Origin of the sequence: Streptomyces sp. NPDC017095 (assembly GCF_044332325.1) — a bacterium.
Classification (GTDB): domain Bacteria; phylum Actinomycetota; class Actinomycetes; order Streptomycetales; family Streptomycetaceae; genus Streptomyces.
On the sequence record NZ_JBIROU010000010.1, the window covers coordinates 229,709 to 287,379 of the forward strand.

Sequence of the window (57,671 nt, forward strand, 5' to 3'; positions counted from 1 at the left end):
CACCGCGGGCGGACCTGTCCAGGGGACTGCCCCGGCGGGTCCCGCGTACGATGCGCCTGAGGCGCAGCACACTCGCCCCATGCCGATCGTGCCCGACGGCCCCGCGTACGGCGGAGACCAGGACGACGACCGGGGGGCCGCCCGGCTGAGCGGCCCCCTGTTCCGCGACGAGCCGTTCCAGGGCCGGGAACTCCCGGCCGAGACCCAGAACCCGGAGCCCATGCCCGACGTCCCGCAGCCGCCGCCGGCGGCGCCGCAGAAGAAGAGCGCGGGCCGTGACCTGAGCGCGGCCATAGGCGTCGGCGTCGGGCTCGGTGTGGTGATCGTCGCGTCCCTGTTCATCCGCAAGGCCGTGTTCGTCGGGGTGATCGCGGTCGCGGTCGTCGTCGGCCTGTGGGAGCTGACCAGCAGGCTCCAGGAGCGCAAGGACATCAAGGCGCCGCTCGTGCCGCTCGCGGTGGGCGGCGCGGCCATGGTCGTCGCCGGCTATGTGCGCGGCGCGGAGGGCGCGTGGGTCGCCATGGCCCTCACCGCCCTGGCCACCCTGGTGTGGCGGATGACGGAGCCACCGGAGGGGTATCTCAAGGACGTCACGGCCGCCGTCTTCGCCGCGTTCTACGTCCCGTTCCTGGCCACGTTCGTCGCGCTGCTGCTCACCGCCGACGACGGTCCCTGGCGGGTGCTGACCTTCCTGGTGCTGACGGTCGTCAGCGACACCGGCGCCTACGCGGTCGGCTGGCGCTTCGGCAAGCACAAGCTGGCCCCGCGCATCAGCCCCGGCAAGACCCGCGAGGGCCTGCTGGGCGCGGTGCTGTTCGCGATGGCGGCGGGCGCGCTGTGCATGCAGTTCCTGATCGACGACGGCGTCTGGTGGCAGGGCCTGCTGCTGGGCTTGGCCGTCGCGGCCAGCGCGACCCTCGGCGACCTCGGCGAATCCATGATCAAGCGGGACCTGGGCATCAAGGACATGGGCACCTTGCTCCCCGGCCACGGCGGCATCATGGACCGGCTGGACTCGCTGCTGCCGACGGCACCGGTGGTGTGGCTGCTCATGGTGGTCTTCGTCGGCTCCGCGTGAGCGGAACGGCCGACGCGGCCCCCGTCCCGGTCCGGGGCGGGGGCCGCGGCCGTACCCGGATGCCGCAGCCCGGCTCGGCGTCCGGCCCCGGCGCGCGGCAGACTCCCTGACAGGACGCCGCCCCCGGGAGATCCCCCCATGCCCCTCGACCCACCCCCGCCCGCGTACCCGGCCCCGGCCGCCGACGTGCCCCTGTCGGCGGGCGCCGCTCCCGCCGATGACGCGCCCGCGGTCGTGGACCCGGCCTCCGCCGGTGGTGTGTCCGGGCCCGTGACCCCTGTCTGTGCCGGTGGCCCGCCCCTGTCGGTGAGTCCTGCTCCCGGCGATGGCGCGCCCCCGGCCGCGGACCCGGCCCCGGCCGCCGACGTGCCCCTGTCGGCGGGCGCCGCTCCCGCCGATGACGCGCCCGCGGCCGTGGACCCGGCCTCCGCCGGTGGTGTGCCCGGGTCCGTGACCCCTGTCTGTGCCGGTGGCCCGCCCTTGGCGGTGAGTCCTGCTCCCGGCGATGGCGCGCCCCCGGCCGCGAACCCGGCCCCGGCCGCCGACGTGCCCCTGACGGTGAGTGCCGCTCCCGGCGGTGACGCGCCCGCGCCCGCGGACCCGGCCCCGGCCGCCGACGTGCCCCTGTGTGCGAACCCGGCCCCCGCCGGTGGTGTGCCCCCGTTGGCGGGCCTCGCTCCCGCCGCCGCCGCGCCCCCGTGTGCGAACCCGACCCCGGGAGCCGACGCACCCCCGCCCCCGAACCCGGCCCCCGCCGCCGACGCGCCCCTGTCGGTGGGCCCCGCTCCCGCCGTCGGCGCGTCCCGGTCCATGAGCCGGGCCCCCGCCGGCAGCCCGCCCCCGCCCGGGAACCCCGGCCCCGCGGCCTGTCCCGTCGCTTCCGCTTCACCCGTGCGGTCCTGGTCCGTCGGTGATCTGCCGGGGCTCGATCCCGATCCGTTTCTGGACGCGTTGCTGCGCGTGGAGCCGGTCAGCCGGATCCGGCTGCCGTACGGCGTGGGCTGGGCCTGGCTGGTCACGCGGTACGACGACGTGCGCCTCGTCACCTCCGACCCGCGCTTCTCCCGGGCCCGGGTCGCCGGCCGCGCGGTCACCAGCATGCGCCCGGCGCCCGTCGCCTCGCAGACGGCCGGCCTGCAGTACACCGACCCGCCCCGGCACACCCTGCTGCGCCGGGTCGTCGCCCGTGCCTTCACCGGGCCGAGCATGCGGCGGCTGCGCCCGCTCGCCGAGCGCCGGGCCGCCGGACTGCTCGACGGCATGGCGCGCGCCGGCGCACCGGCCGACCTCGTGGCCCATCTGCACGGCCCCTTCCCGATCGCCGTGCTCCGCGACTTCCTCGGCGTGGACGAGTGGGACTGGCAGCGGTGGGCCGCGACCGGCGAGGCCCTGCTGTCGGCGGGCGCCGGCTCGGGGGAGCGGGCCCGGGAGGCCGCCCGGGAGACCCGGGCCCGGATCACGGAACTGCTGCGCCGTCGCCGCGAGGAACCCCGCGACGATCTGGCGGGAGTGCTCGCCCGCGCCGCCGCCACCGGCGAGATCACCGACGACGAGGCGGTCTCCCTGGCGATCGCCGTCCAGGTCAGCGGCGGCCACGCGGTCCGTACCAACAGCGCGGCGATGATGTACGCGCTGCTCACCCACCCCGCGCACCTGGACCGGCTGCGCCGCGCACCGGAGCTGCTGCCCCGGGCCGTGGAGGAACTGTTCCGCTACGTCCCGCACCGCAACGGCGTCGGCATCCCCCGGATCGCCACCGAGGACGTCACGATCGGCGGCCGGCTGATCCGCGCCGGCGACGTGGTCTACAACGCCTACGTCGCCGCCAACCGCGACCCCGCGGTGTTCCCCGGCCCCGACACCCTGGACTTCGACCGGGACCACCCCGCCCACCTGGCCTTCGGCCACGGCCCGCACCACTGCCTGGCCGCCGTCATGGCCCGGATGGAGGCCGAGATCATGATCGGCTCGGTGCTCGCCCGCTTCCCCGGCATCCGCCTGGCCGTACCTCCCGAGGACGTGCCCTTCCACCGCCGGGGCCTGCTCCGGGGCCCGGAGTCCCTGCCGGTGAGATGGTGAGGCACGCCTCCCCGACATCTCTCCGGGACACCCGGGTCGATCTGCGACACTGGTAACGCCATGCCTAAGCCCGGAGAACTCACTTTCGTCGCCCCGCGCGGAGCCAAGAAGCCGCCGCGGCATCTCGCCGATCTCACGCCCGCCGAGCGCAAGGACGCGGTGGCCGAGGTCGGGGAGAAGCCGTTCCGCGCCAAGCAGCTCGCGCAGCACTACTTCGCGCGGTACGCGCACGACCCCGAGCAGTGGACCGACATCCCCGCCGGTTCGCGCGCCAAGCTGCAGGAAGCGCTGTTCCCGGAGCTGATGACCGTCGTCCGGCATCTGTCCACCGACCAGGGGACCACGCGCAAGACGCTGTGGCGGCTGTTCGACGGCACCCTGGTGGAGTCCGTGCTGATGCGGTACCCGGACCGGGTGACCATGTGCATCAGCTCGCAGGCCGGCTGCGGGATGAACTGCCCGTTCTGCGCCACCGGCCAGGCGGGTCTCGACCGGAACCTGTCCACCGCCGAGATCGTCCACCAGATCGTGGACGGCATGCGGGCGCTGCGCGACGGCGAGGTGCCGGGCGGTCCGGCGCGGCTGTCCAACATCGTCTTCATGGGGATGGGCGAGCCGCTCGCCAACTACAAGCGGGTCGTGGGTGCCATCCGGGCGCTCACCGACCCGGCCCCGGACGGGCTCGGCCTCTCCCAGCGCGGGATCACCGTCTCCACCGTGGGCCTGGTGCCGGCCATCCACCGGTTCGCCGACGAGGACTTCAAGTGCCGGCTGGCGATCTCCCTGCACGCCCCCGACGACGAGCTGCGCGACACCCTCGTCCCGGTGAACACCCGCTGGAAGGTCCGCGAGGTGCTGGACGCCGGGTTCGAGTACGCCGCGAAGAGCGGACGCCGGCTGTCGATCGAGTACGCGCTGATCCGCGACATCAACGACCAGGCCTGGCGCGGCGACCGGCTCGGCCGGCTGCTCAAGGGCAGGCCCGTGCACGTCAACCTGATCCCGCTGAACCCGACGCCGGGCTCCCAGTGGACCGCGTCGCGGCCGGCGGACGAGAAGGCGTTCGTGGAGGCCATCGCCGCGCACGGGGTGCCGGTCACCATCCGGGACACCCGCGGTCAGGAGATCGACGGAGCCTGTGGTCAGCTCGCGGCCACCGAACGGTAATCTGACCACGTCCACATATCTTCATATTCCGACAGGGGAGCGCCACAGCGCTGAGAGTGCGGCACCGGGCCGCAGACCCTCTGAACCTCGCCCAGGTCATTCTGGGTAGGAAGTTCGGTCACCACTCAAGCTGTTGCGCCCTGTCCGGGTCTCCGCGGAGCCCCGGACAGGGCCGCGTCTCTTCCTGGCCCACTCCAGGAGGACACTTCACGTGCACACCAAGACCCTCGTGGCCGCGGCGGCCGGTCTCGGCCTGCTGGCCCTCTCCGGGTGCGGGTCGTCGGACACCGGGGACTCCGCCCGCGCCAAGACCGTCACCCTGGTCAGCCACGACTCCTGGGCCGTCTCCAAAAGCGTCGTCAAGGACTTCGAGAAGCGGTCCGGGTACAAGCTGCGGGTCCTCAAGGACGGCGACGCCGGACAGGCCGTCAACAAGGCGATCCTGACCAAGGGCAACCCGCAGGGCGACGTCTTCTTCGGCGTCGACAACACCCTGCTCTCCCGGGCCCTGGACAACGGCCTGTTCCAGCCGTACGAGGCGAAGGGCTCCGCCGCGATCCCGCCCGCGGACCGCGCCGGCCAGGCCGGGCACCGCGTCACGCCCGTCGACACCGGCGACATCTGCGTCAACTACGACAAGGCCTACTTCAGCGAGCACAAGCTGACCCCGCCGCGGACCTTCGCCGACCTCGCCGCGCCCCGGTACAAGGACCTCCTCGTCACCGAGAACGCGGCCACCTCCTCGCCCGGCCTCGGCTTCCTGCTCGGCAGCGCCGCCGCGTTCGGCGACGACGGCTGGGAGGGGTACTGGAAGAAGCTCGAGGCCAACGGCGTCAAGGTCGTCGACGGCTGGGAGCAGGCCTACTACCAGGAGTTCTCCGGTTCCTCCGAGGGCAGGAAGGCCGGCGGCGACCGGCCGCTCGTCGTGTCGTACGCCTCCTCCCCGCCCGCCGAGGTGATCTACGCCAAGAAGCGGCCCGCAACCGCCCCGACCGGCGTGGCGTACGGCACCTGCTTCCGGCAGACCGAGTACGCCGGGCTGCTGGCCGGCGCCCGCAACCCCGAGGGCGGCAAGGCGCTCCTCGACTTCCTGCTCACCAGGCAGTTCCAGGAGGACATGCCGCTGAACATGTTCGTCTACCCGGTGGTGAAGGGCGCGAAGGTGCCGGCCGAGTTCACGCGGTACGGTCCGGCGGCGAAGGACCCGCGGACCCTGGCCCCCGGGAAGATCGCCGCCAACCGCGACCAGTGGGTCAAGTCGTGGACCTCGCTCGTACTGAAGTAGCCCGGACCCGGCGCGGGAGCGCGGCGCGGCTGGGGCTGATGGCCCTGCCCGTCGCGTTCTTCGCCGTGTTCTTCGCCTGGCCGGTCGCCGCGATCGTCGCGCGCGGGCTGAAGACGGACGGCACCTGGCACCTCGGCCGGATCGCGGACGTCGTCACCCAGCCGGACCTGCGGCAGGTGCTGTGGTTCACCACCTGGCAGGCGCTCGCCTCCACCGCGCTCACCCTGCTGCTCGCGCTGCCCGCCGCCTATGTCTTCGCCCGCCTCGACTTCCCCGGCCGGCACCTGCTGCGGGCCGTCGTCACGGTCCCGTTCGTGCTGCCCACCGTCGTCGCCGGCAGCGCCTTCCTGGCGCTGGTCGGCCGGGGCGGCCTGCTGGACGAGCTGTGGGGGGTACGGCTGGACACCACGGTGTGGGCGATCCTGCTGGCCCACGTCTTCTTCAACTACGCGGTCGTCGTCCGCACGGTCGGCGGCCTGTGGGCGCAGCTCGATCCCCGGCAGGAGGAGGCCGCGCGGATGCTGGGCGCCTCCCCGCTGACGGCCTGGCGCAAGGTCACGCTGCCCGCGCTCGGGCCCGCCGTGGCCGCCGCCGCCCTGATGGTGTTCCTGTTCACCTTCACCTCCTTCGGAGTGGTGCAGATCCTCGGCGGTCCCGCCTTCTCCACCATCGAGGTGGAGATCTACCGGCAGACCTCCGAGACCTTCGACCTGGCCACGGCCGCCGTCCTCACCCTGGTGCAGTTCGCCGCCGTCGGCGCGATCCTCGCCGTGCACGCCTGGACGGTACGGCGGCGGGAGAGCGCGCTGCGCCTGGTCGACGCCGCGACGACCGCCCGCCGGCCGCGCGGGACCGGACAGCGCGCGCTGCTCGCCGGCGTCCTGGCCGGCATCGCCCTGCTGCTGGTGCTGCCGCTCGGCGTCCTCGTCCGGCGCTCCCTGGACGCCCCCGGCCTCGGCTACTACCGGGCGCTGACGGATCCCGACGGCGGTACGTTCCTGGTGGCGCCGGTGCACGCGGTGTGGACCTCGCTGGAGTACGCCGCGGCCGCCACCGCCATCGCCATGGTGATCGGCACCCTCGCCGCCGCCGCGCTGGCCCGCCGGGACGCCGGACGGCTGGTGCGGGGCTTCGACGCGCTGCTGATGCTGCCGCTCGGCGTGTCCGCCGTGACCGTCGGCTTCGGCTTCCTGATCGCCCTCGACAAGCCGCCGCTGGACCTGCGCCAGTCCTGGATCCTGGTGCCGCTCGCCCAGGCGCTGGTCGGCGCCCCCTTCGTCGTACGGACCATGCTGCCCGTGCTGCGCGCGGTGGACGTGCGCCTGCGGGAGGCCGCCGCCGTGCTCGGCGCCCCGCCCTGGCGGGTGTGGCGGGAGGTGGACCTGCCGCTGGTGCGGCGGGCGCTGCTGGTCGCGGCCGGTTTCGCGTTCGCCGTGTCGCTGGGGGAGTTCGGGGCGACCGTGTTCATCGCCCGGCCCGACAACCCCACGCTCCCGGTCGCCGTGGCCCGGCTGCTCAGCCGCCCCGGCGATCTCAACTACGGCCAGGCGATGGCCCTTTCGACCATTCTGATGGTGGTGTGCGCCCTCGCGCTGCTGATCCTGGAGCGGCTGCGCACCGACCGGACGGGGGAGTTCTAGATGCTGCTCGGCCTGGATGCCGCGACCGTGCGCTTCGGCGGGCGGGCCGTGCTCGACGCGGTCGGCCTGGAAGTCGCCGCCCACGAGGTGGTGTGCGTGCTCGGGCCCAGCGGCAGCGGCAAGTCCACGCTGCTGCGGACGGTGGCGGGACTGCAACCCCTGGACAGCGGCCGGGTGCTGCTCGACGGCCGGGACCAGACGGGCGTGCCCGCGCACAAGCGCGACGTCGGCCTGATGTTCCAGGACCACCAGTTGTTCCCGCAGCGGGACGTCGGCGCCAACGTGGCCTTCGGGCTGCGCATGCACGGCGTCGCCAAGGGCGAACGGGACGCCGAGGTGGGCCGGTTGCTGGAGCTGGTCGGCCTGCCCGGAGCCGCCCGGCGGGCCGTCGCCTCCCTGTCCGGCGGCGAGCAGCAGCGCGTGGCCCTCGCCCGGGCGCTGGCGCCCCGGCCCCGGCTGCTCATGCTGGACGAGCCCCTCGGTCAGCTCGACCGCTCGCTGCGCGAACGGCTCGTGGTCGAACTGCGGGAACTGTTCGGCCGGCTGGGCACCACCGTGCTCGCCGTCACCCACGACCAGGGTGAGGCGTTCGCGCTGGCCGACCGGGTGGTGGTGATGCGGGACGGGCGGATCGCGCAGTCGGGGTCGCCGGTCGAGGTGTGGCAGCGGCCCGCGGACGCCTTCGTGGCCCGCTTCCTCGGCTTCCAGAACGTGGCACCGGCGACCGTCTCCGGCCCGGCCGCCGACAGCCCCTGGGGCAAGCTGCCCGTGCCGGACGGCTCGGCGCAGGGCAGCCGCACGGTCCTCGTCCGCCCGGCCGGGGTCCGGCTGGTGCCGGCCGGCCGGGGCCTGCCCTGCACGGTGACCGCCCGCACCTTCAAGGGCACCCATGTCGCCGTCCACCTCCAGCCCGCGGACGGACCGCGCCTGGAGGCGGCCTGCTCGCTGCGGGACGCGCCCGGCCCCGGCGCCCGCGTCGGCGTGGAGTTCGACGCGGCCGAGATCGCCGTGCTGGACTGAACGTCCGTCGCTGGGCCTGTCGTTCGGATCACGCCGGGCTCGCGGGCCCGGGCACCGCTCCTCGCCGCTTCGGCGGTGAAGGAGCCGCGCGGGCCCGGCCGTCCGGTCCCTCCGCACGCGTGCGGAGGGACCGGACCCGCTCACCTCAAAGCTGCTCGCCCTCCACCGCCGCTGCCGCTGGACGGTCCCGGCCCGGAGGTGCCGGACGACCGGGAGCTGCCGGGGTTCCGGCCGGAGCGGGCCGCGTTCGCCCGACGCGTCCGGGCTCAGCCGTTGCGGCCGGTGCCGCGGCGGCGCATCCCGAACCAGACCGCGCCGCCGCCGACGACGACCAGGGCCGCCGCGAGGCCGGCGATCAGACCGGTGTGCGAGTTCGCGCCGGTCTCGGCGAGGTCGGCGTCACCGGCCGCCGGGGAGGGCGCGTTCTCCGAGGTGCCCGCCGGGACGGAGCCGGAGCCGGACCCGGAGGCCGACGGGGCGGGCGGGGCGGGCTGCGCCGGGGCGGACGCGGTGGTGGCCGGGGAGGCGGCGGGCGCGGAGGCGGACGCGGACGCGGACGCGGTCAGCGTGGCGCTGAGCGTGGGCACCGGCACCGGACTCTGGTCCGCAGCCGCGCACGCGGTGGCCGGCGTCACCAGGTCGGGCGCGACGTCCTGGTCGACCCGCCGGCCGGCCGTGACATGGATCCGGTAGGTCGCGCTCGGCTTCCAGTCCTCCGCGAAGGTGATCCGGGTGCCCTGCTTCGACCCCGTGACCGGCTGCTCGCCGACCTTCGTCTCGACGCCGCCGGCGCCCTTGAGGAAGACGCTGACGGTGGCGTCGGCGGCGGAGGCGTCCGTGTCGGTGACGACGATGACGCCCTGGGTGCCGTCGCACTTGGCTTCGGCGGAGAAGTCCTCGATGGTGCACGCGAGGGCGGAGCCGGTCAGGCCGAGTATCAGAGCGGCCGACCCGGAGGCGACACCCAGGACACTCGCGGAACGGCGGACGCTACGGCGAGTCATGGACAACGTTTGTCCTTTACAGAGCGCAATTGCGGGGGGTGGAGGGGGAGTCGGGACGGCGACCAGGCGCGGCCCCGGCGCCCCCGGGAGCTCACAGGTTTATAAGCGTCCCGGCGGCAGTGTCAACGCGGGGGCGGACGGCGGCTGTTGGCTTTGCCCGCTTATTAACCGCCCCCGCGTTTGCGTCCCTCCGGAGCCCCGGTCAGCCCTGCACCGCGGCCGGGTCCATCCAGACGATCTCCCAGGTGTGGCCGTCGAGGTCGTCGAAGGAGCGGCCGTACATGAAACCGTGGTCCTGGGTCTCGCCGCTCGCCGTGCCGCCGGCCGCGATCGCCTTGTCGACCAGCTCGTCCACCTTCTCCCGGCTCTCGGCGCTCAGTGCGATCAGCACCTCGCTGGTCTTCGTCGCGTCGGTGATCTCCTTCTTGGTGAAGGTCGCGTAGAACGGCTTGGTCAGCAGCATGGCGACGATGGTGTCGCTGATCACCACGGAGGCCGCGTTGTCGTCGCTGAACTGCGGGTTGATCGTGTAGCCGAGCTCCGTGAAGAACTTCTTGGCGGCGTCGAGGTCGTTCACGGGCAGGTTCACGAAGATCATCTGCTGGTACATGCGGGTTCTCCCGTCGGGTCGTGCGCGGTGCGTCGTGTTCGAGGGGTAGACGGGCGGACCGCCCCGGACTCATCGCTCCCCGGCGATCTTTCTTCCATCTTTTCCGAGTCGCTCCTCAGCGGCTCAGCGGCAGTGCCGACAGCGCGGCGATCACCAGGACGAGCGGGCCGAACAGGGCCACCAGGGCGACCGCGCGGAGGGCGGCGGCCCCGCGCAGCAGGACGGGGGGCGCGCCGAGGCGGAGCAGCGCGGCGGTGGTGCCGGCGCGGCACTGGCGGGTCTCCACGGCGGCGGTGAGCAGCGTGGCGAGCGTGGAGCCGGCGACGACCAGGGCGCCGAGCGCGGACAACGGGTCGTGGCCGGGGGCGGCGGAGCCGTGCACGATGGTCAAGGCGCAGCCGGCGGACGCCACCGCGCAGACCACGCCGAGCGGGCGCCCGATCCGGGCGGCCTCCGTCATCAGGACCCGGCCCGCGAGCAGCCGCAGCACACCGGGCCGGCAGGCCTGGAGCAGCCGGCCGCACCCGTGGGTGAGACCCGGCCCGGCCAGGACCAGACCGGTGCCGCCGAGGAGCCAGCCGAGGAGTACGGCGAGGGCGGGGGCCGGGGCGGACCGGCCGGCGTACGCCTGCGCGGCGAGCCCGGCGGTGACGAGGGCGACGCCCCAGGGCAGGCCGGCCGGGTCGGTGTCCGCGACGCCCGGCAGGGCCGAAGTGCCGTCTTCCGCCGTGCCGGAGGCCGTACCGGGGGCCGTCCCGGCGGCGGCCCGCCCGGGACGGCCCGCCGGCGCGGTGCCCGGGGACGGCGGCTCGGCCGGGGCGTGCACGGCCGCCGCCGGCCGGAGATCGGCGGCGGCCCCGGAAGCCTGCGCACCACGGGCGGGCCCCGCGGCGCCCGCGGCCACCGGGGTCCCGCCGCGCCGGCGCGCGCCGAAGCGGCCGTACGCCCCGAACGTGTCCCGGCGCGGCGAGGTGCCGTACGTCCCGAAGCGGCCGAACGTCCGGGGGGTCCGGCGTGCCGGGCGGGGGTCCTTCGGGCGCAGGGCCACGGCCGCCGTCGCGGCCGCCGCCGCCGGGACCACGGCGAGCAGGGTCAGGGCCGCCGGCACCGGCAGCGGCTGGTCCGCGGCGAGGAAGTCCGCCGCGCCGTCGAACGGTCCGCCCGGCAGGTCGCCGCGCAGCCGCAGGAAGGCCAGCAGGGCCAGCAGCGCGCCCAGGGCGCAGGACAGGGCCGTCGTCAGCGCGGACAGGGCCATCAGCCGGGCCGGACCGAGTCCTACGGCGGACAGCCCGGGGCGCGGCCGGGTGCCGGGGTCGGTGCGGGCGACCGCCAGCGCCAGGTACACCGTGGCGGCGAGCGGTACCGCGCACCAGGCCAGGCGCAGCGCGGCGGCGTCCGCCGCCTCCGGGTGGTGCAGGCCGTAGCCGAGGCTGGACAGCAGCAGGAAGGCGGTGCCCGCCGAGGCGGCGGAGACCAGCAGCCGGCGCAGATGGACGGCGGGCCGGGCGGCGCGGATCAGACGGAGAGCGAGCACGCGGCCCGGCCTTCCGCGTCCGGGGCGTCCGGCAGGTGCACGGTGTGCACGCGGCGCCCGTCGAGCAGGGCCACCGTGCGGTCGGCGAGGGCGGCGGTGTCCGGGTCGTGCGTGGCGAGGACGACCGTGATCCCGTGGGAGCGGGCGGCCGAGGTCAGGGTGCGCAGCACATGGGTGCGGTCGGCCCGGTGCAGCGGCGCGGTGGGCTCGTCGGCGAAGAGCACCGCGGGTCCCGGCGCGAGCGCGCGGGCGATGGCGACGCGCTGGCGTTCGGCGTGCCGGAGCGCGTGCGGCCGGCAGCGGGCCCGGTCGCCGACGTCGAGGCGCTCCAGCCACTCCAGCGCGGCCGCCTTGGCCCGGCGGCGGCCGGTGCCGCGCAGCATCAGCGGCAGCGCGGCGTTCTCCCAGACGTTCAGCTCGGGCACGAGGACCGGTTCGGGGTCGATCCAGCCGAAGCGGTCCCGGCGCAGCCGCTCGCGGGCCACCGGGCCGAGCGTGTGCACGGGCGAGCTGTTGTACCACACCTCGCCGTCGCCCGCCGGCACCAGGCCGGACAGGCAGCGCAGCAGGGTCGTCTTGCCGCTGCCGCGCGGTCCGCTGACGGCGAGGATCTCGCCCTCCCGCACGCCGAGCGAGACCCCGGCGAGGCCGGGGGAGCCGTCGCGGTGCGTGTAGTGCAGGGAGCGTGCCCAGAGCACGTCGTTGTCCGGCGGGGCCTCCATGGGCGTACACCTCGGTTCGGATCCGTTGTCCCGGTCTGCCGTCCCCCAAACGGGCCATTCGGGGGAACGAGGGCCGGGCTGATCGGTCACTGGCACGCTAGGCAGGTCCCCGGCGGGAGCCCGGACAGCACGCGGCCCCGGGCCGCCGTTCTCACTCGAACGGACGGCGCCGGGGCCGCGTGCTGTCATCCGGTCGGATGATCAGAGCTTGGTCCACGCCTCCGTGAGGGTGGCCCGCAGGATCTGCTCGATCTCGTCGAAGGTCTCCTGGTTGGAGATCAGCGGCGGGGCGAGCTGGATGACCGGGTCGCCGCGGTCGTCGGCACGGCAGTACAGACCGTTGTCGAACAGCGCCTTGGAGAGGAAGCCGTACAGGACGCGCTCGGTCTCCTCGTCGTTGAAGGACTCCTTGGTGTGCTTGTCCTTCACCAGCTCGATGCCGTAGAAGAAGCCGTTGCCGCGGACGTCGCCGACGATCGGCAGGTCGTGCAGCTTCTGCAGGGTCTGCAGGAAGGCGCCCTCGTTGTCCAGCACGTGCTGGGTGAGGTTCTCGCGCTCGAACAGGTCGAGGTTGGCGAGGCCGACCGCCGCGGAGACCGGGTGGCCGCCGAAGGTGTAGCCGTGCAGGAAGGTGTTGTCGCCCTTGTAGAACGGCTCGGCGAGCCGGTCGGAGACGATGCAGGCGCCGATCGGGGAGTAGCCCGAGGTCATGCCCTTGGCGCAGGTGATCATGTCCGGGACGTAGCCGAACTTGTCGCAGGCGAACATCGTGCCGAGGCGGCCGAAGGCGCAGATGACCTCGTCCGAGACGAGCAGGACGTCGTACTGGTCGCAGATCTCGCGGACCCGCTGGAAGTACCCGGGCGGCGGCGGGAAGCAGCCGCCGGCGTTCTGCACCGGCTCCAGGAAGACCGCGGCGACGGTCTCCGGGCCCTCGAAGAGGATCTGCTGCTCGATCTGGTCGGCGGCCCAGCGGCCGAAGGCCTCCGGGTCGTCGCCGTGGATCGGGGCGCGGTAGATGTTGGTGTTCGGCACCTTGTGGGCGCCCGGCACCAGCGGCTCGAAGGGGGCCTTCAGGGCCGGCAGGCCGGTGATGGACAGGGCGCCCTGCGGCGTGCCGTGGTAGGCGACGGCGCGGGAGATGACCTTGTACTTGGTCGGCTTGCCCTGGAGCTTGAAGTACTGCTTGGCCAGCTTCCAGGCGGTCTCGACGGCCTCGCCGCCGCCGGTGGTGAAGAAGACCTTGTTCAGGTCGCCGGGCGCGTGGTGGGCCAGGCGCTCGGCCAGCTCGACGGCCTTCGGGTGGGCGTAGGACCACACCGGGAAGAAGGCCAGTTCCTGGGCCTGCTTGAAGGCGGTCTCGGCGAGTTCCGTGCGGCCGTGACCGGCCTGGACCACGAACAGACCCGCGAGACCGTCCAGGTAGCGCCGGCCCTTGTCGTCGTAGATGTAGGTGCCCTCACCCCGGACGATCGTCGGGACGGGGGAGTTCTCGTACGAGGACATGCGGGTGAAGTGCATCCACAGGTGGTCGTACGCGGTACGGCTGAGGTCCTTGCTGCTCACGGTTATCGGGTCCTCACGGTTATCGGGTTCCCCACATGTAGGTCTGCTTCTTGAGCTTCAGGTAGACGAAGCTCTCGGTGGAGCGCACCCCGGGCAGCGCCCGGATGCGTTTGTTGATGACGTCCAGCAGGTGGTCGTCGTCCTCGCAGACGATCTCGGCGAGGATGTCGAACGAGCCCGCGGTCATCACCACGTACTCGACTTCCGACATGTCAGTCAGCGCGTCCGCGATCGACTCGACATCGCCCTCGACGTTGATCCCGACCATCGCCTGCCGGCGGAAGCCCACGGTGAGCGGGTCCGTGACGGCGACGATCTGCATCACGCCCTGGTCCAGCAGCTTCTGCACGCGCTGGCGCACGGCGGCCTCGGAGAGGCCGACGGCCTTGCCGATCGCCGCGTACGGCCGGCGGCCGTCCTCCTGGAGCTGCTGGATGATGGCGAGGGAGACGGCGTCCAGCTGGGGACTGTTGCCGTTCCTTGACTCGCGGGACGAGTCCCTCTGGTCTGCGCTTCGACTGGCCACGACCTCACTGTGCACGAGGTCTCGACAGTTTTGCAACCCTGGATCGATGAAATCCGTTGTTTCAGAGTCTTGACCGTGCGGATTTCGCAGAACGGATGGCGCTGGGGGTGTTGAAAACGTCGCCTCGCCGATTAGGGTGGGTGTCTCAGCGTGTGGACAGCACAGAACCAGATCAGGAGGCCGGCAGTGAGCACCGAGCTGCGTCGTCTGCGCAACTACATCGACGGTGAGTTCCGGGACGCCGCCGACGGACGGACCACCGAGGTGGTCAACCCCGCGACGGGCGAGGCGTACGCGACCGCGCCGCTGTCCGGGCAGGCGGACGTCGACGCCGCCATGGAGGCCGCCGCGCGCGCCTTCCCGGCCTGGCGCGACACCACGCCCGCCGAGCGGCAGAAGGCCCTCCTGAAGATCGCCGACGCGTTCGAGGAGCGTGCCGAGGAGCTGATCGCGGCCGAGGTGGAGAACACGGGCAAGCCGGTCGGGCTGACCCGCTCCGAGGAGATCCCGCCGATGGTCGACCAGATCCGCTTCTTCGCGGGCGCGGCCCGGCTGCTGGAGGGCCGCTCGGCCGGCGAGTACATGGAGGGGATGACCTCGATCATCCGCCGTGAGCCGGTCGGCGTCTGCGCCCAGGTCGCGCCGTGGAACTACCCGATGATGATGGCCGTGTGGAAGTTCGCCCCGGCGCTCGCCGCCGGCAACACGGTCGTCCTGAAGCCGTCGGACACCACTCCCGCCTCCACGGTCCTGATCGCCGACATCGTCGGCTCGATCCTGCCCAAGGGCGTCTTCAACGTCATCTGCGGCGACCGCGAGACGGGCCGCACGATGGTGGAGCACCCGGTGCCCGCCATGGCGTCGATCACCGGCTCCGTGCGCGCCGGCATGTCCGTCGCCGAGTCGGCGTCGAAGGACGTCAAGCGGGTGCACCTGGAGCTGGGCGGCAAGGCCCCCGTCGTCGTCTTCGAGGACACCGACATCGCCAAGGCCGTCGAGGACATCTCCCTCGCCGGCTTCTTCAACGCCGGCCAGGACTGCACGGCCGCGACCCGCGTCCTGGTCCACGAGTCCATCCACGACGAGTTCGTGGCCGCGCTCGCCAAGGCCGCGGCCGAGACCAAGACCGGGCAGCCGGACGACGACGACGTGCTCTTCGGCCCGCTGAACAACGCCAACCAGCTCCGCCAGGTGGCCGGCTTCATCGACCGCCTGCCCGCCCACGCCAAGGTCGAGGCGGGCGGCCAGCGGGTCGGCGACAAGGGCTTCTTCTACGCCCCGACCGTCGTCTCCGGCCTGAAGCAGGACGACGAGATCGTGCAGAACGAGGTCTTCGGCCCGGTCATCACCGTCCAGCCCTTCACCGACGAGGACCAGGCCGTCGAGTACGCCAACGGCGTCGAGTACGCCCTCGCGTCCTCGGTGTGGACCAAGGACCACGCCCGCGCGATGCGCATGTCCAAGAAGCTGGACTTCGGCTGCGTGTGGATCAACACCCACATCCCGCTCGTCGCCGAGATGCCGCACGGCGGCTTCAAGAAGTCCGGCTACGGCAAGGACCTGTCGGCGTACGGCTTCGAGGACTACACCCGCATCAAGCACGTGATGACGTCCCTGGACGCGTGACGCACCGCGAACGGCGGCGCGGCCCCGGCGGGTTCACCACCCGTCCGGGGCCGCGCCGTGTCACTCCCCGGCGAGGAACTCCCGCTCCGCCGCCGTGAGACGCAGGCTCGCCGCCTGCTCCCAGTCCGCCGTCTGCTCCGGACCGCGGGCGCCCACGATCGCGCCCGTCACGCCCTCGCGGCCCAGCACCCAGGCGATCGCCACCGCCCCCGCCGTCGTACCGTGCGCCCGCGCGACCGTCCTCAGCCGGTCCACCGTACGGAGGTGGCCGTCCAGGTGCGTGGTGAAGTCCGGGTGGGTGCGGCGCCAGTCGGCGGGGTCCAGCGCGTCGAGCCGCTGCCGCGTGAACGCCCCGGTGAGCAGGCCCGAGTGGAGCGGCTGGTAGGCGATCACTCCGGTGCCGTGGCCGGCGGCCCAGTCGATCTCCGGTTCGGCCGTGCGGTTCAGGAGGGACAGCGGGGGCTGGATCGCGTCGACCCCGGCGATCCGGCGCGCGCGCTCCAGCAGCTCGGGCCCGTGGTTGGACAGGCCGATCGCCCGCACCTTGCCCGCTGCCTTCAGCTCGGCCATCACCTCCCAGTACTCCTCCAGGCCGGTGGCCACCGCGTCCGCGGGCGGTTCGGTGCCGTCCCAGTCCAGGGCCGCGCCGGTGTCCGGCCAGTGCACCTGGTACAGGTCGATCACCTCCACGCCGAGCCGGCGCAGCGAGTCCTCGACCTCGCGCCGCACGCTGTCCGGCCGCATGATCCGCCGGGGCGCCGCCGCCGGGTTCTCCGGGTCCCACACCAGACCCGCCTTGGTGAACACATACGGCCGGTCGGCCGCCGGCAGCGCCGCCAGCGCCTTGCCGACCACCTCCTCGGAGTGCCCGAGCCCGTACACGGCGGCCGTGTCGATCCAGTTGACGCCCAGCTCGACCGCCCGGTGCACGGCCGCGACGGACCGGGCGTCGTCCTGCGCGCCCCAGGAGAAGCGCCAGCCGTCGCCGCCGAACGCCCAGGCACCGAGCCCGATCACGGAGATGTCTAGGCCGGAGGAACCGAGAGGGCGGAGGGGGAGAGTCATGTCGTACGTCCTTGGTCTCGTTGGTCTCGTTGGTCTCGTTGGTCTCGTCGGACTCGTTGGTCTCGTCGGTCTCGTCCGTCGATCGCCGACGTCCACCACCCTGCGCGCCCCGCGACCGGTCCCGGCAGGCACGGCTCAGCGGGGGGAAAGACTTGACCACCCTCGGGCGGCGCCGGACCGGGATACTCGAAGGCATGACGGCACCCGGCGAACGACGCACGCAGATCGGCCAGTTCCTCAGGTCCCGGCGGGCCCGGCTCACCCCGGCCGACGTCGGCCTGACCGCGTACGGGCCGCGGCGCGTGCCCGGGCTGCGGCGGGAAGAGCTGGCGCAGCTCGCGGGAGTGAGCGTCGAGTACTACGTACGGCTGGAGCAGGGCCGCAACCCGCATGTGTCGGACGGCGTCCTGGACGCCGTCGGCCGCGCGCTGCGGCTGGACGCGGACGAGCGGGCGTACCTGCGCGCCCTGGCCCGCCCCGACCGGGCCCGCCCGGACGCGGCCCCGGCCACCGGGACGGTACGGCCCGCCCTGCGCCGGCTGGTCGACGCCCAGCCCGGCCCGGCCTACGTCTGCGGCCACCTCACCCAGGTGCTCGCCTGGAACCCGCTCGCCGCCGCCGTCTTCGGCGACTTCGGTGCCGTGCCGGCCGGGCGGCGCACCTTCGCGCACCTGGTCTTCCTCGACGACCGCTACCGCGCGCTGCTCGGCGACAGCCTCCAGGCCAAGGCCGAGGCGACCGTGGCCTTCCTGCGGGTGAGCGTCGGCCGCTACCCCGACGACTCCGCCCTCGCCTCCCTCATCGGCACGCTCGCCATGAAGAGCGCGGAGTTCGCCGCGCTGTGGGCCCGCCAGGACGTCCGCGACAAGGGCCCCGGCCGCTACACCCTGCGCCACCCCCTGGTCGGTCCGCTCGTCCTGGACTTCGAGGTGCTGCACACGCCCGAGCCGGGCCAGGTGCTGGTCACCTATCTGCCCGCACCGGAGACCGGGGCCGGGGAGGCGCTGGGGCTGGTGGGCAGCTGGGGACTGACCGGGGACTGACGGACCCGGTCCGTGCGGTGATCGACAAGGTGTCGTGGCGGTACCGGACCGCTCGACGCGGTGTCGATTGCCGCTCCGGGCGGCGCACCGGCATCCTTCCGGGGTGCCTCGGACTTCCTCTCGTACGACCCCGCCGTCCCGCCGCCGGCTCCTCGCCGGTCTCGGCACCGCCGCGCTCGCTGCCCTGGCCGGCTGCGGGGTGCCCGCCGCCTACGTCCGCCCCGGCGACCGGGCCGTGCCCGACCGGTCCGCGGCCGACAAGAAGCTGACCTGGGCCAACTGGCCGCTGTACATCGACACCGACGACGCCGACCCCGACAGGCGGCCCACGCTGGAGGGGTTCGAGAAGCGCACCGGGATAGCCGTCGACTACGCCGAGGAGGTCAACGACAACGACGAGTTCTTCGGCAAGATCAGCCCCGCGCTGATGAACCACCAGTCCACCGGCCGCGATCTGATCGTCATCAGCGACTGGATGTGCGCCCGGTACGTCCATCTCGGCTGGGTGCAGGAGATGGACCGCGCCCGTCAGCCGAACGTGGCCCGCCACCTCGACCCGCTGCTGCGCTCGCCCGCCTTCGACCCCGGGCGCCGCTTCACGGTGCCCTGGCAGTCCGGCATCACCGGCATCGCCTACGACCGCCGCAGGCTGGGCCGCGAGATACGGCGGGTGGCGGACCTCTGGGCGGAGGACCTCAAGGGCCGCGTGACCCTGCTGTCCGGCCTGGACGAGGCGTTCGCGCTGCTCATGCAGGGCAACGGCGTCGACATCACGCGCTGGACCCCCGACGACTTCCACCGGGTCTGCGACCAGGTGGAGCGGGAGGTCAGGCGGGGCCAGATCCGCCGCTTCACCGGCAACGACTACACCAAGGACCTGGTCAGCGGGGACGTCCTGGCCTGCCAGGCGTACTCCGGCGACGTCATCCAGCTCCAGGCGGACAACCCCGACATCCGCTTCGTCGTCCCCGAGGAGGGCGGCGAGCTGTGGTCGGACTCCCTGATGATCCCCGACCGGGCCCGGCACAAGGCCAACGCCGAGCGGCTGGTCGACTACTACTACGACCCCGAGGTCGCCGCGAAGCTGGCCGCCTGGGTCACCTACGTCTGCCCGGTCCCCGCGGCCCGCGAGATCCTGGCCGCCGCCAAGGACAAGGACACCGCCGCCCTCGCCGACAACCCCCTGATCTTCCCGGACTCCGTCCTGCGGGAGCGCCTGGCCGTCGCCCGGGACATCCCGGCCGCCCACCGCACGGAGTTCGCCCGGCGCTGGAACGGCATCGTGGGCCTGTGAACCGGTCCCGGCCGTCGCGGTCGCGTTCCACGGCCCGCACCGCGGTCCCGCCCACGGCATCCGGGGCGTCGGCGCCCGTCAGCGGTTGAACGCGGGGTACGCGAAGCGCTGGGCGGCGGACTGCTGGCCGTCGCCCTTGGAGTCCGTGGAGTTCACCGAGTACACCAGGGTGCGGGACAGGTCGCGGGTCGCGGCGATCGCCGCCGTGTAGCCGGGCCGGGACCCGGTCTTGCCCCAGATCTCTCTGCCGTTCACCTCGAACCGCTCCAGGCCCGCGCCGTACCGCGCCCCGGGCACGTCGGGCAGCGTGAACATCTCCCGTAGCTGCGGCTCGGGCACCACCCGGCCGCGGAACAGCCCCACCAGCAGCCGCTCCAGGTCGGCGGTGGTCGAGATCAGGTCGCCGGCCGCGAACCGGTCGCTCATGTTCCAGTCGGTCACGTCGACCAGCCGGCCGTCGATCCAGTCGTAGCCCCGGTTGTGCGGGCCGTGGATGCGCGGGTCCGCGCCGGCCGGGAACGAACTGCCGCGCATGCCCAGTGGCCGGAAGATCCGCACCGCCGCCTGGTGCGCGTACGAGTCCCCGGTCACCTTCTCGACGAGCAGGCCGAGCACCGTGTAGTGGATGTTGCCGTAGGTCTGCCGCGTGCCGGGCGCGTACGCCGGGCCCTGTGCGACGGCGTCCGCCACGACCTGCCGGGGCGTCAGCGTCTCGAACCGGTGCGGGTATCCCTCCTCGACCGTGTCGCCGAGGGAGGACCCGGGGCGCAGCCCGCTGGTGTAGTTCAGCAACTGCCGTACGGTGACCGGCTCGAACCGGTCGTCGAGCAGACCCGGCAGATAGTGCTGCACGGTGCCGTCGAGGTCGACCCGGCCCTCCGCGGCCAGTTGCAGCACGAGCGCCGCGGTGACCACCTTCGTCACCGAACCGGCCCGGAACCGCGCGTTCTCCAGCGCCGGCGCACCCGTACGGACGTCCCGCACCCCGGCCGTCCCGCGCCAGGTGCCGTCGCCGCCGACGCGGAGCAGCGCCGCCGTGGCGTCGTGGTCGGGCAGCCCGGCGATGGCGGCGGCGAGAGCCTCGGCGTCCGGGCCGGACGCGGCGGGGGCGGAGGCCGCCGGAACCGGTGCGGCGGGCGGGGACGCGGACGCGGCGAACGCCGGCACGGCCAGCGGACCGGCGGCCAGCGCGGCGACGAGACCGGCGGCCAGGACGGCGGTACGGGTGGAGCGGCTGGTACGGCGCATGGGCGGGCTCCTTCAGGGGCCGGGCGGGAGATGCGTGATCATCCTCGGCCACCGGGCCACCGCCCGGAATCCTCACCCAGGAGGGTGTACGACCCTTGCCCGTCCCTGAGTAACCACCCGTACTGTCCGGGGAGTTGTACGGGATCACCCCTACGGGCGCCGCGGTCAGGAGGAGCGCAGCGCGTGCAGGACGCCGATGCGGTTCGTCGTGATCGAGTCCACGCCCAGCTCCAGCAGCCGGCTCATGGAACGGCGGGTGTCCGGGGTCCACACGGACAGCAGACAGCCGTCGCGGTGGACGCGGGCGGCCAGCTCCCGGCCGACCAGCGGGAAGCGGTAGTTGAGCCAGCGCGGCCGGACCGCGGCGAGCAGCGCGGGCCGGGGCGGGGCCAGGGTCGTCCAGGTCAGGGCGATCTCGGCGGCCGGGGCGGCGGCGCGGACGGCGAGCACCGCCTCGGCGTGCGCGCTGTAGTAGACCCGGTCCCGGGCCCCGCTCTGCCCCACCACGTCCAGTATCCGCTCCACCGTGCGGCGGCCGGCCGGCCCGCACAGGTCCACCATCACCCGGCTGTCGCCGGTCGCGGCCAGCGCCTGCGCCAGCGTCGGCACCCCGCCGTCCGTCAGCCCGTGCAGCTCCGCGGCGGACAGCGCGCCGAGCGGCCGGTCGACCCCCCACAGCCGCCGCAGCGTCTCGTCGTGCAGCAGCACGGGGACGCCGTCACGGGTGAGCCGTACGTCGATCTCGACGGCGTCCGCGCCCCGGCCGAGCGCGGAGCGCAGCGAGTCGAGGGTGTTCTCACGGAAGCGGTAGGGGTCGCCGCGGTGGGCCACGGCGGTCACGGTCTGCATGGCCCCCATTCTGGCCGGACCACGCCCCGCCGCCGCCCCGGGGCCCGGCTGGGCCGGTGCCGGGTGGATCAGCCGGCGAGCCAGGCGGCCGTGTACGCGTCGATCTCCCGCGCGATCCGCTCCTTGCCCGCCGGGTCCAGGAAGGCGGCGTCCACCGCGTTCTTCGCCAGGCCGGCGAGGCCCCGTTCGTCCAGTTCCAGGAGCCGCGCGGCCACCGCGTACTCGTTGTTCAGGTCGGTGCCGAACATCGGCGGGTCGTCGGAGTTGATCGTCACCAGCACACCGGCCCGGGTGAACTCCTTGACCGGGTGCTCCTCCAGGGTGCGCACCGCGCGGGTGGCGATGTTGGAGGTCGGGCAGACCTCCAGCGGGATGCGGTGCTCGGCGAGGTGGGCGAGCAGCCTCGGGTCCCGCGCGGAGCTGGTGCCGTGCCCGATGCGCTCGGCGCGCAGCTCGGTCAGCGCGTCCCACACCGTCTCCGGTCCGGTCGTCTCCCCGGCGTGCGGGACGGAGTGCAGACCGGCCGCGATGGCCCGGTCGAAGTACGGCTTGAACTGCGGCCGGGGCACGCCGATCTCCGGCCCGCCGAGCCCGAACGACACCAGCCCCTCCGGACGCACCCGGTCGTCGGTGGCCAGCCGTGCCGTCTCCTCGGCCGCCTCCAGGCCCGCCTCGCCGGGAATGTCGAAGCACCAGCGCAGCACCGTCCCGAACTCCGCCTCGGCGGCCTTCCGGGCGTCCTCGATCGCGTCCATGAAGGCGCGCTCGTCGATGCCGCGCCGGGTGGAGGAGAACGGGGTGAGGGTCAGCTCGGCGTACCGCACCTGCTGGCGGGCCAGGTCCCGGGCCACCTCGTAGGTGAGCAGCCGGACGTCCTCCGGGGTGCGGATCAGGTCCACGACCGACAGGTACACCTGGATGAAGTGCGCGAAGTCCGTGAACGTGAAGTAGTCGGCCAGGGCCTCCGGGTCGGCGGGCACCCGGGAGTCGGGGTGGCGGGCGGCCAGTTCCGAGACGATGCGGGGAGAGGCGGAGCCGACGTGGTGGACGTGCAGTTCGGCCTTGGGCAGCCCCGCGATGAAGTCGCGCAGATCGCGGACGGCGGTGCCGGTGGCGGGTACGGCGGTGTCGGTCAAGGGTCCTCCCCGGGCAGGGCGCCCGTGGACCGGGGTGCGGGGTCCGGGCGCGGTGATCGGCTGATCGGTGACGCGGGTTCATCGTAGGCCCCGGGCCGGGGTGCCCTTTCGGGCCCGTAGCATGACGGGAGGTCCAGCAGAGGGGGAGCTCCACCATGTCCGACGAGGCGCCGCCGCAGTCCACACCGGGGGAGCGGTCCGCCGGACAGGGACCCGCGACACCCCGGGTCTCCCTGGCCAAGACGCCGCCACCGCCCGTCACCGGAGCCCCCCGCCAGGACACGGCCCCGACACCGACCCCCGGCCCTGCCCAGCGACCCCGGCCCGTGACCTCGCTGCGGACGGCGCCGCCCACGCCTGCCGACGCCGAGTCCGAGCCGGTCGATGCCGCGCCCGAGCCGCGGCCCGTCGAGTCCGCGTCGGTCGATGGCGTGCCCGCGTCCGGGCCCGTCGATGCCGCGCCTACGGCCGCCGTACCCGAGCGCCGGTCCGCCGAGTCAGCGCCCGTCAATGCCGTGCCCACGGACGCCGTGCCTGAGTCCCAGCCCGTCGAGTGCGCGCCCGCCGGCACGCCCCCCGCCGCTGGCGCCGGCCCCGGCGCCTCCTCCGGCCCCACGGCCTCTACCGGCCCCACGGCCTCTACCGGCCCCGGCGCCTCGTCCGGCCCGGTGGCCTGGGCCGGACCCGCCGACGGGACCGAGTCCCCGACCGCCGCCGCCCCGCAGCCGAACCCCTCCGCGCCCCCCGCGAACCCGTACACGCCCCCGGCGGACCCGTTCGCGCCGCCCGTGAACCCCTTCGCCCCGCCCTCCGCCGCCGCGGCGCCCCAGCCGCAGTCCTACCCCTTCGCGCCGCCCGCCTCCGCGCCCCCGGTCAACCCCTTCGCCCCGCCGGTCTCCCGTGCGGGAGCGGAACCCGTGCCGCCGCCGCCCATCGCGCCCGACGGTCCCGGGCAGGTGGCGTACGGCTACCCGGGTCCGCCGCGCGCCGGGTACGGTGCCGTCCCCTACCCGGTCGCCGACGGCTACGGCTGGCCCGGTATGCAGGCGCCGAACAACGGCATGGGCACGGCCGCGCTGGTGCTGGGCATCATCTCCGCGCTGGGCTTCTTCATGTGGCCGGTCGCCCTGGTGCTGGGCGTCCTCGCCCTGGTCTTCGGCGGGATCGGCCGGGGCCGGGCGCGCCGCGGCGAGGCGACGAACCCGGGCGTGGCGCTGGCCGGGATCATCTGCGGTGCCACCGGGACCGTCCTGGCGCTGGGCATGGTGGCCTTGGTGATAGCGCTGTACGCCTGAGCGCACCGGACCCCGGGAAGCACGGACCGCGACCATGACCGCGCGCCGTCACCGTAAGAAGCGCACGCCACTCACCGCGCATCCGCGCCGTCACCACAAGAACCGCGCGCCCCCACAGCCAAGCGCACCCGCCCCCTCAGGCCCCCGCCCCCGCCAGCCGTTCCCGTACCTCCATCAGGGCGAAGCCCAGGAGGTTCAGGCCCTGCCAGCGTTCCGGGTCCGTCGCCGCCTCGTCGTCCGCCGCCAGGCCTATGCCCCAGATGCGGTCCACCGGGCTCGCCTCCACCAGCACGCGGTCCCCGGTGTTCCGCAGGAACGTCGCGAGGTCGTCGTGGGCCGCGAACTTGTGCGCGCTGCCCTCGACCACCAGCCGGAAGCGCTCCCGCTCCCAGGTCTCCTCGTCGAAGCCGCGGACCAGGCGCCCCGCCTTCTTCGCCGCGGCGGGATGCTCCGCGGCCAGCACCCGGCGCTCCGCCTCCGCGTCCCCGAACAGCCGGGCCTTGGCCGCCATCATCCAGTGCTCGGCCGTCGCGTACTCCACCCCGTCCACCACGAAGGGTGACGGCCACCACTGGCTCAGGCAGCTCGCCCCGAGGCGCCCGTCCGCCCGTGGTTGGTGCCCCCAGAAGTGCAGGTACCTGATCCGCGCACCCGCCCGGACCTCCCGGATCAGCGCGTCCACCCCGTCGGTCTTTCCCATGCACGCGAGTCTGGCACGCACCACTGACACTCCGTCCGCCCTTTTCCGCCCCGACTCGACACCTGGTCAACTGATTCCGTCGCGTAACCAAAAGGCAACAACGGAATCACTTGTTGATGACCTATGGCTCTGTCAGGATCGGCACTCAATTCGAGCTGGAGCTACGCCACCCACCCCTCGGGAGGGGCGCACGGCGGAGGAGAGCGACATGCACAGTCCGGGCACCGCCACCTCGGAACGATTCGACGCGCAGGGCCGTTTCGCGGACGGCGCGCAGTACCTCGCCGGCCGGCCGGCCACCGGCACCTCGGGCCGCCACCACCCCGTGGTCGACCCCGCCACCGGCCGGGAGGTGTACCGCTACGAGACGGCCGGACCCGACGACGTCGACGCGGCCGTCGCCGCCGCGCGCGCCGCGTTCCCGGGCTGGTCCGCCGCCACCCCGGGCGAGCGCTCCGACGCCCTGCACCGGTTCGCCGCCGTGCTCGCCGGGCGCGCCGAGGAGTTCGCCCGCGCCGAGTCCCTCCAGTGCGGCAAGCCGCTGAAGCTGACCCGCGAGTTCGACGTGCCGGGGACCGTCGACAACACCGCCTTCTTCGCGGGCGCCGCCCGGCACCTCCAGGGGCAGTCGGCCGGTGAGTACTCCGGCGACCACACGTCGTACGTCCGGCGCGAGCCGATCGGCGTCGTCGGCTCCATCGCGCCCTGGAACTATCCGCTCCAGATGGCCGCCTGGAAGATCCTCCCGGCGATCGCCGCCGGCAACACGGTCGTGCTGAAGCCCGCCGAGACCACCCCGCTGACCTCGCTGCTGTTCGCCCGGGCCGCGACGGACGCGGGCCTCCCGGACGGGGTGGTCAACATCGTCACCGGGACCGGCAAGGAGGCCGGCGAGCGGCTGGTCGGCCACCCGGACGTGGCCATGACCTCCTTCACCGGGTCCACCGCCGTCGGCAGGCGGGTCGCGGAGATCGCCACCGCCACCGTCAAACGGCTCCACCTGGAGCTGGGCGGCAAGGCGCCCTTCGTGGTCTTCGACGACGCCGACCCGGAGGCCGCCGCGCACGGCGCGGTCGCCGGCGCGCTCATCAACAGCGGGCAGGACTGCACGGCCGCCACCCGCGCCTATGTGCAGCGGCCGCTGTACGAGGCGTTCGTGGAGCGGACGGCCGCGCTGATGGAGACCGTCCGGCTCGGTGACCCGTTCGCGCCCGGCACCGACCTCGGACCGCTGATCTCGCACGCCCACCGCGACCGCGTCGCCGCCTTCGTGGACCGGGCGCGGGGCTACGCGCGCGTGGTCACCGGCGGTGAGGCCCCGGGCGGCGAGCTGGCGGGCGGCGCCTACTACCGGCCCACCCTGATCACCGGCGCGGCCCAGGACAGCGAGATCGTCCAGGCGGAGATCTTCGGTCCCGTACTGGTCGTGCTGCCGTTCGACAGCGATGATGAGGGCATCCGGCTGGCCAACGACACGCCGTACGGTCTCGCCGCCTCCGCGTGGAGCACCAGCGTCTACCGCGCGAACCGGGCCACCCGCGAGATCAGGGCGGGGTGCGTCTGGGTCAACGACCACATCCCGATCATCAGCGAGATGCCGCACGGGGGCTACAAGGCCTCGGGCTTCGGCAAGGACATGTCGGCGTACTCCTTTGAGGAATACACGCAGGTCAAGCACGTAATGTTCGACAACACCGCGGTGGCCGAGAAGGACTGGCACCGCACCGTCTTCGGGGACCGCTAGAGACCGACCCGGCCGCCGACCAGGCCGATCCCTCCCGAAAGGGCACCACGCGCATGGAGCACAACGAGCCCGACCGTCCGACCCCGCCACCGGGGGCCGCCCTCCGGCGCGGCCCGCGCGGCGGCCGGGCCGCCCCGACCCGCCGGTCCGTGCTGCGGACCGCCGCAGCCGGGGCGCTCACGGCCGGCGGCCTCGGGGCGCTGAGCGGCTGCGGGATCCCCGCGGCGGGCCGGAACCCGGGCGGCACCTCCGCCCAGGACCACTCGGCCGCGGAGAAGGTGGTGAACTTCTCCAACTGGACCGAGTACATCGACGTGGACGCCGGCGGCAAGCACCATCCGACGCTGGAGACGTTCCGCCGGCGCACCGGGATCACGGTCGACTACACCGAGGACATCAACGACAACAACGAGTTCTTCGGCAAGATCAAACCGCAGCTCGCCGCGGGCCAGGACATCGGCCGCGACCTGATCGTCCTCACCGACTGGCTGGTCGCCCGGCTGATCCGCCTCGGCTGGGTCCAGAAACTGGACGTGTCCAACCTGCCGCACGCCTACCGCAACCTCTCGCCCCAGTTCCGCGACCCGGACTGGGACCCCGGGCGGGCGTACTCCTATCCGTGGCAGGGCATCTCCACCGTCATCGCCTACAACAAGAAGGCGCTGGACGGCATCGAGGTGACCTCGGTCTCCGACCTGCTCGACAACCCCCGGCTCAAGGGCCGCGTCGGCTTCCTGTCGGAGATGCGCGACAGCGTGGGCATGACCCTGCTGGACATGGGCAAGGACCCGGCGCGGTTCACCGACGACGACTACGACGCCGCCATCGCCCGCCTCCAGAAGGCCGTCGACAAGGGCCAGATCCGCCGCTTCACCGGCAACGACTACACGCCCGACCTCGCCAAGGGCGACTTCGCGGCCTGCCTCGCCTGGGCCGGCGACGTCGTCCAGTTGAAGGCGGACAGCCCGGACGTCGGCTTCGTCATCCCGGACAGCGGCTACGTGACGTCGACCGACAACCTGTGCGTGCCCAACAAGGCACGCCACAAGACGAACGCCGAGCGGCTGATCGACTTCTACTACGAGCCCCGGCAGGCCGCCGCGCTCGCCGCGCAGATCACCTACGTGACGCCGGTCGACGGAGTGCAGCCCTACCTTGCGAAGATCGACAAGGACGCGGCGGACAACCCGCTGATCGTCCCCGACCGGGCCATGCAGGCGAAGTCCCATGCCTTCCGCTCCCTGAGCCAGAAGGAAGAGACGGCCTACGAAGAGAAGTTCGCGAAGCTCACAGGGGCGTGACGACGATGACGACCACACCGGACAACAGCGGCGACGTCCGCCTCTCCGGCATCTCCAAGACCTACGGCTCCTTCACCGCCGTACACCCGCTGGACCTGACCGTGCCGGAGGGCTCCTTCTTCGCCCTGCTCGGCGCCTCCGGCTGCGGCAAGACCACCACCCTGCGCATGATCGCCGGCCTGGAGGAGCCCACCTCGGGCACGGTCCGGCTCGGCGACCAGGACGTCACCCGCCTGCCGCCGTACAAGCGGCCGGTCAACACGGTCTTCCAGTCCTACGCCCTCTTCCCGCACCTCGACATCTTCGAGAACGTCGCCTTCGGCCTGCGCCGGCGCGGCATCAAGAGCGTGAAGAAGCAGGTGGAGGAGATGCTGGAGCTGGTCCAGCTCGGCGAGCAGGCGCGCAAGAAGCCGCACCAGCTCTCCGGCGGCCAGCAGCAGCGCGTCGCCGTGGCCCGCGCCCTGATCAACCACCCCAGGGTGCTGCTGCTGGACGAGCCGCTCGGCGCCCTCGACCTGAAGCTGCGCCGCCAGATGCAGCTCGAACTCAAGCGCATCCAGACCGAGGTCGGCATCACCTTCGTCCATGTCACGCACGACCAGGAGGAGGCCATGACCATGGCCGACACGGTCGCCGTGATGAACGGCGGCCGGGTCGAGCAGCTCGGCGCGCCCGCCGACCTGTACGAGAACCCGCGCACCACCTTCGTCGCGAACTTCCTCGGCACCTCCAACCTCATCGAGGCCGAGGTCGACACCAGGAGCGGCGACGACATCGTGCTCAGGGCGGGCGGCGGCAAACTGGTGCTGCCCGCGGCCCGGTGCGCCACGCCGCCGGCGGCCGGCGGCAAGGTGCTGGCCGGCATCCGCCCGGAGAAGATCTCCCTCACGCACGCCGGCGAAGCGGGCGGCATCCCGGCGGGCCGCAACCGCGTCACCGGGACGATCTCGGACGCCAGCTTCATCGGTGTCTCCACGCAGTACGTCGTCGACAGCCCCGTCTGCGCCGGGCTGTCGGTGTACGTCCAGAACGTCGAGCGGGACACCCGGCTCGTGCCCGGCGCCGAGGTCGTCCTGCACTGGAGTCCGGCCCACACCTTCGGCCTGGACGCCGCGCAGTCCCCGCTCGCCGGCACGGTGGACCCCGCGGGCACCGAGGAAGAGGCCGCCGCCTGATGGACACGCTCACCGAGGCGCCCCCGCCGCTCAGCCCCGCCGCGCCCGAGTCCGGGCCCGCGCGCCGGCGCGGCCGGTTCACGCCGTACTGGCTGCTGCTGCCCGGCCTGCTGTGGCTGGTCGTCTTCTTCGCGCTGCCGATGGTCTACCAGGCCTCCACCTCCGTGCAGCAGGGCTCCCTGGAGGACGGCTACCGGGTCACCTGGCACTTCGCGACGTACTGGGACGCCCTGTCCGCGTACTGGCCGCAGTTCCTGCGGTCCGTCTGCTACGCCGCCGCCTCGACCGCCCTGTGCCTGCTGCTGGGCTACCCGCTGGCCTATCTCATCGCCTTCCGCGCCGGCCGCTGGCGCAACCTGATCATGGTCCTGGTGATCGCGCCGTTCTTCACCAGCTTCCTGATCCGCACCCTGGCCTGGAAGACGATCCTCGCCGACGACAGCCCGGTCGTGCACGTCCTGACCGCGGTGCACGTGCTGGACCTGACCGACTGGCTCGGCTGGACGGCCGGCGACCGGGTGCTGGCCACCCCGCTGGCCGTGGTGTGCGGACTGACGTACAACTTCCTGCCGTTCATGATCCTGCCGCTGTACACCTCGCTGGAGCGGATCGACGGGCGGCTGCACGAGGCGGCCGGCGACCTGTACGCCAAGCCGTGGACCACCTTCCGCAAGGTCACCTTCCCGCTGTCCATGCCGGGCGTGGTCTCCGGCACGCTGCTGACCTTCATCCCGGCGGCCGGCGACTACGTCAACGCCGAACTCCTCGGCTCCACCGACACCCGCATGATCGGCAACGTCATCCAGACGCAGTTCCTGCGCATCCTCGACTACCCGACGGCGGCGGCCCTGTCCTTCATCCTCATGGCCGCCATCCTGGCCATGGTCACGTTCTACATCCGCCGGTCCGGAACGGAGGATCTGGTCTGACATGCCCCTCGTCACCTGGCTCAAGCGCCGTCTCGTCGTCCTCGCCGGGCTGCTGACGCTCGCCTACCTCCTGCTGCCGAACGTCATCGTCACGGTGTTCTCCTTCAACAAGCCGAAGGGGCGCTTCAACTACGCCTGGCAGCGGTTCTCCACGGACGCCTGGCAGGACCCGTGCGGAGTCGCCGGCCTGTGCGGCTCGCTCTCCCGCAGCCTCCAGATCGCCGTATGGGCGACGGCCGGCGCCACCGTGCTCGGCACGATGATCTCCTTCGCGCTGGTCCGCTACCGCTTCCGCGCGCGCGGCGCCGTCAACTCGCTGATCTTCCTGCCGATGGCGATGCCCGAGGTGGTCATGGCCGCCTCGCTGCTCACCCTGTTCCTCAACATGGGCGCCCAGCTGGGCTTCTGGACCATCCTGATCGCCCACATCATGTTCTGCCTGAGCTTCGTCGTCACCGCCGTCAAGGCGCGCGTGATGTCGATGGACCCGCGTCTGGAGGAGGCCGCCCGGGACCTGTACGCCGGTCCCGCGCAGACCTTCCTGCGGGTCACCCTGCCCATCGCGGCACCCGGGATCGCCGCGGGCGCGCTGCTGTCGTTCGCGCTCTCCTTCGACGATTTCATCATCACCAATTTCAACGCCGGTTCGACCGTCACGTTCCCGATGTTCGTCTGGGGATCGGCGCAGCGCGGAACACCCGTGCAGATCAACGTGATCGGCACCGCCATGTTCCTGCTGGCCGTCCTGTTCGTCCTGGTCGCGATGGCCGTCACGAACCGCCGGAACAAGCAGAAGGCATAGACCTTCCCGCGACCCTCTGTAGGGAGTTGAAATCATGGCCCCGAGCGCCATGAGCCGTGGCACAGACAGCTGGATCGCCTCTCTCTCCGAAGCCCAGCCGGTCCCGTACTGGCTGGAAGACCCCGGCAAGCCCGCCGCCGAGCCCGCCCTCACCGCCGCCGAGACCTGTGACCTGCTGGTCGTCGGCGGCGGCTACAGCGGACTGTGGACCGCGCTGAACGCCAAGGAGCGTGACCCGCGGCGCGAGGTGGTCCTGCTGGAAGGCCGCGAGGTGGGCTGGGCCGCCTCCGGCCGCAACGGCGGCTTCTGCGCCGCCTCCCTCACCCACGGCCTGCCCAACGGCCTGACCCGCTGGCCCGGCGAGATCCACAAGCTGGAGGAGCTGGGCCGGCGCAACCTCGACGAGATCGAGGCCGCGCTCCTGCGGCACGGCATCGACTGCGACTTCGAACGCACCGGCGAGATCGACGTCGCCACCGCGCCCTACCAGGCCCGCGAACTGGCCGACTGGCACCGGGAGCTGACGGACAAGGGCCTCGCGGACGGCATCGAGTTCCTGGACGCCGACGCCGTGCGCGCCCAGGTCGACTCGCCCACGTTCCAGGCGGGCCTGTGGGACCGCACCGGCGTGGCCATGCTGCACCCGGCCAAGCTGGCCTGGGGCCTGAAGCGGGCCTGCCTCGCGCTGGGGGTGCGGGTGTACGAGCACACGCCCGCCCTGACGCTGAAGCACTACGGCGCCGGGATGGCCGTACGCACCCCGTACGGCACCGTCCGCGCCCGCAAGGTCGCGCTCGGCACCAACATCTTCCCCAGCCTGCTGCGCCGCGTGCGCTCGTACACCGTCCCGGTCTACGACTACGCGCTGATGACCGAGCCGCTGACCGACGACCGGCTCGCCTCGATCGGCTGGCACAACCGGCAGGGCCTCGGCGACAGCGCCAACCAGTTCCACTACTTCCGGCTGTCCGCCGACAACCGCATCCTGTGGGGCGGCTACGACGCGGTCTACCCCTACGGCGGCCGGGTGCGCGCCGAGTACGACGACCGGCCCGAGACGTACGCCAAGCTGGCCGGGCACTTCTTCACCTGCTTCCCGCAGTTGGAGGGCGTCCGTTTCACCCACGCCTGGGGCGGCGCGATCGACACCTGCTCGCGTTTCTCCGCGTTCTTCGGCACCGCCCACCAGGGCCGGGTGGCGTACGCGGCGGGATACACGGGCCTCGGCGTCGGCGCCACCCGGTTCGGCGCGGACGTGATGCTGGACCTGCTGGACGGCGAGCACACCGAGCGGACCGCGCTGGAGATGGTCCGCCGGAAGCCGCTGCCGTTCCCGCCCGAGCCGTTCGCCTGGACCGGGATCGCGCTCACCAAGTGGTCCCTGGCCCGCGCGGACGCCCACGGCGGCCGGCGCAACCTGTGGCTGCGCGCCATGGACCGGCTGGGGCTCGGCTTCGACAGCTGACGGAGCCCGCCCGGGCGCGGCCCGCCGTCACCCGTCCCGCCCGCCGGAGGACCGGTCGCCCCGCCAGGCGGCGTACAGCGTGGAGAGCCCGATCGCCACGGTGGACACCGCCTCGGGCGGGATGCCGGACAGGACGAGCACCACTCCGGTCAGCAGGACCGCGAGAAATGCCACAAGATCGGTTCGCCCTCGGGGGCCGCGCATTGATATGCCTTTCTCCACTCCTGGCGGGGACGGGAGACAGACTGGCGCGGCCGTCCGGTGTTGCGCCACGCGGCACAGTTGCCGGTGGCCGCAACACCCGGGCGCCGTGGCGCGAGAGGGCGGGGATGAGTGTTCTGGTGCCGCTGGGCGGCGATCTCCCGGAGGAGTCCCGGGTGTTGGCGGAGGCGTTACGGCGCCTGTTCGCGGGCCTCGGCGTCAGCGTGCGCCGGTACGCCGCCCGCCGGCACCGGGACCCCGGCTCCCTCTCCCGGTTCCTCAACGGCACCCGCGTGCCGCCCTGGGAGTTCGTCCACGACCTGATCCACGACGTCGCCGAGGAGCAGGGCCGCGCCCCCACCGCGGAAGCCGTCGAGCTGCTGCGTCGGCTGCACCGCACGGCGCTGGCGAGCAGCGGCTCCCCGCAGCACCGGGTGCAGGCGCTGGAGGACGAACTCGCCGACGCCGACCGTCAGTCGCTGCGCTCCGCCGCCCTCGTCCGGGCGCTGGAGGGCGCGCTGGCCGACGCGCAGCACCGGGCCGCCGACCTGGAGGTGCGCATCCGCGGGCTGCACGGCCGGCAGGACCGCGCGGACGCCGAGAAGGACAAGGCCCTGCGGCTGTACCAGGACCAGGTGACCGCGCTGCTGCGGGAGCGGCAGGACCTGATGGAGCAGGTGGAGGCGCTCGGCGAGGAGCTGCAGGACGCCCACGCCCGGCGGGTGCGCGCGGAGCGGCGGTGCGAGGAGCTGGAGCGCCAGCTCGTCGCGGCCGAGGAGCAGGCGGACCGGGAGAGCGCCCCGGCCCCGCACGGACCGCAGGGCACCGGCCCGCAGGGCTACGGCGCGGAAACCGGCGGACCCGGCACGGGCGGCCCGGCACACGGCGGACCCGGCACCGGCGGCCCGGAGGGCGGCGGGCCCGGCGGGTACGGTCCGGACGGTGGCGGGCCCGGCGGGTACGGTCCGGACGGGAGCGGTAGGGCGCGCCGGGCCGTGCCGGGGGCGGGGCCGGCGGCGGGCGACGACCCGGCCCGGCACGGTCTCGACCCGCGGCTCGTCTTCGACACCTTCGTCGTCGGCGACAGCAACCGCTTCGCCCACGGCGCGGCCCGGGCCGTGGCCGAGGCACCGGCCACCCTGTACAACCCGCTCTTCGTCTACGGCACTTCGGCCATCGGCAAGACCCACTTGCTCTGCGCCATCGGCCACCAGGCCCGCGGCAACCGGCCGGGCACCCGGGTGCGCCGGGTGACGGCCGAGCAACTGGCCGACGAGTACCTCGGCGCGGGCCGCGGCGCCGGTCTGGACGCGTTCCGCCGCCGCTGCCTGGACCTGGACCTGCTCCTGGTGGACGACATCCAGTTCCTGCCCGACCGGGGCGGGCTGCACGAGGAGTTCCGGTACCTCTTCGACGAGCTGTACGGCGCCGGCCGGCAGATCGTGGTCTCCTCGGACCGCCCGCCCAAACAGCTCACCGACCTCGGCGACCGGCTGCGCGGCCGGCTGGAGTCCGGTCTGATCACCCACGTCGGGCCGCCCGAACACGCGGTGCGGGTCGCCCTGCTGCACCGCACGGCACGCCAGGAGGGCATCGACGCGCCGGCCGAGACGCTGGACTACATCGCCTCGCAGGTCCGGCGCAACGTCCGCGAGCTGGAGGGCGCGCTCGTGCGGGTGCGGGCCTTCGCCGCGCTGAACCGGCAGCCGATGGACGTCGACCTGGCCGCCATCGTGCTGCGCGACCTGGTCCCGGACCGCGGACCGTCCCGCGAGGAGGACGCGGCCCGGCGGATCATCGAGATGACCGGCGTCTACTTCGGCGTGACGGCCGAGGCGCTGTGCGGCCGGGAGCGGAGCCGCGCCCTGGTGACCGCCCGCCAGATGGCCATGTACCTGTGCCGGGAACTCACCGACCTGTCACCGCCGCGGATCGGCCAGCTCTTCGGCGGCCGGGACCAGTCATCCGTCGACCACGCGGAGCGCAAACTGCGCGCGCTGATGGCCGAACGGCGGTCCATCTACAACCAGATGACCGAACTGACCGCGCGGATCAAGGAGGTCGACGGGCCGCACATCGGCCGCTGGGTGTGACCCGCGTCACTTTGAGCGGCGCCCCGACCCGCGTAATGCTCCCCGCCCGCCCTCCTCTCACCTCCCGGCGCCATCGCGCCATGCGGCGACCGAGAAGTCGTCGGCGATCGCGAAGGCGTACGGAAATCGAGAGAGGGAGGCTTCTGACGATGACTGGGGCGAAGACGGCCGTCACCTGGCTGGCATCCGTCGCACCGGACCCCCTGGCCTGCCGCCGGGAGTGGGAGCGCGACCCCCGCGGGGTCGCCCTGCTGCCCGCCGGCAAGGCCTGGGACGTCCTGATCGTGCCGGGTGACCTCGGCTATCCGACCCTGGACGTGCTCACCCGCGTCCTGGACCGGCTCGGCCCGGTGCTCGCCGACCCCGGCGACGGCCGGGTCGGCTTCTTCGTGCCGCCGGGCACCGCCGCCCGCTGGCTCGGCACCGGCATCCGCACCGCCGGGACCGGCACCTGGATCGTGGTGCCGTATCCGGGCCGGGCGGCCCGGGGCGTGCGCTGGCTGGTGGAGCCGGACGGCTCCGGCACGCTGACCGACCCGGCGCTGCTGGAACTGGCGATGCACGAGGCGGCGGCGGGCCCGGCCGGGCGGCGGAAGACGGACGGGTAGCGCCCGGAGACCTTGACAAGAAGATTGGTCTGGACCAAGTTGTGTGCGCTCCGCTCCTCCACTCCCCGACCACGGAGGTCCTCGTGGACCGCGCCAGACGTCCCCGACCCGTCCTCGCCGTGCTCACGGCCGCAGCCCTGGCCGTGCCCGGCATCACCGCGCTCTCGTCGGCCGCCCGTGCGGCCGACGCGGACGTCGCCGTCAACGGCGGCTTCGAGTCCGGCCTCACCGGCTGGACCTGCTCGGCCGGCACGATCGTCAACTCCCCGGTGCACAGCGGCACCTCCGCCCTCCAGGCCACCCCGGCGGGCGGCGACAACGCCCAGTGCGCCCAGACGGTGAGCGTGCAGCCGAACGCGCAGTACACCCTGTCCGGCTACGTCCGCGGCTCCTACGCCTACCTCGGCGCGAGCGGCACCGGCACCACCGACGTCTCCGCCTGGACCCAGTCCGCCCCCGACTGGCAGAAACTGAGCACCACCTTCCGCACCGGGGCCGCCACCACCAAGGTCACCATCTACACCCACGGCTGGTACGGCACCGGCGCCTACCAGGCCGACGACATCACCCTGACCGGCCCCGGCGGCGGCACCACCCAGCCGCCCGCCGCCCCGGCCGGCCTGAAGACCACCTCCGTGAGCTCCTCCTCCGTCGGCCTGTCCTGGTCGGCGGTGACCGGCGCCACCAGCTACGCCGTCTACCGCGACGGCGCCAGGGTCCAGACCGTGACCGGCACCTCCGCGACCGTCTTTGGACTCACCGCCTCCACCGCCTACAGCTTCCAGGTCAGCGCGGTCAACGACGCCGGCGAGTCCGCGAAGTCCGCCGTCGTCACCGCCACGACCAGCACCGGCACCGGCGGCGGCGGAGGGGGCTCGGGCAACCTGCCCGCGCACGCCCTCGTCGGCTACCTGCACGCCAGCTTCGCCAACGGCGCCGGCTACACCCGCCTCGCCGACGTACCCGACAGCTGGGACGTCATCGACCTGGCCTTCGGCGAGCCCACCTCGGTCACCTCCGGGGACATCCGCTTCAACCGCTGCCCGGTCACCGAGTGCCCGACCGTGGAGAGCGACGCCGAGTTCAAGGCGGCCGTCAAGGCCAAGCAGGCGGCCGGGAAGAAGGTGCTCATCTCGATCGGCGGCCAGAACGGCCAGGTCCAGCTGACCACCGCCGCGGCCCGCGACACCTTCGTCTCCTCGGTCTCGAAGATCATCGACCAGTACGGCCTGGACGGCCTCGACATCGACTTCGAGGGCCACTCGCTGTCGCTGAACACCAACGACACGGACTTCAAGAACCCCACCACACCCGTGATCGTCAACCTGATCTCGGCCCTGAAGACCCTGAAGGCCAAGTATGGCGCCGGCTTCGTGCTGACGATGGCCCCGGAGACCTTCTTCGTGCAGAACGGCTACCAGTACTACGGCACCGGCAAGTGGGGCGGCCAGGACCCGCGCTGCGGCGCCTACCTGCCGGTGATCTACGCCCTGCGCGACGACCTCACGCTGCTGCACGTCCAGGACTACAACTCGGGCCCGATCATGGGGCTGGACAACCAGTACCACTCCATGGGCGGCGCGGACTTCCACATCGCCATGACCGACATGCTCCTCACCGGCTTCCCGGTGGCCGGCGACCCGAACAACGTCTTCCCGCCGCTGCGCCCGGACCAGGTCGCCATCGGCATGCCCGCGTCGACGAACGCCGGCAACGGCCACGTCTCCCCGTCCGAGGTCACCAAGGCCCTGGACTGCCTGACGAAGAAGACGAACTGCGGCTCGTACCAGACCCACGGGAGCTGGCCCGCCCTGCGCGGCCTGATGACCTGGTCGGTGAACTGGGACCGGTACGCGAACTGGGAGTTCCAGAAGAACTTCGACGCGTACTTCGGCTGAGCGGCGCACACCGGCCGAGCACCCGCGCGAGCGCGGCCAGCAGCACCGCGCCCAGGCACCAGGAGGCCACCACGTCCAGCGGCCAGTGCCAGCCCCGGCGGACCAGGCCGTAGGACACCGCGAGCACCAGCACCGCGCAGCCGGCCGCCAGCGCGCGGCGGGCGGCGGGGGAGCGGAGCCAGGGCAGCGCGAGCAGGGTCGCGGAGCCGTAGGCGACCAGCGCCGTCGCCGTGTGACCGGAAGGGAAGTAACCGTCCGCCGGGGGCACCACCGGTGTCCCCGGCCGGGCGGTCCAGTCTTTCAGCGGTACGACGAGCGCCGGCAGCAGCGCCGTCGGCATGGCGGCGGCCAGCGGCGGCAGCCACCAGCGGGGGGCGCCGCCGGCCCGCCCGCGCCACAGGGCCAAACCGATGGCCAGGACGAGCACCGGGACGGCGACCCCGATGTTCCCGAGGTCGGCGAGCAGCTCGGAGAACCGGTCCGGGTGCACCAGGGCCCGGCTGACGTCCGCGTCCAGCCGGAGCAGCGGCCCGTCCGCGAGGACCTGCCAGGTGATGAGGGCGAAGAGCAGCGCTGGGAGGACCAGGAACAGCATGGACCCAGCTTCGCAGGCCGGGGCGCGCGCCGGTGCGCGGGGCGGTGCGCGAGGCGGTGCCCGGGCCGGTGCGCGGGGCGTAAGAAGGAGGTCGGCCGCCCCGGAACAGGGGGGGTGTTCCGAGGCGGCCGTCCGGACCGGAGTGTCGCGCGCCCCGGGGGGTTTGGGGCGGCGACCGTCCGATCGGTGAGGAGACCCGGAGCCGTCAGGCGCCGGTCGCGTGCGCGAGGGCACGACCGGGTCGAAGCTGGGGATGCCCCGGCCCGGAGTCGCCCACAGTCCCCTGTGGGCGGGGTGTATCTCTCATCGGGACAGAACCTACGGCAGGCCGGCGCGCTTGGGCAGACGGAACCCGCTCCCGTCATCCACCTCGCACACCTTCTTCACACGGCCTGCCGCAGGCGCGTCCTCCTCGCTCAGATGCGCGTGAACGCCTGCTCGATGATGTCGAGGCCCTCGTTCAGCAGGTCCTCGCCGATGACCAGCGGCGGCAGGAAGCGCAGCACGTTGCCGTAGGTGCCACAGGTCAGGACCAGCAGGCCCTCGGCGTGGCAGGCCTTGGCCAGCGAGGCGGCCGCCTCCGGGTTCGGCTCCTTGGTCGTACGGTCCTTCACCAGCTCGATGGCGATCATCGCGCCGCGGCCGCGGACGTCGCCGATGATGTCGAACTTCTCGGCCATGGCGGTGAGGCGGCCCTTCATGACCTCCTCGATGCGCTTGGCCTTGCCGTTGAGGTCCAGCTCCTTCATCGTCTCGATGGCACCGAGCGCACCGGCGCAGGCGACCGGGTTGCCGCCGTAGGTGCCGCCGAGTCCGCCGGCGTGCGCGGCGTCCATGATCTCGGCGCGGCCGGTGACGGCGGCGAGCGGCAGGCCGCCCGCGATGCCCTTGGCGGTGGTGATCAGGTCCGGGACGATGCCCTCGTCCTCACAGGCGAACCACTGCCCGGTCCGGCAGAAGCCGGACTGGATCTCGTCGGCGACGAACACGATCCCGTTGTCCGCGGCGAACTGCCGGATGGCCGGCAGGAAGCCCTTCGCGGGCTCGATGAAGCCACCCTCGCCGAGCACCGGCTCGATGATGATCGCGGCGACGTTGTCCGGGCCGACCTGCTTGGTGATCTGGTCGATGGCCTGCTTGGCGGCCTCCGGACCGGCGTTCTCCGCGCCGGTGGGCCAGCGGTAGCCGTACGCCACCGGCACCCGGTACACCTCGGGCGCGAACGGTCCGAAGCCGTGCTTGTACGGCATGTTCTTCGCGGTCAGCGCCATGGTCAGGTTGGTCCGGCCGTGGTAGCCGTGGTCGAACACGACGACGGCCTGGCGCTTGGTGTAGGCACGCGCGATCTTTACGGCGTTCTCGACGGCCTCGGCGCCGGAGTTGAACAGCGCGGACTTCTTCGCGTGGTCGCCCGGGGTCAGCTCGGCCAGCGCCTCGGCGACGGCGACGTAGCCCTCGTACGGGGTGACCATGAAACAGGTGTGGGTGAAGTCGGCGAGCTGGGCGCTCGCGCGGCGCACCACGGCCTCGGCGGAGGCGCCGACGGAGGTCACGGCGATACCGGAACCGAAGTCGATGAGGCTGTTGCCGTCGACGTCCTCGATGACGCCGCCGCCGGCGCGGGTGACGAAGACCGGCAGCGTGGAACCCACGCCCTGCGCGACCGCGGCGGTACGGCGGGCCTGAAGCTCCTGCGACTTCGGGCCGGGGATGGCGGTGACGACGCGGCGCTCCTGCGGAAGTGCGGTCATGGGGGGCTCCCTGATGATCTTGCGTACCGGGCGGTCCCGGGCGGTTCCGGGCGGTGCGTTTACGGACGCATACCTTCTTTTCCCGCAGGCTAAGACCGGTTCCCGGGCGCGGGCATGCTCCATGTGGGCGTTGTCGGCGCCGCCCGTTGTCCGCGATGGACATAGCCCGCCCGGACGGCGACGGCCCGCACCGGCCGCGTAAGCGGTGAACTCCCGTTCCGGGGGCGTTAGATTGGCTCGCTGATGGCGCACCGAATGGCGGATGGAACGGCTGGTCAGGGGGCAGGGTCGATGGACACCGACGGCACACGCAACACACGCGACACGCCCACGACACCACGCCCTGCGACACCGACGGACACGCCCGCGGCCCCGCACGGCGGGCCGCCGTCGTACGGTGACGCCGTCGTGCCGCCGCGGCCGACGCGCGCACCGAGCGTGCCGGCGGCGGGCAGCGAGCCGTCGTACGCCGCGCCCGCTCCGCACCCGTCCTCGCCCGTCGCCGACTGGCTCGACGAGCCGCGCCCGGCGGTCGAGCCCGGAATCTGGCGCTACGGCTACCGGCTGCCCAAGGCCGCCCGTCAAGAGCAGCGCCTCGCCCCCGTCACCGTCGTCGGCTTCTTCGTCCCGCTGGCGGCGGGGCTCCTTCTGTGGTCCCTGTGGCGGCACGGCAGCATCCCCTACCAGTGGGCCGTCATCAGGCTCCTGACCCCCGACGACTGGTGGTGGGCCGGGACCACGTCACCGAAGGGCTACCAGGGGGCGGAGGCCCTCACCGTCGCCGACGGCGTGGTCTTCGGCCTCATCGTCTTCGCGATGGCACGCCTGGGCAGCTGGCCCGACATCGTCCGGCACGTCGTCACCCGCCGCCCCCAGCCCGCGCGCGCCCTCCTCGCGGCCTTCGGCGCACTCGTCGCGCTGGCCTTCGTCTTCCCCGACGCCTTCGGTGTCGGCTGGGACCCGCTGCCGGTGCAGGATCCACTGCTCTCCCTCATCGTCCTGCTCACCGGCGACTACCAGGTCTTCAGGTCGGTGCTGCTGATGGACACCCTGTACGCGCTCATCACCCTGCTGGTGCTGTGGCCCTTCGCCCGGATCGGCGGCTGGCTGTCCCTCGGGCGGGAGGCGATCGCCGCGCGCGGGCGGGCGAAGGCCGGCCAGTCCGCGGAGCCGGCCGTGGACCGGCGGCCGTCGCACTGGCCCGAACTGCGGGAAGCCGGCCAGCATCAGGCCGCGGACGTGCTCACCACCGAACTGCGCGTCGGCCGGATGAACGACGTGGACTGCGCGAGGGTCCGCCACATGCTGAACGCGGCCCGGGCCCGTGCCCGACTGTCCTCGTTCACCGAGACGGTGCTCCGCGACGGCGCCGCTGCCTGGACCCACCCCTCCGGCGACCGCGACCTCTCGGGCCGGTCCGCCCGCCACGATCTGCTGGTCAGGCAGGTGCGCATCGGACAGTGGGCGGCCGGGGACCGTACCCCGCATGCCTACGGCGGTGCCGGCGCGGCCCTCGGGCCCGACACCCTCGGCACCTCGCTGCTGGCCGTCGGGCCCTCCGGCTCCGGCAAGACGCAGCGCCTGATCAGGCCCGTCGTGGAATCACTCGGGCTGCAGGCCCTCGCCGGGCAGTGCGCGGTCGTCGCCGTCTGCGCGGCAGGCACCCCGCTCGGCCCCGACTCCGCCTTCGACGTCGTCGTACGCCTCGGGGACCCCGCATCCGTGTACGACCTCGACCCGTACGCGGACTCCACCGACCCGGACGAGGCAGCCGCCTTCCTGGCGGAGGGGCTGGCCGGCGACCTGGACGCGGTCAGCGGGCAACGGGCCCTCACCGCCCTCGCCCAGCTCCTCGGCCCCTACCGGGCGGCGTACGGACGTTTCCCCACGCTGCCCCAGCTCCGGGAGCTGCTGGAAGGCGATCCGTCGGTCCTGGCCGCGCTCCGGGCGGCGCTGGTGGGCGACGAGCACGCCGTGATGCGCCGCGAGCTGGACGCGCGCGCCCGGCAGTCGGGCACCGCCGGCGATCCCGGCCCGGTTCTCGCCGACCGCCTGGCCGTGCTGGACCGGCCGGCGTTCGCCGGGTTCTTCGGTGCCCGGCAGAGGGACATCCGGCCGTTCTCGCTGCGCGCCGTCGCCCACCACCCGCTGCGGGTACGGATCGACCTGCCCGACCGCGGGTACGACGAGGCGTCCCGGCTCGTCACCCGGCTGCTGCTCGCCCAGTTCAGCGCAGTGGCGACGGCGGGTGAACGGACCCACTTCGCGTGCCTGGTCCTGGACGACGCCACCGGTGCCGTCACAGCCGAGTCGGTCCGCCGCATCCAGCGCCTGCGCTCCCGCAACGCGGGCGTGGTGCTCTCCCTGCGTACCGTCGGGGACGTCCCAGAGGCGCTGCACGGACCGCTGTACGCGGCCGTGGGCTGCCGTATGGCCTTCGCCGGAGTCACCACCTGGGACGGCAGCCGGTTCGCGGAAGCCTGGGGCACCCAGTGGGTGGAAGCGCGTGACGTGGCCCGGCACACTGTCTTCGCGGATCAGCCCATGACGCGCGCGATCCACGCCTTGCGCAAGCTGGTGACCGGCAAGGCGGTCACGACCGAAGCCGTCACCGTCCGGCAGGTCGAGCGGGAGCGGTGGTCCGCGTCCGAGTTGGCTCATGGGGTGCCGCCGGGGCACGCGGTGCTGTCGTTGACCACCGTGCAGGGCGAGCACGCGCCGCCGCTGCTGGTCGACCTGCGCGCGTGAGCGCCGCACTGGCCCACCTGCGCGCGGGCGCGCTCTGTGGGCCGTTCCGCGCGTGAGCGCTCTGCGGGCGGCTCCGTATGGGAGCGTCCGCGCAGGTGCGGGCAGGCCAGCGTGGGGTCGTACGGTGAGGCAGAATCGGGGTGGGCCGTTCATACACGGCGGCCAAAAGATCACCGGGTGAAAGCCTGCCGTGGTCACCGGACCCCCTCACCGTGAAGGCCCCATGCCCCCGACTCTCGCCTCGCTCGTCCACCACTCCGCGCTCAAGCTGACCGTGCGCGCCGGCGAGGACCGTCTCGACGTGCCCGTCCGCTGGGCGCACGTCAGCGAGCTGGCCGACCCCGTGCCGTACATGGAGGGCGGCGAGCTGCTGCTGATCACCGCCCTCAAGCTGGACGCGGAGGACCCCGAGGCCATGCGGCGGTACGTGCGGCGGCTGGTCGGCGCCGGTGTCGTCGGCCTCGGCTTCGCCGTCGGCGTGAACTACGACGAGACCCCCGCACCACTCGTCGACGCCTGCGCGCAGGAAGGGCTGCCGCTGCTGGAGGTGCCCCGCCGCACCCCGTTCCTCGCCATCAGCAAGGCCGTCTCCGCGGCCATCGCCGCCGACCAGTACCGCGCCGTCACGGCCGGCTTCGCCGCCCAGCGCGAGCTGACCCGGCAGGCCCTGGGCACCGGCCCGGAGGGAGTGCTCGGCGTGCTCGCCGCCCAGGTCGACGGCTGGGCGGCGCTCTACGACGCCTCGGGCGCCGTCGTCGCCGCCGCCCCGGAGTGGGCCGGCCGCCGCGCCGCCCGGCTCACCGCCGAGGTGGAACGGCTGCGGGAACGCCCGGCCCCCGCCTCCTCCGTGGTCGGCGGCCCGGACCACGAGGACCGCGTGGAGCTGCACTCCCTCGGCACCGGCCGCCGCCCCCGGGCCGCCCTCGCCGTGGGCACCGCCGCCGCGCTCGGCACCGCCGAACGCTACGCCGTGCACTCCGCCATCGCCCTGCTCACCCTCACCACCGAACGCTCCCGCTCCCTGCACGCCGCCGAGCAGCGCATCGGTACGGCGGTGCTGCGCATGCTCCTCGCCGGGGAACCGGACCACGCCCGGGCCGTCGCCGGCGATCTGTACGGCGGGCTGCTGGACGCCCCGTTCCGGGTGATCGTCGCCGAGTCCCCGTCCGGCACCGCGGGCGAGGTCCTGGGCGAGCTGGCGGAGACGGTGGAGTCCGCCGCGGCCCGCGCCGGGGAAGCGGTGCTGGTCGTGCCCGAGGGGGAGCGGCTGGTGGTGCTGGCCGCCGACGAGGGCGCGGCGGTGGCCGCGTGCGCCGCGTACGCCACGGCGCTCGAAGGGGAGCGGGCGCACCCCGAGCCGGGCCGGGCGGCGGACGAGGAGGAACTGGTCGTCGGGCTGTCCGCGCCCGCCGGACCGATCGCGGCCGCGACGGCGTACCGGCAGGCCGAGCAGGCGCTGTCGGTGGCGCGGCGGCGCGGCCGGGTGTTCGTGGAGCACGAGCGGCTGGCCGCCGGTTCCGTGCTGCCGCTGCTGGCCGACGACGCGGTGAAGGCGTTCGCCGACGGGCTGCTGCGGGCGCTGCGCGAGCACGACGCGACGGGGCGCGGCGATCTGGTCGCCTCGCTGCGGGCGTGGCTGTCGCGGCACGGGCAGTGGGACGCCGCCGCGGCCGACCTGGGCGTGCACCGGCACACCCTGCGCTACCGGATGCGCCGGGTCGAGGAGATCCTCGGCCGCAGCCTGGACGATCCGGACGTGCGGATGGAACTCTGGCTGGCCCTGAAGGCCACCTCCACCGAGTGACCGCCCCACATCTGAAGGCCACCTGCACCGAGTGACCGCCCCAGATCTGAAGGCCACGTCCACCGAGTGACCGCCCCGGCTCCCCACGACCCCGGCCCCTCACGACCCCCGAACCCGGCCCCCGTCCAAGGCCCCGGCCCCCACCACCCCCGACCCCACCCCATCGCGCCAAACCGGCGTACCCCACCCCCCGACTGCTACGACTCGGACAAACGCCACCCGGCCGCCCCCGCCCTACCGTGGAGCACGCAAGCCAAGCACACCCCCAACGCGGAAGGGCCGGGACTCGTACATGACTTCCACCCATGCCTTCTGGCTCGCCGGCCGCCAGGTCACCGGCGAGGACACCTTCGACGTCACCTCTCCGTGGGACGGCCGGCTGGTCGGCAAGGTCAGCGTGCCGACGGACGCACAGGTCGAGGAGGCCGTGGCCGCCGCGTACGCCGTGCGGGACGAGTTCGCCGCCACCCCGGCGCACGTGCGCGCCGCCGCCCTGGACCACGTCAGCAAGCGGCTCGCCGAGCGCACCGAGGAGATCGCCCAGCTGATCTCCGCCGAGAACGGCAAGCCAGTCAAGTGGGCCCGGGGCGAGGTCGGCCGCGCGGTCTCCGTGTTCCGGTTCGCCGCCGAGGAGGCCCGCCGGTTCAACGGCGGCGAGGCCCAGCGGCTCGACACGGACGCCGGCGGACAGGGCCGGCTCGCGCTGACCCGCCGCTTCCCCAAGGGTGTCGTGCTCGGTATCGCGCCGTTCAACTTCCCGCTCAACCTGTGCGCCCACAAGGTCGCCCCGGCGATCGCGGCCGGTGCGCCCATCATCCTGAAGCCGGCCCCCGCCACGCCCCTGTCCGGCCTGATCCTCGGTGACCTGCTCGCCGAGACCGAGCTGCCGGCCGGCTCCTGGTCGATCCTCCCGGTCGCCAACGACCGCATGCCCGCCCTGGTCCAGGACGAGCGCCTGCCGGTCATCTCCTTCACCGGTTCCGAGAAGGTCGGCTACGCGATCATGGACTCGGTGCCGCGCAAGCACTGCACGCTGGAGCTGGGCGGCAACGGCGCCGCGGTCGTCCTCGGCGACTACGCCTCCGACGCCGACCTGGACTGGGCCGCGACCCGCATCGCGACCTTCTCCAACTACCAGGGCGGCCAGTCCTGCATCTCCGTGCAGCGGGTGATCGCCGACGCGTCCGTGTACGACCGGCTGCTGCCGCGCATCGTCGCCGCCGTCGAGGCCCAGGTCACCGGTGACCCGTCCGACCCGAAGACCGACGTCGGCCCGCTGGTCAGCGAGGACGCCGCCCGGCGCGTGGAGTCCTGGGTGGACGAGGCGGTCGCCGCCGGCGCCGCCCTGCTCACCGGCGGCAAGCGCGAGGGCGCCTCGTACGCGCCGACCGTCCTCGCCGACGTGCCGGCGGACACCACGATCGCCTGCGAGGAGGTCTTCGGACCCGTCCTCACCGTGCGCAAGGTGGACGGCGAGGAGGAGGCGTTCGCCGCGGTCAACGACTCCAAGTACGGCCTCCAGGCGGGTGTGTTCACCCACGACCTCCAGGTCGCCTTCCGTGCCCACCGCGCCCTGGAGGTCGGCGGTGTGGTGATCGGCGACGTCCCGTCCTACCGCGCCGACCAGATGCCGTACGGCGGCGCCAAGCAGTCCGGCGTCGGCCGCGAAGGCGTGCGGTTCGCGATGGAGGACTACACCTACGAGCGCGTACTGGTCCTCACCGGTCTCGCGCTCTGACCTGCCACGGACAGGTCGGAAACGGACGGCCGCAGCCCACTGTGCGGGGGCTGCGGCCGTCCGCGTTTTCCGCGCACCCTCACCCCGAGAACCCCAGGTGTGCCAGCCGGACCGGTCCGCGCAGCCTGAGGTGGACGTCGTGGACGCCCTCGGTGGTGAGGGGCGCGGTGAGGGTGGTGTAGGCGTACGGGCCGGCCGTGGGGGCGTCCGGGGTGAGCACCGCGCGGACGGGGCCGCCGTCCAGGGCGATCTCCAGCGTGCCCCCGCCCGACACCTGTGCCGTCACCTCGCGCACGCCCGCGCCGAAGTCGCAGGCCCGGTAGACCAGTTCGGCAGGTCCGGCGCCGGCCGGCGTCACCGCGTCGCCCGCCGTCTTCGTCCGGTCCACGATCGCGGTGCCGGACTGCTCGTCGAAGTCGGCGGCGGCCAGGCCGCGTTCCGCTGCCGGGCGGGTGGCCGGCGGCGCAGCGTCGAGGTCCAGGGTGGTCCGCAGGCGGATGTCCTCGCTGGAGGCGCCGAGCAGGAGGTCGTACGGGCCCTGTTCCCGGCGCCACCCGCCCTGCCGCACGTCCCAGAACTCCAGTGCGGACAGCGGGACGTCGAAGGAGACGGCGACCGTCTCGCCGGGTGCGAGGGTGAGCCTGCGGTGGGCCAGCAGTTCGCGGCGCGGGCGCGGCACCGACGGCTCGGCCGCCCGGCCGTAGAGCTGGACCACCTCGTCCGCCGTGCGGTCCCCGGTGTTGGTGACCGCGCAGCTCACCCGGACGGAGCCGGCCGACACCCGGGCCGACAGGCCGGTGTAGCCGAAGGTGGTGTACGACAGGCCGTGGCCGAAGGGGAAGAGCGGGGTGCCCTCGAAGTAGAGGTAGGTCTGCCGGCTGCCGATCACGTCGTAGTCGAGCAGGCCGGGCAGGTCGGCGTCGGCGGCGTACCAGGTCTGCGGCAGGCGGCCGGCCGGCGAGACGTCGCCGGCCAGCACCCGGGCCAGTGCCGTGCCCGCCGCCTGGCCGCCGTGCGCCGTCCACAGCACGGCCGGCAGCGGCGCCGCGTCCACCGCGTACGGGTACGCCGACACCAGCACCAGCACGGTGCGCGGGTTGGCGGCGCGGGCCGCGTCGAGCAGCCGGCGCTGCTGTCGCGGTAGCAGCAGGGTCGTGCGGTCCTCGGTCTCCCGGCCGTTGATGTGCGGGTCGTTGCCCGCCACCACCAGGACCACGTCCGCCCCGGCCGCCGCGCGGGCCACGGCCTCCTCGCCCCGCTCGACGGTGATCACCTCGAAGACGTCGCCGGTGTCGGCAACCTGCGCGCCGTCGGCGGCGACCCGGACGTGGCGACCCGTGCCCAGATGCTTCAGGAGGTGTCCGCTGCCGTGCGGTTCCAGGCGGAAGGTCTCCTGGACGACCCAGCCACCGGGCTGGTCGGCGGAGGCGCGCAGATAGCCGTCCCCGGCGACCGAGAGGTAGCGGCCGTCGGGGGCGCGCAGCGTCAGCACCCCGTCGCCCCAGTCGGCCAGCGCGAAGTCGGTGCCGGTGGCGTCGGCGGTGAGCGGCGGCAGGTCGGTGCGGCCGGCCAGCAGGGCGGGGTCGAGCGCGCCCTCGGCGCCGGGTGCCGGGTCGGGCACCTCCGCCGGGGGCACGGACAGGAACGCGCCGTCCGCCGTGCGCAGCCGGACCCGGTCCACGCCCTCGGCGAACCGCACGCGGTCCGCGCCGAACCGCTCGTACAGGCCCTCCAGGGGAGTGGAGCGGTGGATCAGGCTGCCGCTGTACCAGTCGAGTTTGCACTCGTCGGCGAGCGGGCCGACCACCGCGATCCGGGTGTCCGGGGCGAGCGGCAGCAGGCCGCCGTCGTTCTTCAGCAGGACGACGGCCTGCTCGGCGGCCTCCCGGGCGAGCGCCCGGTGCTCCGGGGTGTCGAACGCGCCGGTGCCGGCGTGCGGGTCCTGGTGCGGGTCGAACTCGCCGAGCCGGAAGCGCACGGAGAGCTGGCGGCGCACGGCGGCGTCGATGTCGGCCTCCGTCAGCAGCCCCCGGTCCAGCGCGCCCCTGACCCGCGCGGTGATCTGCGAGCCGTCCGTGCCGTGGTCGGTGAAGCTGTCCACGCCGGCCAGCAGGGCGGCCGCGGTGGCCTCCTCGTGGGTGTCGAAGTAGTGCTCGGCGTCGACGAGGTTGGACGGCGCGCCCGCGTCCGAGCAGACCAGCAGGTCCTCCTCGGTCCAGGTGCGCAACTGCTCCCGCAGATGGGGGGAGAGGTGGTTGGGGCGGCCGTTGACGAGGTTGTAGGCCGGCATGACGCCGGCCACCGCGCCCGCCTCGACCGTCTCCCGGAAGGCGCGCAGGTCGTACTCGTGCAGCACGCGCGGGCGCACGGAGGCCGACGACGTGGCGCGGTCGGTCTCGTTGTTGTGCGCGAGCCAGTGCTTGAGCACGGGCGCGGTGCGCCAGTAGCGCGGATGGCCGCCGCGCAGTCCCCGGGTGTACGCCGTGGCGATGGCGGAGGTCAGCCTCGGGTCCTCGGAGTAGCCCTCCTCGTTGCGGCCCCACAGCGGGTGGCGCAGCAGGTTGACCGTGGGCGCCCAGATGTTCAGGCCGACGCGCTCGTCGCGGGCGTGCATCGCGCGCGCCTCCCGGGAGACCGCCTCGCCGACCCGCCGGACCAGCTCCGGGTTCCAGGTCGCGCCGAGCCCGACGGCCTGCGGGAACACCGTCGCCGGGCCCATCCAGGCCACTCCGTGCAGCGCCTCCTGGCCGGTGCGCCAGGCGGCGACGCCGAGCCGTTCGACGGCGGGCGCGAACTGGTGCAGGAAGGAGATCCTCTCGTCCAGGGTCAGCCGTGCCAGCAGATCGTCGACGCGCTGGGCGAACGGCAGGCGCGGATCGCGGAAAGGCGGCGTGGACGGCGAGTCATCGGTCACGAGTGGTTCCCCTTGCGCACTGGAGCGGTCGGACGCTTTCGAAGCGCTTCGATGCTCAAGGGGCGACGGTCGGGGTGTCAAGGTGCCGTAGCTAAAGAATGGGACAGCTCCGGGCCGTGCCGCGCCGACGGTAGTGCACGCGCAGGCCCGGGACGTCGGAGGAAACTTCGGAACGGCCCTTGTGCGCCCCCACGTGTTCACTTAACCTCGCAGCAACATCGAAGCGCTTCGACTACTTGCCACGCAGACGCGCTTTTCCGCTCAGCCGGATCCACTGAAGACACCGCAGCCGACGGCCACCGCCGGGTGTCCTGGTGCGCCATGAAGGGTTGACGCAATGACGCCGAACGCAGCCTCCTCCGCCCTCAGCAGGAGAAGTCTCCTCGCCTCCACCGCGGTCGCCGCCGCGGCGGTGGCCGGCGGGCTGCCGCTGCTCACCGCCTGCGGAGGCGGACAGGAGGGCCGCAGGGAAGGCGCCACCTCCGGCAAGGCGGCACGCAAGCTCCTCCCCGCGTACGTGGCATCGGGCGTCGTCGCCCCGGACATCCCCGCGAAGAACGGCTCCGCGGCCGGCTTCACCAAGGCCGTCGCCCCGGACCGGCTGAAGACCTCGGTGCCGAAGAAGCTGGGCAGCGGCGGCGAGCTGACGGTCATGGCGCCGCTGTGGGGCACCCCGCCGGACAACGGCAACCCGTACTACCAGGCTATGAACCAGGCCATCGGCGTCCGCACGAGCTGGCAGAACCAGGACGGCAACACCTACGACGAGAAGCTGGGCGCCATCCTCGCCTCCAGCGACATCCCGGACGTCGTGGTCGTCCCCGGCTGGAACCTGAACGGCAAGATCCCGAGCGCGATCAACGCCAAGTTCGCCGACCTCGGCCCCTATCTGTCCGGCGACAAGGTCAAGGACTACCCCAACCTCGCCGCCGTCCCCACCGACGCCTGGCAGCGCTCCCTGTTCGGCGGACAGCTGCGGGCGGTCCCGCTGCCCGCCTCCTACGTCACCAACATCGCGCCCTTCTACCGCAAGGACGTCTTCGACAAGCACGGCTGGCAACCGCCCAAGACGACCGACGAGTTCCTCGCCTGGGCGAAGGAGGCGACCGACGCCAAGGGCGGCGTGTGGGCCTGCGCCGACATGAAGTGGACGGCCTTCAACGCCTTCGGTGTCCTCAACGGCAGCGACAAGGCGCTGTGGTGGAACCTGGTGGACGGCAAGCTGGTCAACCGCGTCGAGACCGACGCGTACCTCGAAGCCCTGGAGTGGGCCCGCAAGCTGTTCGCGGCCGGCGTGGTCCACCCGGACGACAAGGCCGGCAAGACCGCCAACCCGGCCGGCACCCGGTTCACCGCGGGCAAGCTGCTCGTCTACAACCAGGACCTGTCCGACTGGTTCGGCAAGACCTCCGAACAGCGCACCCAGAACCCGGACTTCGCGATGGCCGCGATGGACGTCTTCACCCACGACGGCGGCGACCCGCTGCTGTGGGCCGTCCAGCCGGCGAACATCTTCACCTTCGTCAACAAGAAGGCGTCCGAGCAGAAGATCAAGGACTTCCTGGCCGTCGCCAACTTCTGCGCCGCGCCCTACGGCACGAAGGAGCGCCTGCTCGCCGAGTACGGCGTCGAGGGCACCGACTTCACCGTGGCCAAGGGCGTGCCCACCAAGACCACCAAGGGTGTCAACGAGGTCCTCGGCGCCTTCGACTACACCGGCAAGCCCGCCGCGTACGTCGCCCACCCCGACCTCCCCGAGGTCACCCGGGGCATGGTCGAGTGGCAGCAGCGCATGGGCGCCTTCACCAGGAAGTCGTCCTTCTACGGCCTGACGGTCACCGAGCCGAACCGCTGGTCCAACCTCGCCGACGACTTCGAGCAGCTCGAGGACGACGTCGTGCGCGGCCGGAAGAAGATCTCCGACGTGCAGCAGGCGGTGTCCGAGTGGAAGAAGCGGGGCGGCGACGAGCTGCGCGACTGGTACCGCGGTCTGCTCGACTCCACGGGCTCGGCGAAATGACCAGCACCGTCCCCCGCGACGAGACCGGCGCGCGGGCCGGGAAACGGACCGCGCCGGCCTCCGGCGCCGCCCGCGGCCGGGAGCGCGCCGGCGGGCCGGGCCTGCGGACCAGGTTCCGGCGCGACCGCACCCTGATCCTGATGACCCTGCCCGTGGTGCTGCTGCTCCTGGTCTTCAACTACATCCCGATCCTCGGCAACGTCGTCGCCTTCCAGGACTACGACCCGTACCTCAGCGACAACGGCTTCGTCGCCGTCTTCCAGAGCCCCTGGGTCGGCTTCGACCAGTTCCAGCGGGTCTTCGCGGACAGCGGGTTCTGGCACGCCGTGCAGAACACGTTCGTCCTGTTCTTCCTCCAGCTCGTGCTGTACTTCCCGATCCCGATCGCGCTCGCGCTGCTGATCAACAGCGTGGTCCGGCCCCGGGTCCGCGCGGTCGCCCAGGCGATCATGTACCTGCCGCACTTCTTCTCCTGGGTGCTGGTCGTCACCGTCTTCCAGCAGATCTTCGGCGGCGCCGGGGTCCTCGCGCAGACCCTGCGCGCACACGGGCACGCGGGCTTCGACATCATGACCGACCCCTCGGTCTTCAAGTACCTGGTGACGGCCCAGACGGTCTGGAAGGACGCGGGCTGGGGCATCATCGTCTTCCTCGCGGCGCTCGCCGCGGTCTCCGACGACCTGTACGAGGCCGCCGCGATGGACGGCGCCGGACGCTGGCGCCGCATGTGGCACATCACGCTGCCCGCGCTGCGGCCGGTGATCGCGCTGCTGCTCGTGCTGCGCGTCGGCGACGCCCTCTCCGTCGGCTTCGAGCAGTTCCTGCTCCAGCGGCAGGCGGTCGGCCCGGACGCCTCCGAGGTGCTGGACACCTACGTGTGGTGGAACGGCATCCGCAACCAGGACTTCAGCTACGCGGCGGCGGCCGGCCTGATCAAGGGCGTCGTCGGACTGTCCCTCGTCCTCGTGGCGAACAAGGTGGCCCATCTGATGGGCGAGCAGGGGGTGTACGAGAAGTGAGCGCCGTGGTCGACCGGCCGGCGCCGGATACCCGGGACAGGCCCGGCCGGTGGGCGGCACCGCCCCGGCCGTCCTGGGAGGAGGAGCCGGCCAGGGCCGGGCTCGCCGCGAAGGGCCTGGTCCTCGCGGTCGCCTGCTTCGCCGTGCTGTTCCCGCTGTGGATCGTGATCGTCACCAGTCTGTCCCCGAAGAAGGTCATCGACGACACGGGCGGGCTCGTGGTGATCCCCAAAGGCATCACCTTCGTCGCCTACCAGGAGCTGCTGGGCGGCGGCCAGGTGCAGCGGGCCGCGCTGGTCAGCATCGGGGTGACCCTCGTCGGCACGCTGTTCAGCATGACGGTGTCGGTGCTGTGCGCGTACGGCCTGTCCCGCCGGGACTCGCTGGGCCACCGCTGGATCCTGATGACCCTGCTCGCGACGATGTTCTTCGGCGCCGGACTGATCCCGACGTACCTGCTGGTGCAGGCGCTCGGGCTCACCGACACCTATCTGGCGCTGATCCTGCCGAGCGCGGTCAGCGTGTTCAACATCCTCGTGCTGCGCGGCTTCTTCACCGGCATCTCGCCCGAACTCACCGACAGCGCGCGGATCGACGGGGCGGGGGACTGGCTGATCCTGTGGCGGATCGTGCTGCCGCTGTCCCGGGCCGTGCTGGCGGTGATCACGCTGTTCTACGCGGTCGGGTACTGGAGCGCCTGGTTCAACGCGTCGATCTACCTGACCGACCAGAAGATGATGCCGCTGCAGAACGTGATGATCCAGCTCGTGCAGAAGCAGGAGCGGCCGGTGGGGCTGTCGGCCCAGATCAACACCGGGCAGCTGTCACCGCTGGCCATCCAGATGGCGGTGATGGTGCTGGCCCTGCTGCCGGTGGCCGTCCTGTCGCCGTTCGTCCAGAAGCACTTCCGCAAGGGAATGCTGACGGGCGCGGTCAAGGGATGACCGGGGCCGCGCCCTGAGCGGGCGCCCCGCCCCGCCCCCGCCTCTCCGTACCGGTTCCGCCGGACCACGACTCCCCAGCCGAGGTACCCCATGCCCACCCGCAGAACCGTCCTGGCCACCACGGCGGCCGCGGCCGTCCTCGCGGCCCTCCCCGCGCCCGCCCACGCGGCCGGGGCCCGGCGGACCGCGTACCGCTGGCGCACCGCCGTCATCGGCGGCACCGGCTTCGTCACCGGCCTCCTCTTCCACCCCGCGGTCCCCGGCCTCGCCTACGCCCGCACGGACATCGGCGGCGCCTACCGCTGGGACCGGGACACCGCCCGCTGGACGCCGCTCACCGACCACCTCGGCTGGGACGACTGGAACCTGCTCGGGGTGGAGGCCCTGGCCGTCGACCCGGCCCACCCGGACCGGGTGTACCTCGCCCTCGGCACGTACGCCCAGCCCTGGGCCGGCCCCGGCGCGCTGCTGCGGTCCGAGGACCGCGGCCGGACCTGGCACCGCACCGATCTGCCAGTGCGGCTCGGCGCGAACGAGGACGGCCGCGGCACCGGCGAACGGCTGCTCGTCGATCCCCGCGACAGCGCCACGCTGTGGCTCGGCACCCGGCACGACGGACTGCTGAAGTCCACCGACCGGGGCGCCACGTGGACGCGGCAGGACGGCTTCCCGGCCACCCCCGCCGGCACCGGCCAGGGCGTCACCCTGCTCGTCGCCGCCGGCCGTGCCGTGTACGCCGGCTGGGGCGACGGCGACGGCACCTCCGCGCGGCCGAACCTGTTCCGCACCACCGACGGCACCGCCTGGGAACCCGTCCCCGGACAGCCCGCCGGCACCGCCGCGAAGGTGCCCGTCCGCGCCGCCCACGACGCCCGCACCCGCGAGCTGTACGTCACCTACGCCGACGCGCCCGGTCCGAACGGCCAGTCGGCCGGCAGCGTGCACAAGCTGGACACCGGCACCGGGGCGTGGACCGACGTCACCCCGGCCGTGCCGGGCCCCGGCGACACCTTCGGCTACGGCGGCGTCGCCGTGGCCGCCCGCCACCCGGGCACGGTCGTGGTCTCCACCAACAACCGCTGGTCGGCCGTGGACACCCTGTACCGGAGCACGGACGGCGGCCGCAGCTGGGTGTCGCTGAAGGACACCGCCGTCCTCGACGTCTCCGAGACGCCCTACCTCGCCTGGGGCCAGGACGAGCCCAAGTTCGGCTGGTGGATCCAGGCCGTCGCCGTCGACCCGTACGACAGCGAGCACGTCCTCTACGGCACCGGGGCCACCGTCTACGGCACCCGCGACCTCGTCCACTGGGCGCCCGCGAGCCGCGGCCTGGAGGAGACCTCCGCCCGGCAGCTCATCTCACCGCCCACCGGCGAGGCGCACCTGATCAGCGGCAACGGCGACATCGGCGTGCTGTACCACGAACGGCTCACCGCCTCCCCGGCATCCGGCATGGCCACGAACCCCGTCTTCGGCACCGCGACCGGACTCGCGCTGGCCGCCGGGAAACCGTCGTACGTCGTGCGCACCGGCTGGGGCGACCACGGCAACGGCGCCTCCTCGGCGGACGGCGGACGCACCTGGACGCCCTTCCCGGCGCAGCCCGCCCCCGCCAAGGACGCGCCCGGCCCGATCGCCGTGAGCGCCGACGGCGGTGTGCTGCTGTGGGCCTTCGGGTCCGGGGACGGCACCGCGCACCCCGCCCACCGGTCGGCGGACGGCGGGTCCGGCTGGGCGGAGGTGCCGACCTTCCCCAGGGGCGCCACCCCGGTCGCCGACCCGGTCGACCCGGCCGTCTTCTACGCCTACGACACCGGCACGGGCACCCTGTACGCCAGCACGGACCACGGCCGCACCTTCGCGCCCCGCGCCGGCGGGCTCCCGGCCGGCGACAGCCAGTTCCAGCTCGCCGTCGCGCCCGGACGGACGGGCGACCTGTGGCTGAGCACCAAGGAGAACGGGCTGTACCGCTCCACGGACGCGGGCGCGAGCTTCACCCGGGCCGCCGGGGTCCGGGCGTCGTACACCCTCGGCTTCGGCAAGGCCGCCCCCGGCGCCCGCTACCCGGCGCTCTACCAGGTCGGCGCGGTCACGGACGCCGGTGTCGCCGTGCTGCGCTCCGACGACCGGGGCCGCACCTGGACGCGGATCAACGACGACGCCCACCAGTGGGGCTGGACCGGGCAGGCCGTCACCGGTGACCCGCGGATCCACGGCCGGGTCTACCTCGCCACCAACGGGCGGGGCATCCAGTACGGGGAGCCCGCATGAGCCCCTCCCTCGCCGACGCCACCCGGGGCCGCATCCTCTTCGGCGGCGACTACAACCCCGAGCAGTGGCCCGAGGAGACCTGGCCGGAGGACGTCCGGCTGATGACGGAGGCCGGCGTCAACTCCGTCACGCTCGGCGTCTTCTCCTGGTCCCGGCTGGAACCGGAGCCCGGCGCCCGGGAGTTCGGCTGGCTGGACCGGCTGATGGACCTGATGGCGGAGAACGGCATCGGGGTCGTCCTGGCCACGCCCACCTCCTCGCCGCCGCCCTGGATGGGCCGGCTGCACCCGGACACCCTGCCCCGGGACGCCGACGGCCGCACGGAGTGGTGGGGCGGCCGGCAGCACTTCTCGCACTCCAGCGCCACCTACCGCCGCTACGCCGCCGCCGTCACCGAGGACCTGGCCGCCCGCTACGCCGGACACCCGGCGCTCACCATGTGGCACATCAACAACGAGTACTGCACCGTCGACTACGGCGACGAGGCCGCCGCCGCCTTCCGCCGCTGGCTGCGCGAGCGGTACGGCACCCTCGACGCGCTCAACTCGGCCTGGGGCACCGCCTTCTGGAGCCAGGGCTACGACACCTGGGACGGCATCCTGCCGCCCCGCCGCCCGCACTACCTGAAGAACCCCGGCCAGGTGCTGGACTTCCGGCGGTTCACCTCCGACATGCTCCTGGAGTGCTACACCGCCGAACGGGACATCGTCCGCCGGCACACCCCGCACCTGCCGGTGACCACCAACTTCATGCCGCTGTGGTCCGGGCAGGACGGCTGGCGCTGGGCCCGCGAGGAGGACGTGGTCTCCGTCGACCTGTACCCCGACCCGCGCGACCCGCTGGGCGCGCAGCACGGGGCCCTCGTGCAGGACCTCACCCGGTCCCAGGCGCGCGGGCCGTGGATGCTGATGGAACAGGCGGCCGGGCCGGTCAACTGGCGCGGCGTGAACCATCCCAAGCCGCGCGGCCTGAACCGGCTGTGGTCCTTCCAGGCCGTCGCCCGCGGCGCCGACGCCGTCTGCTACTTCCAGTGGCGCCAGTCCCGGCAGGGCGCCGAGAAGTTCCACTCCGGGATGGTCGGGCACGCGGGCCCGGAGGGACGCACCTACCAGGAGGTCAAGCGGCTCGGCGCCGAACTCGCCCGGGTCTCCGGCGAGGTGGCGGGTACGCGGATCACCGCCGAGGTCGCGGTCCTGCTCGACTGGGACTCCTGGTGGGCCGGCGACCAGGAGGCACGGCCCTCGGCCCTGGTCGACCTGCCGGACGTGCTCACCGCCTGGCACCGCGCCCTGTGGGAGGCCCATCTCACCACCGACTTCGCCCACCCGGAGCACGACCTGTCCGGCTACCGGCTCGTCGTCGTCCCGCAGCTCTACCTCCTCACCGACACCGCCGTCGACGGCCTCCTGGCGTACGTGGCCGGCGGCGGCACCCTCGTCTGCGGCTTCCACACGGGCGTCGCCGACGCGGACGACCGCATCCGCCCCGGCGGCATGGACGCCCGGCTGCGCGAGCTGTTCGGCATCCGCACCCTGCACGAGTGGTGGCCGCTGGAGGCCGGGGAGACCGTGGCGTGCGAGGGCTTCGAGGGCACCCTGTGGTCGGAGGAGATCGAGCCGGTGCCCGGAGCCGCCGAGACCGTGCCCTACCGGGGCGGCGAACTGGACGGGCTGCCCGCCGTGCTGCGCCGGGGCCGCGCCTGGTACGTCTCCACGCTGCCCGAGCCCGGGGCGCTGCGCTCCCTGCTGGCCGGCATCGCCGCCGCGGCGGGCGTCACCCCGGTGCTGGACGGACTCCCGCCCGGCGTGGAGGCGGTGCGCCGGGGCGGGCTGCTGTTCCTGCTGCACCACGGCGTGGAACCGGTCACCGTCCCGGTCCCCGGCACCCACCGCGACCTGCTCACCGGCACGGAGGTCACGGACACGGTCACCCTCGGCCGCTACGGCGTGGCGGTGCTGCGGTCATGAGCGCCACGCCGGTCCACGGCACCTGGGAACCCACCCCGGCCGCCCGCTGGGAGGACGCCTTCCTGACCGGCAACGGCCACCACGGCGCCCTCGTGTACGGCGACCCGGACCACGAGCGGGTCGTCGTCACCCACCACACCCTGGTGCGGCCCAACGGCGGCGAGCACGCCCGCCCGCCCCGGCTGGCCGCCGCGCTCCCCGCGGTCCGGGACCGGCTGCTGGCCGGCGACCTCACCGCCGCCGAGAGCCTCACCGACGGCCGTCCGCTGCAATGGGTGCAGCCCTTCCACCCCGCCTTCCTGCTCCGGGTGGACCGGCCGCCGGGCCGCGCGCGGGAGATGCGCCGGACCGTCGACTTCACCAGCGGCGAGGCCACCGCGGTCCGCGGCGACACCGCCGGGCGCGTCTTCGTCTCCCGCGCCGACGACGTCATCGTGCACGAGGTCACCGGAGGCGACCTGGACGTCTTCCCGGACCACCGGCTGCCGGGCGCCCCGGCCGGACTGCGGGTCGGCCACGGCACGCTGCTCACCGCCGAGGGCGCCCTGCTGAGCCTGCGCGTCCGCTACCCGGACAGCGACCGCGCCTACACCGGCGTGACACTGATCGCCGTCCAGGGCGGCCGGACCGAACTCGTCCCGCCGGGCGTCCGCGTCACCGGCTGCCGCTCGGCGCTGCTGCTCACCCGGGTGCTCCGGCACACCGGCGAGGCGGACGTCACCGCCGCGGCCCGGCTGCTGCAAGACCTCCTCGACGGCACCGAGCGGCCCTACGACCGGCTCCTCGCCCGCCATCTGGACCGGCACCGCACCGCCTACCTCCGGGCCGGTCTCGACCTCGGCGCCGACCCGGCCGAGCGCGCCCTGCCCGGCTCCGAGCTGCTGGCCCGCCCGCACAGCCCGGCCCTGCTGGAACGGCTCTTCGCCGCCGGCCGCTACCACCTGCTCTCCAGCAGCGGCCACCACCCGCCCCGGCTCACCGGGCTGTGGACCGGCGACTGGGACACCGCCTGGTCCGGCGCGTTCACCACCAACGCCAACCTCAACCTCCAGACCGCCGCCGCGCCCGCCGCCGCCCTGCCCGAGGTCACCGAGGCGCTGGCCGCCTTCGTCACCCGGCAACTGCCGGACTGGCGGGCCAACGCCCGCGCGGTCTTCGGCACCCGGGGCGCGGTCGCGCCCGCGCACAGCGACGGCG

General features: G+C 73.4%; 42 protein-coding genes, 1 pseudogene and 1 riboswitch (2 of these 44 running past the window's edge). Of the genes and pseudogenes, 28 read left to right on the forward strand and 15 right to left on the reverse strand.

All coding sequences use genetic code 11. From position 1 onward, the window contains the following. The 6 genes from ACH4OA_RS21905 to ACH4OA_RS21930 all read left to right on the forward strand — a co-directional run. A protein-coding gene (locus ACH4OA_RS21905) for a phosphatidate cytidylyltransferase (protein ID WP_397970263.1) crosses the window boundary here: on the forward strand, nt 1–1,078 show its 3' portion. The gene continues 59 nt to the left of window position 1, outside the view; 1,078 of the gene's 1,137 nt are visible here — the last part of the coding sequence; its start codon lies off the left edge, out of view; the stop codon is at nt 1,076–1,078. A gap of 810 nt (nt 1,079–1,888) precedes the next feature. Beyond that, complete coding sequence (locus ACH4OA_RS21910; RefSeq protein WP_397970266.1) at nt 1,889–3,157, forward strand: cytochrome P450; 1,269 nt, start codon at nt 1,889–1,891, stop codon at nt 3,155–3,157. 60 nt (nt 3,158–3,217) lie between these two features. After that, on the forward strand, nt 3,218–4,324 hold the full coding sequence (gene rlmN / locus ACH4OA_RS21915; RefSeq protein WP_397940448.1) for a 23S rRNA (adenine(2503)-C(2))-methyltransferase RlmN: 1,107 nt from the start codon (nt 3,218–3,220) through the stop codon (nt 4,322–4,324). A gap of 23 nt (nt 4,325–4,347) precedes the next feature. Continuing rightward, nucleotides 4,348–4,454, forward strand: a riboswitch (TPP riboswitch). An 81-nt stretch (nt 4,455–4,535) separates the two neighbouring features. Then, a complete protein-coding gene (locus ACH4OA_RS21920) occupies nt 4,536–5,609 on the forward strand; it encodes a thiamine ABC transporter substrate binding subunit (protein WP_397970269.1) in 1,074 nt (357 codons plus the stop codon). 38 nt (nt 5,610–5,647) lie between these two features. Beyond that, a complete protein-coding gene (locus ACH4OA_RS21925) occupies nt 5,648–7,249 on the forward strand; it encodes an iron ABC transporter permease (RefSeq protein WP_365881504.1) in 1,602 nt (533 codons plus the stop codon). After that, a complete protein-coding gene (locus tag ACH4OA_RS21930) occupies nt 7,250–8,269 on the forward strand; it encodes an ABC transporter ATP-binding protein (RefSeq protein WP_397940452.1) in 1,020 nt (339 codons plus the stop codon). It begins immediately after the preceding gene. Between the two features lie 266 nt (nt 8,270–8,535). Here ACH4OA_RS21930 and ACH4OA_RS21935 read toward each other — a convergent pair whose 3' ends face one another. The 6 genes from ACH4OA_RS21935 to ACH4OA_RS21960 form a co-directional block, all read right to left on the reverse strand. Beyond that, nucleotides 8,536–9,273 carry an LAETG motif-containing sortase-dependent surface protein gene (locus ACH4OA_RS21935; protein WP_397970272.1) on the reverse strand — a complete coding sequence of 246 codons (738 nt, stop codon included), beginning with the start codon at nt 9,271–9,273 and terminating at the stop codon, nt 8,536–8,538. Nucleotides 9,274–9,475: 202 nt separating this feature from the next. Next, a complete protein-coding gene (locus tag ACH4OA_RS21940) occupies nt 9,476–9,883 on the reverse strand; it encodes a VOC family protein (protein ID WP_365878678.1) in 408 nt (135 codons plus the stop codon). A gap of 115 nt (nt 9,884–9,998) precedes the next feature. Continuing rightward, on the reverse strand, nt 9,999–11,417 hold the full coding sequence (locus ACH4OA_RS21945) for a hypothetical protein (protein WP_397970275.1): 1,419 nt from the start codon (nt 11,415–11,417) through the stop codon (nt 9,999–10,001). After that, on the reverse strand, nt 11,399–12,139 hold the full coding sequence (locus ACH4OA_RS21950; RefSeq protein ID WP_365877873.1) for an ATP-binding cassette domain-containing protein: 741 nt from the start codon (nt 12,137–12,139) through the stop codon (nt 11,399–11,401). The genes ACH4OA_RS21945 and ACH4OA_RS21950 overlap by 19 nt, the downstream gene beginning before the upstream one ends. Nucleotides 12,140–12,340: 201 nt before the next feature. Continuing rightward, the gene (locus ACH4OA_RS21955; protein ID WP_365877875.1) at nt 12,341–13,705 is read right to left on the reverse strand and encodes an aspartate aminotransferase family protein; all 1,365 of its coding nucleotides are present in this window, start codon (nt 13,703–13,705) and stop codon (nt 12,341–12,343) included. Nucleotides 13,706–13,724: 19 nt separating this feature from the next. Continuing rightward, nucleotides 13,725–14,246, reverse strand: coding sequence for an Lrp/AsnC family transcriptional regulator (locus tag ACH4OA_RS21960; protein ID WP_030785039.1), 522 nt, complete (start codon nt 14,244–14,246; stop codon nt 13,725–13,727). A 171-nt stretch (nt 14,247–14,417) separates the two neighbouring features. Between ACH4OA_RS21960 and ACH4OA_RS21965 the strand changes: the two genes are divergently transcribed. Beyond that, nucleotides 14,418–15,857 (forward strand): gamma-aminobutyraldehyde dehydrogenase, encoded by a 1,440-nt coding sequence (locus ACH4OA_RS21965; protein WP_365877877.1) that lies wholly within the window; start codon nt 14,418–14,420, stop codon nt 15,855–15,857. Nucleotides 15,858–15,917: 60 nt separating this feature from the next. On the opposite strand, the gene ACH4OA_RS21970 is transcribed toward ACH4OA_RS21965, so the two are convergent. Beyond that, nucleotides 15,918–16,922 (reverse strand): aldo/keto reductase, encoded by a 1,005-nt coding sequence (locus tag ACH4OA_RS21970; protein WP_365877879.1) that lies wholly within the window; start codon nt 16,920–16,922, stop codon nt 15,918–15,920. Nucleotides 16,923–17,116: 194 nt separating this feature from the next. On the opposite strand from ACH4OA_RS21970, the gene ACH4OA_RS21975 reads away from it, so the two are divergent. Continuing rightward, nucleotides 17,117–17,965 (forward strand): helix-turn-helix transcriptional regulator, encoded by an 849-nt coding sequence (locus tag ACH4OA_RS21975; protein ID WP_365877881.1) that lies wholly within the window; start codon nt 17,117–17,119, stop codon nt 17,963–17,965. Between the two features lie 103 nt (nt 17,966–18,068). Beyond that, nucleotides 18,069–19,259, forward strand: a complete 1,191-nt coding sequence (locus ACH4OA_RS21980) for a spermidine/putrescine ABC transporter substrate-binding protein (RefSeq protein WP_397970277.1) — start codon at nt 18,069–18,071, stop codon at nt 19,257–19,259. Between the two features lie 78 nt (nt 19,260–19,337). On the opposite strand, the gene ACH4OA_RS21985 is transcribed toward ACH4OA_RS21980, so the two are convergent. The 3 genes from ACH4OA_RS21985 to ACH4OA_RS21995 all read right to left on the reverse strand — a co-directional run bounded on the left by ACH4OA_RS21985 (nt 19,338) and on the right by ACH4OA_RS21995 (nt 22,492). After that, a complete protein-coding gene (locus ACH4OA_RS21985; RefSeq protein ID WP_397970280.1) occupies nt 19,338–20,507 on the reverse strand; it encodes a serine hydrolase domain-containing protein in 1,170 nt (389 codons plus the stop codon). A gap of 165 nt (nt 20,508–20,672) precedes the next feature. Then, entirely contained in the window at nt 20,673–21,356 is a 684-nt protein-coding gene (locus ACH4OA_RS21990; RefSeq protein ID WP_397940464.1) for a glycerophosphodiester phosphodiesterase, read from the reverse strand. A 68-nt stretch (nt 21,357–21,424) separates the two neighbouring features. Next, entirely contained in the window at nt 21,425–22,492 is a 1,068-nt protein-coding gene (locus ACH4OA_RS21995; protein ID WP_365877889.1) for an adenosine deaminase, read from the reverse strand. Between the two features lie 530 nt (nt 22,493–23,022). Between ACH4OA_RS21995 and ACH4OA_RS22000 the strand changes: the two genes are divergently transcribed. Then, nucleotides 23,023–23,787 carry a DUF4190 domain-containing protein gene (locus tag ACH4OA_RS22000; RefSeq protein WP_397970282.1) on the forward strand — a complete coding sequence of 255 codons (765 nt, stop codon included), beginning with the start codon at nt 23,023–23,025 and terminating at the stop codon, nt 23,785–23,787. Between the two features lie 136 nt (nt 23,788–23,923). On the opposite strand, the gene ACH4OA_RS22005 is transcribed toward ACH4OA_RS22000, so the two are convergent. After that, nucleotides 23,924–24,487 (reverse strand): NADAR family protein, encoded by a 564-nt coding sequence (locus ACH4OA_RS22005; RefSeq protein WP_397970284.1) that lies wholly within the window; start codon nt 24,485–24,487, stop codon nt 23,924–23,926. Nucleotides 24,488–24,695: 208 nt separating this feature from the next. Between ACH4OA_RS22005 and ACH4OA_RS22010 the strand changes: the two genes are divergently transcribed. The 6 genes from ACH4OA_RS22010 to ACH4OA_RS22035 are packed head-to-tail and all read left to right on the forward strand — an operon-like array spanning nt 24,696 to nt 31,903. Beyond that, nucleotides 24,696–26,231, forward strand: a complete 1,536-nt coding sequence (locus ACH4OA_RS22010; protein WP_397970287.1) for a gamma-aminobutyraldehyde dehydrogenase — start codon at nt 24,696–24,698, stop codon at nt 26,229–26,231. A gap of 53 nt (nt 26,232–26,284) precedes the next feature. Continuing rightward, nucleotides 26,285–27,532, forward strand: coding sequence for a spermidine/putrescine ABC transporter substrate-binding protein (locus ACH4OA_RS22015; RefSeq protein WP_397970290.1), 1,248 nt, complete (start codon nt 26,285–26,287; stop codon nt 27,530–27,532). 5 nt (nt 27,533–27,537) lie between these two features. Beyond that, a complete protein-coding gene (locus tag ACH4OA_RS22020; RefSeq protein WP_365877899.1) occupies nt 27,538–28,707 on the forward strand; it encodes an ABC transporter ATP-binding protein in 1,170 nt (389 codons plus the stop codon). Beyond that, entirely contained in the window at nt 28,707–29,636 is a 930-nt protein-coding gene (locus ACH4OA_RS22025) for an ABC transporter permease (protein WP_397940473.1), read from the forward strand. Before ACH4OA_RS22020 ends, ACH4OA_RS22025 begins: the two co-directional genes overlap by 1 nt. A 1-nt stretch (nt 29,637) precedes the next feature. Beyond that, entirely contained in the window at nt 29,638–30,438 is an 801-nt protein-coding gene (locus tag ACH4OA_RS22030; protein ID WP_397948602.1) for an ABC transporter permease, read from the forward strand. 34 nt (nt 30,439–30,472) lie between these two features. Next, nucleotides 30,473–31,903, forward strand: a complete 1,431-nt coding sequence (locus ACH4OA_RS22035; RefSeq protein ID WP_397970293.1) for an NAD(P)/FAD-dependent oxidoreductase — start codon at nt 30,473–30,475, stop codon at nt 31,901–31,903. A gap of 27 nt (nt 31,904–31,930) precedes the next feature. Here the strand turns inward: ACH4OA_RS22035 and ACH4OA_RS22040 are convergent, their stop codons facing one another. After that, nucleotides 31,931–32,077, reverse strand: coding sequence for a hypothetical protein (locus ACH4OA_RS22040; RefSeq protein WP_365884039.1), 147 nt, complete (start codon nt 32,075–32,077; stop codon nt 31,931–31,933). Between the two features lie 155 nt (nt 32,078–32,232). On the opposite strand from ACH4OA_RS22040, the gene dnaA reads away from it, so the two are divergent. The 3 genes from dnaA to ACH4OA_RS22055 all read left to right on the forward strand — a co-directional run bounded on the left by dnaA (nt 32,233) and on the right by ACH4OA_RS22055 (nt 36,703). After that, nucleotides 32,233–34,197: a chromosomal replication initiator protein DnaA gene (dnaA, locus tag ACH4OA_RS22045; protein WP_397970295.1), complete on the forward strand. Its 1,965-nt coding sequence runs from the start codon at nt 32,233–32,235 to the stop codon at nt 34,195–34,197. A 149-nt stretch (nt 34,198–34,346) separates the two neighbouring features. Then, complete coding sequence (locus ACH4OA_RS22050) at nt 34,347–34,805, forward strand: hypothetical protein (protein ID WP_397940482.1); 459 nt, start codon at nt 34,347–34,349, stop codon at nt 34,803–34,805. An 83-nt stretch (nt 34,806–34,888) separates the two neighbouring features. Beyond that, complete coding sequence (locus ACH4OA_RS22055; RefSeq protein WP_397970297.1) at nt 34,889–36,703, forward strand: chitinase; 1,815 nt, start codon at nt 34,889–34,891, stop codon at nt 36,701–36,703. 76 nt (nt 36,704–36,779) lie between these two features. On the opposite strand, the pseudogene ACH4OA_RS22060 reads toward ACH4OA_RS22055, so the two are convergent. Beyond that, a pseudogene (locus ACH4OA_RS22060) lies at nt 36,780–37,298 on the reverse strand (phosphatase PAP2 family protein); the annotation flags it as partial. A gap of 416 nt (nt 37,299–37,714) precedes the next feature. After that, the gene (gabT, locus tag ACH4OA_RS22065) at nt 37,715–39,049 is read right to left on the reverse strand and encodes a 4-aminobutyrate--2-oxoglutarate transaminase (protein ID WP_365878121.1); all 1,335 of its coding nucleotides are present in this window, start codon (nt 39,047–39,049) and stop codon (nt 37,715–37,717) included. A gap of 291 nt (nt 39,050–39,340) precedes the next feature. Here gabT and ACH4OA_RS22070 point away from each other — a divergent pair, with 291 nt between their 5' ends. From ACH4OA_RS22070 to ACH4OA_RS22080, 3 genes are all read left to right on the forward strand, one after another. Continuing rightward, entirely contained in the window at nt 39,341–41,797 is a 2,457-nt protein-coding gene (locus tag ACH4OA_RS22070; protein ID WP_397970299.1) for an ATP/GTP-binding protein, read from the forward strand. Nucleotides 41,798–42,020: 223 nt separating this feature from the next. Continuing rightward, nucleotides 42,021–43,601 (forward strand): PucR family transcriptional regulator, encoded by a 1,581-nt coding sequence (locus ACH4OA_RS22075; protein WP_397948595.1) that lies wholly within the window; start codon nt 42,021–42,023, stop codon nt 43,599–43,601. Nucleotides 43,602–43,893: 292 nt separating this feature from the next. After that, nucleotides 43,894–45,339 carry an aldehyde dehydrogenase family protein gene (locus tag ACH4OA_RS22080; protein ID WP_397940488.1) on the forward strand — a complete coding sequence of 482 codons (1,446 nt, stop codon included), beginning with the start codon at nt 43,894–43,896 and terminating at the stop codon, nt 45,337–45,339. A gap of 79 nt (nt 45,340–45,418) precedes the next feature. On the opposite strand, the gene ACH4OA_RS22085 is transcribed toward ACH4OA_RS22080, so the two are convergent. After that, the gene (locus ACH4OA_RS22085; protein ID WP_397970302.1) at nt 45,419–48,253 is read right to left on the reverse strand and encodes a glycoside hydrolase family 3 C-terminal domain-containing protein; all 2,835 of its coding nucleotides are present in this window, start codon (nt 48,251–48,253) and stop codon (nt 45,419–45,421) included. 337 nt (nt 48,254–48,590) lie between these two features. Between ACH4OA_RS22085 and ACH4OA_RS22090 the strand changes: the two genes are divergently transcribed. From ACH4OA_RS22090 to ACH4OA_RS22115, 6 genes are all read left to right on the forward strand, one after another. Then, on the forward strand, nt 48,591–50,273 hold the full coding sequence (locus ACH4OA_RS22090; protein ID WP_397970304.1) for a Tat pathway signal sequence domain protein: 1,683 nt from the start codon (nt 48,591–48,593) through the stop codon (nt 50,271–50,273). Beyond that, nucleotides 50,270–51,292, forward strand: coding sequence for an ABC transporter permease (locus ACH4OA_RS22095; RefSeq protein WP_397970307.1), 1,023 nt, complete (start codon nt 50,270–50,272; stop codon nt 51,290–51,292). The genes ACH4OA_RS22090 and ACH4OA_RS22095 overlap by 4 nt, the downstream gene beginning before the upstream one ends. Beyond that, the gene (locus tag ACH4OA_RS22100) at nt 51,289–52,236 is read left to right on the forward strand and encodes a carbohydrate ABC transporter permease (RefSeq protein WP_397948589.1); all 948 of its coding nucleotides are present in this window, start codon (nt 51,289–51,291) and stop codon (nt 52,234–52,236) included. The genes ACH4OA_RS22095 and ACH4OA_RS22100 overlap by 4 nt, the downstream gene beginning before the upstream one ends. A 90-nt stretch (nt 52,237–52,326) precedes the next feature. Further along, complete coding sequence (locus ACH4OA_RS22105; protein ID WP_397970309.1) at nt 52,327–54,507, forward strand: 1,4-beta-glucanase; 2,181 nt, start codon at nt 52,327–52,329, stop codon at nt 54,505–54,507. Further along, complete coding sequence (locus tag ACH4OA_RS22110) at nt 54,504–56,474, forward strand: beta-galactosidase (RefSeq protein ID WP_365941714.1); 1,971 nt, start codon at nt 54,504–54,506, stop codon at nt 56,472–56,474. Before ACH4OA_RS22105 ends, ACH4OA_RS22110 begins: the two co-directional genes overlap by 4 nt. Continuing rightward, on the forward strand, nt 56,471–57,671 hold the 5' portion of the coding sequence (locus tag ACH4OA_RS22115; protein WP_397940499.1) for a glycosyl hydrolase family 95 catalytic domain-containing protein. It continues 992 nt past the right edge of the window; 1,201 of the gene's 2,193 nt are visible here — the first part of the coding sequence; the start codon lies at nt 56,471–56,473; its stop codon lies beyond the right edge, outside the window. Before ACH4OA_RS22110 ends, ACH4OA_RS22115 begins: the two co-directional genes overlap by 4 nt.

Coding starts and splice junctions, on each gene's coding strand:
- ACH4OA_RS22105 (WP_397970309.1), top strand. CDS start 52,327: ATGCCCACCCGCAGAACCGTCCTGGCCACCACGGCGGCCGCGGCCGTC.
- ACH4OA_RS22035 (WP_397970293.1), top strand. CDS start 30,473: ATGGCCCCGAGCGCCATGAGCCGTGGCACAGACAGCTGGATCGCCTCT.
- ACH4OA_RS22005 (WP_397970284.1), bottom strand. CDS start 24,487: ATGGGAAAGACCGACGGGGTGGACGCGCTGATCCGGGAGGTCCGGGCG.
- gabT (WP_365878121.1), bottom strand. CDS start 39,049: ATGACCGCACTTCCGCAGGAGCGCCGCGTCGTCACCGCCATCCCCGGC.
- ACH4OA_RS22080 (WP_397940488.1), top strand. CDS start 43,894: ATGACTTCCACCCATGCCTTCTGGCTCGCCGGCCGCCAGGTCACCGGC.
- ACH4OA_RS21970 (WP_365877879.1), bottom strand. CDS start 16,922: ATGACTCTCCCCCTCCGCCCTCTCGGTTCCTCCGGCCTAGACATCTCC.
- ACH4OA_RS22110 (WP_365941714.1), top strand. CDS start 54,504: ATGAGCCCCTCCCTCGCCGACGCCACCCGGGGCCGCATCCTCTTCGGC.
- rlmN (WP_397940448.1), top strand. CDS start 3,218: ATGCCTAAGCCCGGAGAACTCACTTTCGTCGCCCCGCGCGGAGCCAAG.
- ACH4OA_RS21990 (WP_397940464.1), bottom strand. CDS start 21,356: ATGCAGACCGTGACCGCCGTGGCCCACCGCGGCGACCCCTACCGCTTC.
- ACH4OA_RS21925 (WP_365881504.1), top strand. CDS start 5,648: ATGGCCCTGCCCGTCGCGTTCTTCGCCGTGTTCTTCGCCTGGCCGGTC.
- dnaA (WP_397970295.1), top strand. CDS start 32,233: ATGAGTGTTCTGGTGCCGCTGGGCGGCGATCTCCCGGAGGAGTCCCGG.
- ACH4OA_RS22090 (WP_397970304.1), top strand. CDS start 48,591: ATGACGCCGAACGCAGCCTCCTCCGCCCTCAGCAGGAGAAGTCTCCTC.
- ACH4OA_RS22020 (WP_365877899.1), top strand. CDS start 27,538: ATGACGACCACACCGGACAACAGCGGCGACGTCCGCCTCTCCGGCATC.
- ACH4OA_RS22030 (WP_397948602.1), top strand. CDS start 29,638: ATGCCCCTCGTCACCTGGCTCAAGCGCCGTCTCGTCGTCCTCGCCGGG.
- ACH4OA_RS21950 (WP_365877873.1), bottom strand. CDS start 12,139: ATGGAGGCCCCGCCGGACAACGACGTGCTCTGGGCACGCTCCCTGCAC.
- ACH4OA_RS21975 (WP_365877881.1), top strand. CDS start 17,117: ATGACGGCACCCGGCGAACGACGCACGCAGATCGGCCAGTTCCTCAGG.
- ACH4OA_RS21935 (WP_397970272.1), bottom strand. CDS start 9,273: ATGACTCGCCGTAGCGTCCGCCGTTCCGCGAGTGTCCTGGGTGTCGCC.
- ACH4OA_RS22075 (WP_397948595.1), top strand. CDS start 42,021: ATGCCCCCGACTCTCGCCTCGCTCGTCCACCACTCCGCGCTCAAGCTG.
- ACH4OA_RS21910 (WP_397970266.1), top strand. CDS start 1,889: ATGAGCCGGGCCCCCGCCGGCAGCCCGCCCCCGCCCGGGAACCCCGGC.
- ACH4OA_RS22010 (WP_397970287.1), top strand. CDS start 24,696: ATGCACAGTCCGGGCACCGCCACCTCGGAACGATTCGACGCGCAGGGC.
- ACH4OA_RS21985 (WP_397970280.1), bottom strand. CDS start 20,507: ATGCGCCGTACCAGCCGCTCCACCCGTACCGCCGTCCTGGCCGCCGGT.
- ACH4OA_RS21940 (WP_365878678.1), bottom strand. CDS start 9,883: ATGTACCAGCAGATGATCTTCGTGAACCTGCCCGTGAACGACCTCGAC.
- ACH4OA_RS21930 (WP_397940452.1), top strand. CDS start 7,250: ATGCTGCTCGGCCTGGATGCCGCGACCGTGCGCTTCGGCGGGCGGGCC.
- ACH4OA_RS22015 (WP_397970290.1), top strand. CDS start 26,285: ATGGAGCACAACGAGCCCGACCGTCCGACCCCGCCACCGGGGGCCGCC.
- ACH4OA_RS22025 (WP_397940473.1), top strand. CDS start 28,707: ATGGACACGCTCACCGAGGCGCCCCCGCCGCTCAGCCCCGCCGCGCCC.
- ACH4OA_RS22095 (WP_397970307.1), top strand. CDS start 50,270: ATGACCAGCACCGTCCCCCGCGACGAGACCGGCGCGCGGGCCGGGAAA.
- ACH4OA_RS22050 (WP_397940482.1), top strand. CDS start 34,347: ATGACTGGGGCGAAGACGGCCGTCACCTGGCTGGCATCCGTCGCACCG.
- ACH4OA_RS22070 (WP_397970299.1), top strand. CDS start 39,341: ATGGACACCGACGGCACACGCAACACACGCGACACGCCCACGACACCA.